Annotated in this window: 48 protein-coding genes and 1 tRNA gene (2 of these 49 cut by a window edge); 40 read left to right on the top strand and 9 right to left on the bottom strand. The window is 45.3% G+C overall.

Going from position 1 to position 57,671, the window contains the following annotated elements:
* The 3 genes from G3M70_16910 to G3M70_16900 all read left to right on the top strand — a co-directional run.
* A protein-coding gene (locus G3M70_16910) for a tetratricopeptide repeat protein (GenBank protein QPJ63462.1) crosses the window boundary here: on the top strand, positions 1-802 show its 3' portion. It extends 206 nt beyond the left edge of the window; only the last 802 of its 1,008 coding nucleotides appear in the window; its start codon lies beyond the left edge, outside the window; the stop codon is at positions 800-802.
* 299 nt (positions 803-1,101) lie between these two features.
* A complete protein-coding gene (gene kdsB, locus G3M70_16905; protein QPJ63461.1) occupies positions 1,102-1,860 on the top strand; it encodes a 3-deoxy-manno-octulosonate cytidylyltransferase in 759 nt (252 codons plus the stop codon).
* 7 nt (positions 1,861-1,867) lie between these two features.
* Positions 1,868-3,511, top strand: a complete 1,644-nt coding sequence (locus G3M70_16900) for a CTP synthase (protein QPJ63460.1) — start codon at positions 1,868-1,870, stop codon at positions 3,509-3,511.
* Here G3M70_16900 and G3M70_16895 read toward each other — a convergent pair.
* Both G3M70_16895 and lptF read right to left on the bottom strand, forming a co-directional pair.
* Complete coding sequence (locus G3M70_16895) at positions 3,502-4,599, bottom strand: DUF3365 domain-containing protein (GenBank protein ID QPJ63459.1); 1,098 nt, start codon at positions 4,597-4,599, stop codon at positions 3,502-3,504. The genes G3M70_16900 and G3M70_16895 overlap by 10 nt on opposite strands.
* Positions 4,600-4,716: 117 nt before the next feature.
* Positions 4,717-6,021, bottom strand: a complete 1,305-nt coding sequence (gene lptF / locus G3M70_16890) for an LPS export ABC transporter permease LptF (protein ID QPJ63458.1) — start codon at positions 6,019-6,021, stop codon at positions 4,717-4,719.
* 129 nt (positions 6,022-6,150) lie between these two features.
* Here lptF and lipA point away from each other — a divergent pair, with 129 nt between their 5' ends.
* Together lipA and G3M70_16880 are read left to right on the top strand one after the other, a co-directional pair.
* Positions 6,151-7,029, top strand: coding sequence for a lipoyl synthase (gene lipA / locus G3M70_16885; GenBank protein QPJ63457.1), 879 nt, complete (start codon positions 6,151-6,153; stop codon positions 7,027-7,029).
* 128 nt (positions 7,030-7,157) lie between these two features.
* The gene (locus G3M70_16880) at positions 7,158-7,991 is read left to right on the top strand and encodes a lytic transglycosylase domain-containing protein (GenBank protein ID QPJ63456.1); all 834 of its coding nucleotides are present in this window, start codon (positions 7,158-7,160) and stop codon (positions 7,989-7,991) included.
* 3 nt (positions 7,992-7,994) lie between these two features.
* On the opposite strand, the gene G3M70_16875 is transcribed toward G3M70_16880, so the two are convergent.
* The 3 genes from G3M70_16875 to G3M70_16865 are packed head-to-tail and all read right to left on the bottom strand — an operon-like array spanning position 7,995 to position 11,083.
* Positions 7,995-9,131: a glycosyltransferase gene (locus tag G3M70_16875; GenBank protein ID QPJ63455.1), complete on the bottom strand. Its 1,137-nt coding sequence runs from the start codon at positions 9,129-9,131 to the stop codon at positions 7,995-7,997.
* Positions 9,132-9,137: 6 nt separating this feature from the next.
* Positions 9,138-10,202, bottom strand: a complete 1,065-nt coding sequence (locus G3M70_16870) for an agmatine deiminase family protein (protein QPJ63454.1) — start codon at positions 10,200-10,202, stop codon at positions 9,138-9,140.
* Positions 10,199-11,083, bottom strand: a complete 885-nt coding sequence (locus G3M70_16865) for a carbon-nitrogen hydrolase (protein QPJ63453.1) — start codon at positions 11,081-11,083, stop codon at positions 10,199-10,201. The genes G3M70_16870 and G3M70_16865 overlap by 4 nt, the downstream gene beginning before the upstream one ends.
* Before the next feature lie 350 nt (positions 11,084-11,433).
* On the opposite strand from G3M70_16865, the gene G3M70_16860 reads away from it, so the two are divergent.
* The 24 genes from G3M70_16860 (at position 11,434) to G3M70_16745 (ending at position 36,893) form a co-directional block, all read left to right on the top strand.
* Positions 11,434-11,823 carry a hypothetical protein gene (locus G3M70_16860; protein ID QPJ63452.1) on the top strand — a complete coding sequence of 130 codons (390 nt, stop codon included), beginning with the start codon at positions 11,434-11,436 and terminating at the stop codon, positions 11,821-11,823.
* An 18-nt stretch (positions 11,824-11,841) separates the two neighbouring features.
* Positions 11,842-15,279 carry a transcription-repair coupling factor gene (mfd, locus tag G3M70_16855; protein ID QPJ63451.1) on the top strand — a complete coding sequence of 1,146 codons (3,438 nt, stop codon included), beginning with the start codon at positions 11,842-11,844 and terminating at the stop codon, positions 15,277-15,279.
* Positions 15,280-15,289: 10 nt separating this feature from the next.
* Positions 15,290-16,246: a hypothetical protein gene (locus tag G3M70_16850; protein ID QPJ63450.1), complete on the top strand. Its 957-nt coding sequence runs from the start codon at positions 15,290-15,292 to the stop codon at positions 16,244-16,246.
* On the top strand, positions 16,224-17,579 hold the full coding sequence (locus tag G3M70_16845; GenBank protein QPJ63449.1) for a hypothetical protein: 1,356 nt from the start codon (positions 16,224-16,226) through the stop codon (positions 17,577-17,579). The genes G3M70_16850 and G3M70_16845 overlap by 23 nt, the downstream gene beginning before the upstream one ends.
* Positions 17,580-17,683: 104 nt before the next feature.
* Positions 17,684-19,096, top strand: coding sequence for a tRNA lysidine(34) synthetase TilS (tilS, locus tag G3M70_16840; protein ID QPJ63448.1), 1,413 nt, complete (start codon positions 17,684-17,686; stop codon positions 19,094-19,096).
* 80 nt (positions 19,097-19,176) lie between these two features.
* Positions 19,177-21,099, top strand: a complete 1,923-nt coding sequence (locus G3M70_16835; protein ID QPJ63447.1) for an ATP-dependent metallopeptidase FtsH/Yme1/Tma family protein — start codon at positions 19,177-19,179, stop codon at positions 21,097-21,099.
* A gap of 80 nt (positions 21,100-21,179) precedes the next feature.
* Positions 21,180-22,010 carry a dihydropteroate synthase gene (gene folP / locus G3M70_16830; GenBank protein ID QPJ63446.1) on the top strand — a complete coding sequence of 277 codons (831 nt, stop codon included), beginning with the start codon at positions 21,180-21,182 and terminating at the stop codon, positions 22,008-22,010.
* A 5-nt stretch (positions 22,011-22,015) separates the two neighbouring features.
* Positions 22,016-22,771: a pyridoxine 5'-phosphate synthase gene (locus G3M70_16825; protein QPJ63445.1), complete on the top strand. Its 756-nt coding sequence runs from the start codon at positions 22,016-22,018 to the stop codon at positions 22,769-22,771.
* Positions 22,772-22,885: 114 nt separating this feature from the next.
* Positions 22,886-23,905, top strand: a complete 1,020-nt coding sequence (gap, locus tag G3M70_16820; protein QPJ63860.1) for a type I glyceraldehyde-3-phosphate dehydrogenase — start codon at positions 22,886-22,888, stop codon at positions 23,903-23,905.
* Between the two features lie 23 nt (positions 23,906-23,928).
* Complete coding sequence (locus tag G3M70_16815) at positions 23,929-24,684, top strand: triose-phosphate isomerase (protein QPJ63444.1); 756 nt, start codon at positions 23,929-23,931, stop codon at positions 24,682-24,684.
* Between the two features lie 21 nt (positions 24,685-24,705).
* Positions 24,706-25,014, top strand: a complete 309-nt coding sequence (gene secG, locus G3M70_16810; protein QPJ63443.1) for a preprotein translocase subunit SecG — start codon at positions 24,706-24,708, stop codon at positions 25,012-25,014.
* Between the two features lie 11 nt (positions 25,015-25,025).
* Positions 25,026-25,110 (top strand) — tRNA-Leu (locus tag G3M70_16805).
* Between the two features lie 164 nt (positions 25,111-25,274).
* Complete coding sequence (locus G3M70_16800) at positions 25,275-26,402, top strand: SDR family NAD(P)-dependent oxidoreductase (GenBank protein QPJ63442.1); 1,128 nt, start codon at positions 25,275-25,277, stop codon at positions 26,400-26,402.
* Between the two features lie 311 nt (positions 26,403-26,713).
* On the top strand, positions 26,714-27,067 hold the full coding sequence (locus G3M70_16795) for a hypothetical protein (GenBank protein QPJ63441.1): 354 nt from the start codon (positions 26,714-26,716) through the stop codon (positions 27,065-27,067).
* 55 nt (positions 27,068-27,122) lie between these two features.
* Positions 27,123-28,463 carry an NAD(P)/FAD-dependent oxidoreductase gene (locus tag G3M70_16790; GenBank protein QPJ63440.1) on the top strand — a complete coding sequence of 447 codons (1,341 nt, stop codon included), beginning with the start codon at positions 27,123-27,125 and terminating at the stop codon, positions 28,461-28,463.
* A gap of 146 nt (positions 28,464-28,609) precedes the next feature.
* Complete coding sequence (locus G3M70_16785) at positions 28,610-29,191, top strand: Rieske 2Fe-2S domain-containing protein (GenBank protein ID QPJ63439.1); 582 nt, start codon at positions 28,610-28,612, stop codon at positions 29,189-29,191.
* A gap of 93 nt (positions 29,192-29,284) precedes the next feature.
* On the top strand, positions 29,285-30,076 hold the full coding sequence (locus tag G3M70_16780; protein QPJ63438.1) for a DUF4405 domain-containing protein: 792 nt from the start codon (positions 29,285-29,287) through the stop codon (positions 30,074-30,076).
* A gap of 46 nt (positions 30,077-30,122) precedes the next feature.
* Positions 30,123-30,875, top strand: coding sequence for a cytochrome C (locus G3M70_16775; GenBank protein ID QPJ63437.1), 753 nt, complete (start codon positions 30,123-30,125; stop codon positions 30,873-30,875).
* 13 nt (positions 30,876-30,888) lie between these two features.
* Positions 30,889-33,603: a c-type cytochrome gene (locus tag G3M70_16770; GenBank protein QPJ63436.1), complete on the top strand. Its 2,715-nt coding sequence runs from the start codon at positions 30,889-30,891 to the stop codon at positions 33,601-33,603.
* Positions 33,604-33,687: 84 nt separating this feature from the next.
* A complete protein-coding gene (locus G3M70_16765; GenBank protein ID QPJ63435.1) occupies positions 33,688-33,870 on the top strand; it encodes a hypothetical protein in 183 nt (60 codons plus the stop codon).
* Positions 33,871-34,368: a restriction endonuclease gene (locus G3M70_16760; protein ID QPJ63434.1), complete on the top strand. Its 498-nt coding sequence runs from the start codon at positions 33,871-33,873 to the stop codon at positions 34,366-34,368. It abuts the gene before it with no gap.
* 81 nt (positions 34,369-34,449) lie between these two features.
* Complete coding sequence (metF, locus tag G3M70_16755; protein QPJ63433.1) at positions 34,450-35,334, top strand: methylenetetrahydrofolate reductase [NAD(P)H]; 885 nt, start codon at positions 34,450-34,452, stop codon at positions 35,332-35,334.
* A 36-nt stretch (positions 35,335-35,370) separates the two neighbouring features.
* Complete coding sequence (locus G3M70_16750) at positions 35,371-36,129, top strand: formylglycine-generating enzyme family protein (GenBank protein QPJ63432.1); 759 nt, start codon at positions 35,371-35,373, stop codon at positions 36,127-36,129.
* A 32-nt stretch (positions 36,130-36,161) separates the two neighbouring features.
* Positions 36,162-36,893, top strand: coding sequence for a hypothetical protein (locus G3M70_16745; protein ID QPJ63431.1), 732 nt, complete (start codon positions 36,162-36,164; stop codon positions 36,891-36,893).
* Positions 36,894-37,226: 333 nt separating this feature from the next.
* Here the strand turns inward: G3M70_16745 and G3M70_16740 are convergent, their stop codons facing one another.
* Positions 37,227-37,922, bottom strand: a complete 696-nt coding sequence (locus G3M70_16740) for a sulfite oxidase-like oxidoreductase (protein QPJ63430.1) — start codon at positions 37,920-37,922, stop codon at positions 37,227-37,229.
* A gap of 154 nt (positions 37,923-38,076) precedes the next feature.
* On the opposite strand from G3M70_16740, the gene G3M70_16735 reads away from it, so the two are divergent.
* From G3M70_16735 to G3M70_16725, 3 genes are read left to right on the top strand one after another with little or no spacing between them, the layout of a single operon-like run.
* Positions 38,077-41,454, top strand: a complete 3,378-nt coding sequence (locus tag G3M70_16735; protein ID QPJ63429.1) for a glycosyltransferase — start codon at positions 38,077-38,079, stop codon at positions 41,452-41,454.
* A 3-nt stretch (positions 41,455-41,457) separates the two neighbouring features.
* Complete coding sequence (locus G3M70_16730; GenBank protein QPJ63428.1) at positions 41,458-43,254, top strand: glycosyltransferase; 1,797 nt, start codon at positions 41,458-41,460, stop codon at positions 43,252-43,254.
* Positions 43,251-45,014, top strand: coding sequence for a glycosyltransferase family 9 protein (locus G3M70_16725; GenBank protein ID QPJ63427.1), 1,764 nt, complete (start codon positions 43,251-43,253; stop codon positions 45,012-45,014). The genes G3M70_16730 and G3M70_16725 overlap by 4 nt, the downstream gene beginning before the upstream one ends.
* On the opposite strand, the gene G3M70_16720 is transcribed toward G3M70_16725, so the two are convergent.
* A complete protein-coding gene (locus G3M70_16720; GenBank protein QPJ63426.1) occupies positions 44,954-46,522 on the bottom strand; it encodes a phosphoglycerate kinase in 1,569 nt (522 codons plus the stop codon). The two genes, G3M70_16725 and G3M70_16720, sit on opposite strands and share 61 nt — an antisense overlap.
* Before the next feature lie 228 nt (positions 46,523-46,750).
* Here G3M70_16720 and G3M70_16715 point away from each other — a divergent pair, with 228 nt between their 5' ends.
* Positions 46,751-48,985, top strand: a complete 2,235-nt coding sequence (locus tag G3M70_16715) for an Rne/Rng family ribonuclease (GenBank protein ID QPJ63859.1) — start codon at positions 46,751-46,753, stop codon at positions 48,983-48,985.
* Positions 48,986-49,076: 91 nt separating this feature from the next.
* Here G3M70_16715 and G3M70_16710 read toward each other — a convergent pair whose 3' ends face one another.
* Positions 49,077-49,730, bottom strand: coding sequence for a formylglycine-generating enzyme family protein (locus tag G3M70_16710; protein ID QPJ63858.1), 654 nt, complete (start codon positions 49,728-49,730; stop codon positions 49,077-49,079).
* 95 nt (positions 49,731-49,825) lie between these two features.
* Positions 49,826-50,551, bottom strand: a complete 726-nt coding sequence (locus tag G3M70_16705) for a hypothetical protein (GenBank protein QPJ63425.1) — start codon at positions 50,549-50,551, stop codon at positions 49,826-49,828.
* Positions 50,552-50,713: 162 nt separating this feature from the next.
* Between G3M70_16705 and G3M70_16700 the strand changes: the two genes are divergently transcribed.
* The 7 genes from G3M70_16700 to G3M70_16670 all read left to right on the top strand — a co-directional run.
* Entirely contained in the window at positions 50,714-51,343 is a 630-nt protein-coding gene (locus tag G3M70_16700) for a hypothetical protein (GenBank protein ID QPJ63424.1), read from the top strand.
* A 48-nt stretch (positions 51,344-51,391) separates the two neighbouring features.
* Positions 51,392-52,060, top strand: coding sequence for a cell division ATP-binding protein FtsE (gene ftsE / locus G3M70_16695; GenBank protein ID QPJ63423.1), 669 nt, complete (start codon positions 51,392-51,394; stop codon positions 52,058-52,060).
* A gap of 2 nt (positions 52,061-52,062) precedes the next feature.
* The gene (locus G3M70_16690; GenBank protein QPJ63422.1) at positions 52,063-52,959 is read left to right on the top strand and encodes an ABC transporter permease; all 897 of its coding nucleotides are present in this window, start codon (positions 52,063-52,065) and stop codon (positions 52,957-52,959) included.
* A 20-nt stretch (positions 52,960-52,979) separates the two neighbouring features.
* Positions 52,980-54,149 carry a peptidoglycan DD-metalloendopeptidase family protein gene (locus G3M70_16685; GenBank protein ID QPJ63421.1) on the top strand — a complete coding sequence of 390 codons (1,170 nt, stop codon included), beginning with the start codon at positions 52,980-52,982 and terminating at the stop codon, positions 54,147-54,149.
* Between the two features lie 131 nt (positions 54,150-54,280).
* Positions 54,281-55,684 carry a S41 family peptidase gene (locus G3M70_16680; protein QPJ63857.1) on the top strand — a complete coding sequence of 468 codons (1,404 nt, stop codon included), beginning with the start codon at positions 54,281-54,283 and terminating at the stop codon, positions 55,682-55,684.
* A 65-nt stretch (positions 55,685-55,749) separates the two neighbouring features.
* Positions 55,750-56,757, top strand: a complete 1,008-nt coding sequence (gene tsaD, locus G3M70_16675) for a tRNA (adenosine(37)-N6)-threonylcarbamoyltransferase complex transferase subunit TsaD (GenBank protein ID QPJ63420.1) — start codon at positions 55,750-55,752, stop codon at positions 56,755-56,757.
* 9 nt (positions 56,758-56,766) lie between these two features.
* Positions 56,767-57,671: the 5' portion of an NAD-dependent epimerase/dehydratase family protein gene (locus tag G3M70_16670; protein QPJ63419.1), read on the top strand. 94 nt of this gene lie beyond the right edge of the window; only the first 905 of its 999 coding nucleotides appear in the window; its start codon is at positions 56,767-56,769; its stop codon lies beyond the right edge, outside the window.

Raw genomic sequence — 57,671 nt, 5'->3', positions numbered from 1 at the left:
CGAATCAGGTGGTGTTTCCGATGATAGCGGATTTGATGACTCTGGTTTTGACGACCCCGAAGACAGTGGTTCGGGAGGAGGAGGGTTTGCCAGTGTGAACCAGAGTGCAGGTTCCAACGAGTTACGCACAGATGTCGAAACCTTGCAGGCGCAGCAGGAGGCCTTGATTACCCGTGTACGTGAATTGCAGGAGATCATCCAGACAATGGAGCCGAGACTTACTGCGGCTCAGACCCAGTTGGAAAACTCCATGGGCGGGGTTACAGGACAGGCCGCAGAGATACAGCCGGAAATTGAAAGATTGAAAAGTGAAGTCAGTCAACTCAACCAGGAAATTTCCCGTCTGAAGACCAAAGAAGGGGCCATGTCCATGGCATCAGCTTCGAGGTCTACTTCGCGCACGCATTCAAGAGCATCTCGTGGTGGTTCCCGACTACCTGCAGCCTACACGCAGGCTCTCAATGCCTACCGGTCTGGGGATTTTGATGGCTCCATCCTGCAGTTCCAGGAGTTTTCGCAAAAAAGTCCTCCGAGTCATCTAAAGGACAACATCCTGTTCTGGATTGGCAGCAACTATTTCAAACTCGATATGTATGACGATGCTATTGCCCAGTTCCAATCTGTTATTGACAATTACCCGAGGGGCAACAAGGTTCATGATTCCCGCTTTATGTTGGGTGTGAGTTATTTTAAAAAAGGTGACCGGGGCCGAGCCCTGGATATTCTGGAAGCGGCTTTGAAAACGAATCCTCCTGGGGAAGTAAGAGATAAGATTCAAAAACAATTGATGGAAATAAAATAGTTTTCCCCCTCAAAGTGGGCAACAACTACTTTTACCGGGGGGCTTTGTAAAAATCCGGTTGATGCAAATTGCCAATTGAGATATCCTCCCCAGTGAAAAGGAAAGGTTTGTTCCTTTTCATTTATCAGACATTTTTCCACTCCACGAAACTGACCACTGGCCCGAAAAAAGGGCTTGAAATCCCAGAGGCGCTTCCTCTTTGCTAATTCATGGATTATCCCTGGCGCTGAGCCTATGGAGATAATTTCTGGATTCCGCTTAAAAGGAAGTTTTCAAATTATTAAATCTGGTTGCCTTGTATGACTCAGAAGCCCCAGGCTGTTGGCATTATTCCAGCTCGCTGGGATTCCTCCAGATTCCCGGGCAAGCCGTTGGCATTGTTGGGTGGAAAACCAATGGTCCTATGGGTTATGGAAGCTGCAGATCGGGCAGCAAGTCTTGATGAGGTCATAGTTGCAACTGACGATTCCCGGATTCGGGATGCGGTGACTCAGGCGGGTGGAAAGGCCTGTATGACTTCTCCTGAACACGAAACCGGGTCTGACCGGATCGCAGAAGTTGCGGCAGGTGGAAATTGGGAAATTGTAGTCAATATTCAGGGGGACGAACCTCTGATTGATCCTTTTGTTATTGACCGGGCTGTAGAAGGATTGAAAGCCAATCCGGATATTCCAGTATCCACATTGAAAACACCGATCAAGTCCAAAGAGGAATTTAACGACCCAAACGCGGTAAAAGTGGTTACGGATATAAATGATCGGGCTTTGTACTTTTCCCGTTCGTCCATTCCCTTTGACCGCGATGGAAACCAGGGTGATAAAGAAAAGATAAAAGGAAGCTATCGTCACCTGGGTCTTTATGCTTATCGAAAAAACTTTTTAATTGAGTTCACTCAAATGCGATCAACGATTCTTGAAACGAAGGAAAAGCTGGAGCAATTGAGGATTCTGGAATCCGGACACTCCATTCTGGTTCTCGAAGTTTCAAGTATTTCCCCCGGGGTGGATTGCCCGGAAGATTTAGCTCGTCTGGAAACATTAATCAAAGACCGGGAGTGATGATTTAATGGCGACAAGTGGAAAGAAAAAATCCAACGGTAAAAAGGTGAAATATATTTTTGTTACCGGTGGAGTGTTGTCATCCTTGGGCAAGGGGATTGCTGCCGCTTCGATCGGATCTTTGCTTGAAGGCGCGGGCCTGAAAATTACCATTCTGAAACTGGACCCCTACATCAATGTGGATCCCGGCACGATGAATCCGTTTCAACATGGTGAGGTTTACGTCACAGACGACGGGGCCGAAGCGGACCTGGATTTGGGGCACTATGAACGGTTCACAACAGCCCGGATGACACGACAAAACAATGTCACCGCGGGAAGAATCTATTACGATGTTCTTCAAAAAGAGCGGGAAGGAGCTTACCTCGGTTCGACCGTTCAAGTGATTCCCCATATTACTGATGAAATCAAACAGCGGGTCATTGCTGTCAGTCATGACGTGGATGTTGTGATTTGTGAAATCGGGGGAACGGTAGGGGATATTGAAAGCCTTCCGTTTCTGGAAGCCATTCGCCAGTTCCGTTTTGATGTTACACCAAGAAATGTTTTGTATATCCACCTCACACTGGTGCCTTATATCAGTACAGCTGACGAGCTCAAGACCAAACCCACTCAACACAGCGTTCAAAAGTTGCGTGAAATTGGTATACAGCCTGATATTCTGTTGTGTCGGGCGGAAAAGAATCTGGGCCAAGACATCAAAAAGAAAATCGCACTCTTTTGTAACGTAGAACAGGAAGCGGTTATCAACGCTGTTGACGTTAAATCCATTTACCAGGTTCCTCTGCGATTTCATGATGAAGGACTGGACAGGATTATTTTGGAAAAACTGGGATTAACCTATAAAACTCCTGAATTAGCGGAATGGCATAAATTCAATGATGTGTTGGAAGGGACTTCTGATGTTGTCAATATCGGGATCGTCGGAAAATATGTTGAATTAAAAGAATCGTACAAAAGCCTTTGTGAAGCGCTCATTCATGGAGGGGTTGGCAACAATACTCGCATTAATCTGGTTTGGGTGTCAGCGGAAGACCTGGAGGAAGAAGGGGGTACCGATTGTCTGTCAAAATGCGATGGGATCCTCGTGCCAGGTGGATTTGGCGACCGTGGATTCGAGGGTAAGGTCAATGCAGCCCGTTTCGCAAGGGAGAACAAAGTTCCCTATTTTGGGATCTGTCTTGGAATGCATTGTGCTGTAGTCGAGTTTGCCCGAAACGTTGCCAATCTGGAAGGAGCCAACAGTACAGAATTTCTTCCTGAAAATAAACATCCGATCATTTCCCTAATGAACGACCAGCAGGTAAACGGAAATAAGGGTGGGACTATGAGGCTCGGTGATTACCCGTGCCAGTTGAGGAAAGACTCATTTGCTTTTAAAGCTTACGGACTCCGGGAAATTAAAGAGCGCCATCGACATCGATATGAGTTCAACAACAAATACCGCTTTCAACTCGAAGAAGCCGGTCTTTGCATCAGTGGTATTTCCCCAAGCGGTAACCTCGTGGAAATTGTTGAAATTTCCGACCACCCCTGGTACCTGGCAGGGCAATTCCATCCTGAATTCAAGTCTTCTCCCAGAAAACCTCACCCCTTATTTCGGGAGTTCATCGCTCACGCCAAGGAGTTCCACAGCGCACATCAGTCTTGACCCAGAGGAACACTCACCACAATACCCCCGATAACATCAAACAACTTGAAGTCGTGCCTTGGGCTTTTCGCATGTCCGTTGTGGCATTGGACGCAAGCCGGTGTATTGGCTATATCAGGGTAAACTGCCTGAAAATAATCGCGATTTCCAATATGCACCTTACCTATATAGGGTCGTACCGGTTGATCGGATACAGCTTTCAGTCCCGTGCTTTCGAACTCATTGGCCGCTCCGTTGTGAGGGTTAATCGGCCATAAGCTGATCAGTTTAAAATCCAGACCTGGTTTGCGGTGTCGGATCAATTCCGAGGCGTTGAGTAAGAATTGCGCCGGCAGAAGAAGAGTGTTTTCCTCCCACCAGTTTTCAGTCGCATAGATCACTCCTTTATTTTGAAGCCGATTCACCACCGTTCCAGCATAAACACTACGATCAGCATCCAGAATTGCGTGCACGTAATCCGCAACCACTTCGGGTGCAACAGTGTATGAATTGGCTTTGTCATCCCCGGTTCTTTGTTGCACAGGAAAGGATATATGGATACCTCCCATAACATCTCCTTTTGAAAAATCCTTTCGGGGACTATTGGGATGGGCATTGTGGCATTTGGCACAGCTTTTTGTGACTGCAAGATCGGGATAGATTGCATTGAATCGTGTTTTCCCATTAAATTTGCCAATCCAGATGAAGGGACGATCCGAATTTTTTAAAACTTCGCCCAAACCGGCTTTTTCATTTTCAGATGAGGGGCCGTTGTCAGGATTAATCGGCCAAAGGCTCATCAACCGGTAGTGCAACCCGGATTCATTTTTCTCTACATGCCTGGAGGCATTCAAAAGAAATTGAGCAGGAAGTAACAGGGTGTTGTCCTGTTGCCAGTTTTCGGTTGCAGGAAGGTTGACCGTTTCTGTCAACCGTTCAACAATAAATTCAGAATATATTGTCCGGTCAGCTTCAATCACCGCATGAATGTAGTCTGCAGCGACCGAGGGAGAGATGTGCGGCTGTGACTGCCCTTGGGCTGGAAGAGGGGAAAAGAAAAATGCAGGAAAAAGCGAAAGGATAAAAAATAAACCGGGAAAGGTTTTCATATTGCACCTCCCACTGATGTTTTTTTAACTGGGCTTCATCAACTATCTATTATCATCTTTTGAAAACTGGAAAGACAGTAAAAAAAATTCGTGTTTCTGAAAAATAACTCTTGGAAATCAGGTTTTTTCCGTGCCTGCATTCCTGACTTTTTTATTGAAAATTTCCTTGGTCCTTTTCTCCAACTGCTTTTTCCTTAACGTCTCATTTTGCTGGTGGCGTAAACTGGTAGTACTGTTCCGGTTGCCAAGATTCTGAAAAAGATGCCCCACTTTTTCAGCGAGGTTGGATACAAAATCGATGATGGTATCCAGGATAACAAAGGGGATTTCCCTGTGTGCTTTATAAACCACAAAAATCATCAAAACTGCCAGGAAGATATTGGGAATCCAAACAGAATAGAGAGCAGGGAGTTTTCCCGATGATCCCAGGTTTTGAGTTGAGACCAAGCCAACGTAATAAGCCAGAATGATCAAGGCGCACATGGCAAAGCCACCGGATCTCCCGGATCGGCTTGATTTAATTCCGAGCGGGGCTCCAATGAGTGCAAATAACAGGCAGGTGAGGGGTATTGAAAACTTTTTGCTTAGTTCCACTTCTTCTCGGAAAACGGTATAACCCTCTTCCTTCTTTTTCTTTATCTTCGCCCTGAGTTCACTGAGGGACATTTCGCGGTTGTTGGCCAATAATTCATGCTCAATTACACCGGATTTAGGTAAGGCAAGGTTGACATCGTATCGATCAAAACTCAGAATCTGATAATTGCGCCCACGTTCGGTTGTGTTGTGAATGGTTCCGTTGCTGAGTTGCAGTTGAATTTTAAAAGAATCCGGGTCGGTGACAATGACTCCCTTTTTGGCCAGGATAATCCGGTTTGAGCCCGGCGTTGATGTGTCTGCAACAAACAGGTTGCCCAGTTCGGATCCACTTTTGCGGGATTGGGCAAAAATGATCAGATTACGAAAGTCTCGATTAAAAACGTTAGGCTTGATGTCAAGGTTGGCGCGGTGGCGTACAATATCGAACACCATTTTTTTGAATGAGTAGTTCCCCCAGGGCAAAGCATAGAAAATAACCAGATTATTAAGGATATAGGCAATTACGGCGAAAGCCATGACCGGTCGCATCAAATAGAGAAAACTCCAACCGCTGGCCTTCATGACTACAAATTCATTGTCTCCGGATAACTGGTTGAACACCACCACACTGGCGACCAGAACACTCATCGGAATGGTGATAGCAAGAAATGCCGGGGAGATGTAAAGCATCATCCGGCTCATTTCACTGAAAGTCACTCCGCGGCTCAGAATCAGCTTGGCGATAAACAGCAACTTGTCCAGAAACAGAATGCCTGTAAGAAAAAGAGTGCTGAGAATGAATATTTTCAGCAGTTCCCGGACAATGTATTTGTAGATGATTTTCATAAGCGTTGTTACAATTGCCTGGGCGGGTCCAAGTTGGTTTAGGCGAGGGCAAACCCGAGTTTGGGAGGGATCCTTCCTGCGACAAGTTTTGATTATACTATTCTAACTCACTGAATTTAAGGAAAATCCGTGACGCAATTTTCGATTCAGAAAAGCCGGAGGCTTCCGAGCTGGTTGAAAACGCCTTTACCCGGGGGCTCTGAATACACTCAATTAAAATCTCTGGTGGGTAAACACGGCCTACATACGGTTTGTGAGTCAGCTTCCTGTCCTAATCTTGGCGAGTGCTGGAATTCGGGAACACTGACCATCATGATTCTGGGCGATCATTGTACACGGGCGTGCCGATTCTGCGATGTGCCTACCGGTCAGATTCACCCACCGAGAATTGAAGAACCAGGGGAAGTCGCTTCCCTCCTTGCAAAAATGAATCTTCGCTACGTGGTCATCACGTCAGTTGATCGGGATGACTTACCGGATGGTGGCTCGGGGCTCTGGGCTGAAACGATCAGCCAGGTTAGAAAGGCCTGTCCGGAACTTAAAATAGAAACACTCATACCGGATTTCCGCGGAAATGAAAAACAGATTGCTACCGTATGTGAAGCAGAACCCGATGTCCTCTCTCACAATATTGAAACCGTCGCTTCGCTCCAGAAAACGGTTCGGCCTCAATGCAGTTATGACTGGTCTCTGGAAACACTCAGAATATCTTCTGGAAAATTCGGATTGGTGACCAAGAGTGGACTTATGTTGGGTCACGGCGAGACCCGAAGGGAGATCAGTGAAACGATGCGGGATTTATTTGATGCCGGCTGCAGGATTCTGACCATAGGGCAATATTTGAGGCCCACACGAGACCATCTTGAGGTGGTCGACTATATTCATCCGGATGTTTTTGCGGAATTAAAGGAAGAGGGTGAATCCCTCGGTTTCGACCACGTCGAATCGGGTCCACTGGTTCGAAGCTCCTACCTTGCCGATCAACAGGCAAAGCAAGCGGGGATTTAGAGGAGCCCTCTGAGTCCGTCATCTATTTGTCACAAGAATAAATCCCCTCCTGGTAAGTTCACAAAAAGCTTTTCATTTTTCAGGGTTTAGCGACTTAAGTCCTTTTTGGCACAGGGTTTGCTCTTCAATTGGCATGTTCCATCTCTGCCAAAAACCGGACGGTCATGTTTCCAGATAAAATTGGCTCATTTGAGCTTTTGAAAGCACTCATCAGCGGAACATCGGTAAACGACTCCAAGAGAATTGCCAAGGTCTTTGAGGTGTTCCTTCAAAAGAGTCGTTTGGGTTTACCAGACAATCCTCAAATTCCCCCACTCCAGAAATACACTACAGAGGGTGTTGATCTTTCGAGGTTGAAAGAAAGTTTTAATTCGAATGTAAGACCCTATGATTTCAAAAATACTATTAAGGCTTTGAATTCGATCAAATCAAAATCAGAATCCGAAATACAAAAACAGATTGACCAGTACAAAAATAATATTCCCAGGTCCATTCCGCTTCTGGCAAATCGAGCAGCAGAAAAACACGGTGTGCCAAAAAGCCTGTTTCGAAAAATGATCTGGATCGAATCTGAATTTAATTCAGGTGCCGTTAGCCCAAAAGGCGCGATGGGTCTTGGGCAATTGATGCCCGATACCGCGCGAGAACTTGGACTGAGAGTGGGGCCAGATAAAAATGAAGGATCTGTCTGGCACCCGGAGTCAAATCTGGATGCTGCAGCTCGTTATATGAAATGGTTACACACGCAATTCGTTAAAAAGGGAATTGAAGCTGAAGAGGCCTGGAAATTTTCCGCCGCTGCCTATAATGCAGGAATTGGAAACATCTCAAAGGCCATAAACCGGGCCGAAGGTGAGGGTGTAACCAAATGGGCGAATGTGGCACAAAAATTACCAGAAGTCACCGGGCGATCCTCAAGAGAAACGCTCAACTACCTGGTGCGGTTAAATGTTAAAATTTAAAGATTATTTTTTGATAAGAGGCTGGACGGCTTTAACAACCCGGGCTTTCCAGTCGAACCGGAATCGGTCGGCATCTTCTTTTGTTCGGCGGCATATCTGCTCGTAATAGTACTTTTCTTCCATCGACCGCTTGATCATATGCGCCAGTCGTTCTGCATCATGTGGCGGGAACCTCTGGTCGTGTCGCGAGATGACCTCCTGGTTTTCCGGGATATCACTTACGAAGCAGGGGACTTCACAGGCCATTGCCTCCAGAAGTGAATTGGACATTCCCTCTTTAAGCGAAGGGAGAATAAATAAATCGGTACCGGGTAGAAGTGAAGTAACATCGTTGCGCCATCCTGAAAAAATTACCCTGGAATCCTGCTGCATTTCTTTGGCTAGGGATTTTAATTCTTCGACCTCTTCACCGTCTCCCAATAACAAAAGTTTGATCCGCTCACTTTCGATCCTGGATAAAGTGGAGAATAGGATTTCGATGTTTTTCCCTTTGTGAAATCTACCTGTGGTGGCGATCACAAAATGTTTTTCCTGAATTCCAAAAATAGTATTTAAAAATTCCCGTGCTTTTTTTCTGTCAATTGAAATGTCCGGCAGGTGGTTTGGGAGGACCCCGGCTTTTTTGGTGAGTCGGGCGTATTTTTCCCTGGTGGATTTCAGGACTGTGTTCGAATTTGCTATAGCAGCGTCGGCAAGTTCGATTCCTTTTTCGTTCAACTGATGTTCGATTTTGTTCGCCCAGCTGGCCTGTTTGTATGAATAAAGTGATTCGTTTGGAATGGTGCGTAGAAAAACCACGATCGGGATTTTATAAAACTTTTTAAGGAGTCCGCATATCCAGGCGTAAGGTGGGGAAAATACTGAAATCAGTTTTGGCTGTACCTTTTTCCCGATGTACAGGGTAAACAATGGGCATAGCAAAAAGAAGCTTGCCCAGAACCAGGGAGTGTCGTGCCGTTTGAACGGTAGAGGTAGAATGTGGGGGATCAGTCTTTTGTGCTTATAGGGGTAGGGCTTTACGGCGATGTAATGAACAGTCCAGCCCTGCTCCAGATAAGCCTGGATTTTCATTTGAAGCCTGAGCGAATAGCCCCCTGGCTTGTGCTTGTAATTTACGACAAGAATATTGGTCAAAGGCATGCTGTGCTAAAAGTCGAACTGAATGGGTTGCTGCTGAGTGAGGCAATGGGGTCCGCCCAAACCACTTACGAGAACTTTTCCGTTGACGGGAATAACCTCGCGGTCCGGGAAAATTCGGCTCAAAAGATTTTCCGCTTCTTTGTCATTGGGATGATCAAATACAGGAAGCAGGACCACATTGTTTCCTATGTAAAAATTTGCATAACTTGCCGGAAGGCGTTCCTCACCTTCCCGGACCAGACCCGGTGTTGGCAATGAAATCACATTCAATTCTCTTCCATCCTGGTCGGTGGCTTTTTTGAGTGCTTTCAGGTTTTTATCGATACAGTCGTGATTCGGATCCTGTTCGTTAGTCTCATCCAGGGCCAACACAGTTTGTGAATCTGTAAAACGGACGAGATTATCTATGTGGCCATCCGTATCATCTCCTTCTACTTGCCCATCACACCAGATAATGTGTGTTACTCCAAGATACTCTTTAAGAATTTGTTCAATTGTATTTTCGTCGATGTCCAGATTTCGGTTTGGGTCGAGAAGGCTTTGGCGGGTTGCAACCAGGGTTCCCTGACCATTTACTTCAATGCTGCCTCCCTCAAGAACCAATTCCGGTTCAAATGTTCTTACTTTTATTTTATCCAGGACCCCTTTGCCGGCTTTTGTGTCAAGCGGGTAATCATACTTGTTTCCCCAGGCATTGAATTTCCAGAGGGTGGCGGCGGTTTCCGTACCACCTGTTTCGGTTTCTCTGGAGAGAAAAGTGGGACCGTAATCCCGAACCCAGGAATCGTTTGTGGGTATCTGAAAAAATTTTATTTTTTCCAGATCGATTTGTTTCTGCACCATGCGTTTTGCGGCTTTCTCCTGCATGGCTTCATCATTCACCAGGAGGTTGACGGTTTCGCCTGTTGCCAGAGCTGCGATCATTTCAAGGTACACGGACTTAACTTGATCGAGTGTATACCCGATCCAGGTTTCCTCGTTATGAGGCCAGGTCAGCCAGGTGGCCTCGTGTAGCTCCCATTCGGCAGGCATGGAGAATCCGCAGGATTGCGGAGTGGATGACTCTGTCATGGCGTATCCAGGAGAATTTGGTTTAAACCTGAATAGGCGTCTACCCGGCGATCCCGCAAAAACGGCCAACCTTGTCTGGTATCTTCTATTAAATTCAAATCAAAAGTTGCGATGAGCACTTCAGGGTCCTCCTCAGAAGCACGAGCCAAAACTTCACCGAAAGGGTCGCACATAAAGGATTGCCCCCAGAAAGTGATACTGCCTTCTTTCCCAACACGGTTGGTTGAGGCAACGAATACGCCGTTGGCAATGGCATGGCTACGTTGAATGGTTTCCCAGGCTTGCCTTTGTTTGTCTGCAACCGGGCGGTCTTCCTCCTGAAATCCTATTGCTGTTGGATAAAAAAGAATATCCGCCCCTGAGAGTGCTGTCAGCCTGGCTGCTTCCGGAAACCATTGATCCCAGCAGATGAGAACGCCGATTTTGCCATATTTGGTGTCAAAGGCCTGAAACCCCAGATCACCGGGAGTGAAATAAAACTTTTCGTAAAAACAGGGATCGTCTGGGATATGCATTTTGCGATAGCGACCCGCGAGAGTACCGTCCGCATCGATTACCACTGCCGTATTGTGATACACCCCAGCCGAGCGCTTTTCAAAAAGCGGTGCAATGATGACGATATCCTTTGCTTTGGCAATTCTAGTAAAAGCCTCGGTGGAGGGGCCTGGGATGGTTTCGGCCAACTCAAACCTTTTAGTGTCTTCTGTCTGGCAAAAATACGGGGTTTTATATAATTCCTGTAGACAGACAATATTAGCACCCGCTTCAGCGGCTTGATGGATATTGTCTATTGTTTCCTCAAGGTTTTTATCAAGGGAATCAAGATCCTTCCTTTGTATAAGTCCAACATTTACCGTGGATGTTATTTCATGATTTGGCATGATTGTGGGGACCCTTTTTTAGCCCGGCGGCTTAATTGTGGGAAATGTTACGGCCTATATGTGATAAGTTATAAGGAACCCTCAAGTACTTCGAGTTTTTTGCCAATGGGATCGCTTGTAGCAGTAATTTTCCGTCCAAAATCAAATGGATAGGAACATGGTCTGATACCCAAACCTGAGGTACCCTGATTAAGATAGGAATTAAAGAGTATAATTAAACTCCATCTGATCATCAAGTTAACCCTTTTTCAGGAAAGGTGGAAGGTTGTTAGTGTCAGTGCTATATGTTATAAATCAATAGGTTGAAACAATCTCCTGCCTGATGTTTCCTGTCCGGAATTAAAAAAATTATGACCGATACATTCACCAGCATTCAATGGATCAAGGACGCATTTCGCGATTATTACAAGCCGCGTCTCAGAAAAGATCTCAAACGGGATCCCAGCCAGGAAGAGCTGGATCAGCGTTTTTCCGAAATTTATGAAAAAGTCCGGCTGACCCTTTTAGTTGGAATCAATCAGGGTGTGGGAATTCAATTTTATGAAATCGCCCAATTCACTCTGGAAGAGTTCAATACGTTCCGGTTTAACACCAAAGATTATTTGCAGGAGCGGTTTGGTGGGGGGAACTATAAATTGAATTTTTACGAGATTGATTCCTTTATCGTGACTGTTAATTTTAAGATTTACAACGTAGACCCTAAGTGGGAACACCTCCTTCCCGAAGGCATAAAGGTCTGATTTACACCTTTCCCTTTCATGAATTCCTCCGTTACTTCAAAAGAAATTTTTAAAGACAAGCATCTGGAACGTCTGAGCAGGCTGATTGAAGGAGATCAGCTGGAACTGACTCTGGAGGGGTTGACCGGATCCTCGCAAGGTTTGTTTCTTGCGCAATTCTGGAATGCTTTTCGACGTCCTTTAACCATCATCGCTCCCGATACGTTGCACGCAGAAAACCTGTTGGGAGATCTACGTTTTTTTCTGAAGCACCATAAACTCAGGCAGCAGCCCCGGTTATTCCCTTCCTGGGAATTACTTCCCTATGAACCATTGTCTCCATTAAGTGAGGTTTCGGGGGAGCGTATCGATTTGCTTTACAAATTGGGTACGGGGCAATGTCCCATCCTGATATTGACAGTGGAAGCGGCATTGCAAAAACTGATACCACGCTCGTTGCTGGATCAAATGACTTATAGCCTGAAGGTTGGTGATACGGCTGACCGAGAGCTGCTGGAAATCTGTCTTTCTGAAAACGGTTACGAAAGAACCGGACTGGTCGAAACGCGCAATCAATTCGGGATTCGCGGGGATATTCTGGATGTGTTTCTACCCTCACACAACCATCCTGTCCGGGTTGAGTTTTTTGGAGATGAAATTGAATCGATTCGCCACTTTGATGTGACCTCCCAAATTTCCATTGAAGAGATTCAATCAATCGACATCTTACCTGTCCATGAAATTGTGCTGAACAAAAACCAGGTAGATTCCAGAATTGAGAAGCTCAGGGAAGAGGCAGACTTAAGGGGGATTCAGCCCAATCGAATCGAAGAACTCACAGAAAAAATCAATTGCCTGAAATCTTTCACGGGGATGGAATGGCTGGCTCCCTATTTTTCCGAGAGGATGGAGTCCATTTTTGATTATTTGCCGGATTCCACGGTTCTGGTGATGCAGGAGCCAGATATCGTGAAGGAGAAAAGCGACCAGTTTTGCGGATTGGTGGAAGAAGAGTTCGACCGCTCCATCAGCCGGAACGATATGGTAGCCCCCCCCGAGCAATTGTTTTTAAATACGGACGTTCTTTTTGAAAACTTCAGGAAGAAGCCTGTACTAAATATGGCAGCGCTTAAGTTGCATGACGATGAGCAAAGTGCAGTGGTGGCTTTCGATATTAAATCGGTTCCAGCCTTATACAACCATTTTGATGCCTTTGCTGATTCTGCCAGGCAATGGCAGGAGGAAGACCAGAAAGTAACAGTCGCTGCACCGACAAAGGGGCATGTTTCACGAATCAATGAACTGGTTCTCGACAAGCATCTGTCGGTGGGGGTCGAGTCAGGGTTGATTCACCAGGGATTTCATTGGCCGGAACTGGGCGTAGTATTTGTTGCGGAACATGAAATCTTTGGCCGCTCTCATAAACACCGGCATCGAAGGCGAGCCAGGTCGACTCGCTTTGCCAAAGGGTTCCAGGACCTTCAAGCAGGCGACCTCCTGGTGCATGTCGATTACGGGATCGGTCGATACAGTAAGACCAAAGAACTTAAGACCGGTTTGGGGAGCGGTGAGTTCATGGAGATATTGTTTTCTGGAGATGAGAAACTTTATATCCCAATGGACGGCCTCGCTTCGGTTCAAAAATACACAGGAGCGGGGGATTCTCATCCGCCTCTTAGTAAGCTGGGAACAGTTGCCTGGAAACGCCAAAAGAAAAAGGCAAAAGAGTCTATTCTGAAAATGGCGCGGGAACTGGTCAAGGTTTACGCGGAGCGACAGCTTTCAACCAGCCATGTGTACAAGCAGGATCCAGTATTAATGCAGGAGTTTTCAGACAGCTTTGAATACGTCGAGACTGAAGATCAGATCAGTGCCATAGAAGATGTGTTAAATGACCTTGAAAATGATAAGCCAATGGACCGGTTGATTTGTGGTGATGTGGGTTATGGCAAGACAGAAGTCGCCATGCGCGCGGCTTTTAAAGTGGTGCTGGATAAAAAGCAGGTGGCGGTTCTGGCTCCGACAACCATCCTGGCCCAGCAGCACCTCAATACTTTCCGGGAACGTTTCCGAAGTTGGCCGGTTTCGATTGATATGGTCAGCCGGTTTCGGACGCCAGCAGAACAAAAGAAAACAATTCAAAAGGCGAAAGAAGGTGCTCTCGATATAATTATTGGTACCCATCGTCTGCTTTCAAAAGACGTGACATTTTCCAACCTCGGTTTACTGGTAATCGACGAGGAACAGAGATTTGGAGTGAAGCATAAAGAGCATTTGAAAAAAATGCGTGCTTCAGTCGATATTCTTACTCTGACTGCCACCCCGATTCCCAGGACCCTCCATTTTTCCCTGATGGGGGTACGTGATCTGAGTGTTATCGAAACACCGCCTAGCGACCGGCTGGCAGTAAAATCCTACATTCGAAAATTTGATATCCAGGTGGTGCGCGATGCCATACTGCGCGAACTTGATCGAAACGGGCAGGTGTTTTTTGTGCACAACCAGATACAGGGGATCCATTCCATTGCCAAACTGATTCAGGATGCGGTGCCGCAAGTTCGAATTGGTGTGGCCCACGGACAGCTTCAGGAGCAAATGCTGGAAAAGACCATGCGCCAATTTCTCGATGGGGAACTTGACCTGCTGTTGTCGACTTCTATTATCGAATCCGGTCTCGACATACCCAATGCGAACACCATTATCATCAACAGGGCTGATCGATTTGGATTGGCCCAGTTGTATCAGTTAAGGGGCAGGGTGGGGCGCTATAAGCATCAAGCCTATGCTTACTTCCTGATACCTGGAACTTCTGTCAGCGATGATGCTCGAAAACGACTGGAAGCGATAGAGGAAATGAGCGGGCTGGGAGCGGGTTTTCAACTCGCTACGAAGGACCTCGAGATACGGGGGACCGGGAATATGCTTGGGAAAAACCAGTCAGGTCAGATTGCCACGATTGGATTTGATTTGTACTGTCAGATGATGGAAGAGACCGTACGTGAATTAAAAGGTGAAAAAATCGAGACCCGGATTGAAACAGAATTAAATCTGCAGATACGGGGTTTTATACCCAAAGACTATATTCCTGAACTTAACGAGCGTCTTGAATTTTATCGGCGGCTGCAAATGGTGGTTCATGAGGAAAGCCTGACCGGGATAATTAAGGAGATGAAGGATCGGTGTGGGGCTCTTCCGGAACCGGTTGAGAAATTAAAGACCCTCATAGAAATTCGCCTGTTATGCCAATTGCTCCATATTTCGAATGCGCGACTGAACCGGAATCAGGTAAGCTTTCAAATAGAGAAAGGCACCCCAATTGACCCTGGTAAACTGGCTCCATTACTTGGGAAAAGACTCACCATACTGGGTGAATTCCAAATGATTCTTACGGTTGATGTAGGAGGCTGGAAAGAAAACGCCCGGCAAATTCTTGATTGTCTCAAACAAATCCGTGAAACCCTGGACGACGAAAGTTAAACAAAACCGAATGAAACGTCTTTTCGCATTAATAATATTGGCTGCTCTATTGCACCTGGGTTGTGATCAACCTTTTGAAACACTTAGTCAGGAACCACCTGCGGGAGGGGTCGCGCGTGTAAACGGAGAAGAAATTTCTATTGAAGAATTGACTAGAAACTTAAATCTATCCAAGAAGAAATTCCGGATCGGCACCAATGAACCTTTAGACCCGAATAAAATATTGTGGTTAAAGACAAATACACTGAATCAATTGATTGAAGAGATTTTGTTCCGTCAGGAAGCAAAGAGAAATAATATTGCCGTTTCTGATGAAGAGCTGAATATGATGCGTTTGGAGTTTATGGAAGGTTATCCTCCGGGAACGTTTGAAAAATCACTTGAAATAGTGGAAGTTTCAGGAAAAGAGTGGGATCAGAAACTCAGAAGTCGTCTTCTTATAAAAAAATTGATCCAGGAAGTTGTGAATAGTAAAGTAAATATCAGTGACAAGGATATTGAACGCTACTTTAAGGAACATCCTGAAGAGTTTAAAAGTGGGGAAAGAATACGAGCCCTTCACATTCTGGTCACGAAAGAAGAGTTGGCTCAAAGAATTATCAAGCAGTTGGAGAAAGATACTGACTTTTCAGAGTTAGCTCGAGATTTTTCAGAGTCGCCCGAAGCGATGGAGGGTGGCGATATGGGGTATATTGAGGAAGGTACTTTGCCGGAAGAGTTTGATCCGATATTCAAGCTCAAAATTGGGAGGGTAAGTCAAATCATCAGGACTCCCTATGGTTTTCATGTGTTCAAGGTTGTTGATAAGAAACCCGCCAGTCAGAAAAGCCTGAAAGAATCGCGCGAAGGGATCTATGCCAAACTGTTGGAAGAGTCCCAGGAGGGAGCGTTTCAAAAATGGCTGGACGGTATCCGAAAACGGGCCAAAATTGAAATTGATCAAAATGTCCTTGCGCAAATCAATTAATACCAAAATTATTTTGGTTCAAATCTGCCTGCTGTTGCTGGGAGGGTCGACTTTTGCCGCGAAAGGTGAAGTGTTAGATCGAGTGGTGGCGAAGGTCAATGACGAAATCATCACGTTAAGTGGACTGGAGGAGCGACTCACTGCAGAGGTAAACCGGTACCGCCAGGCAGGGATGCTGGACAAGCTTCCAAAGGAAGGTCTGGAGGAAATGATGCTGGACCGGATGGTGGATGAAAAGCTTCAAATCCAGGATGGAAAAAAGCTCGGAATGAGCGTTGAAGAAGAACAGATCATGAAGGCGCTTGATGACATTAAAAGATCCAATAAGATTGATGATTACCAGTTGGAAGAAATGCTTTCAAAAGAATCCACGACAATGGAGCAATACAAGGAAACAATTCGAAAACAGATTCTGGTTTCCAAAGTGGTTGGGTTTCAGGTAAAAAATCGCACTAAAGTTTCAGAAAAAGAGGTGCGGGATTATTTCCGCAAGCATAGAAAAGATTTCAGCCTTTCCCCGAAAGTAAAAGCCAGGCATATCCTGTTTATCCTCGATGAGGGATTGACGAAAGAACAAAAGGACCAAAAAAAACAGACTGCGGCTCAAGTCAAACAGATGCTGGATAATGGTGAAAAGTTTGAGGAACTGGCCAAAAAATATTCGGAAGATGTCTCGGCTAGCGAAGGCGGGGACCTGGGTTATCTTGAGCGCGGGAAAATGGTGATTGATCTGGAAAATGTGATTTTCTCATTGAAAGCCGGGGAAGTCAGTGATCTGGTTCGAACCCCTTATGGAATCCATATTGTGAAGGTGGATGCTGTGAAACCGGGTGGTACCAAGCCATTCGAAGAGGTTCGTCCTGAGATAGAGAATGTTTTGAAGTCCAAAAAATTTCAAACAAACTATGAAAGTTATATGCGGGACCTGAGAAAGTCTGCATTTATTGAAAAATTGTTGGACGGGAAAAAACCTCCGGAAAAAAAGCGGCGGTCCAGGCTGGCGCGAAGAGGACCCCAAAAAGAAAAACTTCCTCCTTTAAAAAACCGCAAAAGTTCTGGAGTCAGACCGGGTAAAAGTTCCGGGAGTCAGAAAAAAAAGATCGATCCGGATTCCATTTTTGCTCCTTTGACCGTTTCTGTAAAAGGCAAATCTGCTGCTCAGCATCAGGTGGCGGAAAAGGTTGAGAAAAAGAGCAAACCAGTTTCCAAAAGTAAATCCCGGTTTGCCAAGGTCCAACGGGAATTGAAACGTATAAAAAAAATGAGAGATGATAATATTATTTCTGAAGCTGATTATCAGAAGAAAAAGAAGCAGCTTCTCAGTAAGTTGTAAGATCACTCACGATATAAGTATTTAAAATTCAACATATTCGTTTCCTGGCCGACCCTGGGTGTTTTTTTTTGCGCGGTCGGGCCCTGTTAGGAGTTCAAAACTTCTTGAATGATCCCTCCACATTTGAGCGGTTTGTGCTGGAAAATTGCCAGCGGGATAATCTTTTTCCAAAAGATTCGAAAGTTTTATTGGCCCTTTCCGGCGGACCTGATTCAACCGCACTTGTTCACGTATTGAGTGGGCTTTCTGCAAAATTAAATATTTCCCTCGGAGTCGCGCATCTTAATCATCAAATGCGTGGTGAGGAATCGAATAAAGATGCGGAATTTGTCCAGATTCTTGCTGATGAATTTCATTTGCCATGTCATGTCAAGGCGATGGACGTGAAAGACTGGGCTGAGAGGGAAGGGTATTCGTTTCAGGAGGGGGCAAGAAAATGCCGTCAGCAGTTTTTTTCTGAAATAGCAAGAGAGCATCATTATACTTTAATCGCTCTTGGACACCATCAGGACGACCAAGCTGAAACCGTGATCATGAATATTTTAAGAGGGTCTGGATTGCAGGGACTGGGGGGGATTCTAGGGAAAAGCGGCCTTTTCGTCCGTCCTCTTCTTAATTGTTCCCGACAGGAAATTCTGGATTACCTTGGGGCTCGAAAAGCAACTTTTCGTGAGGATTCCTCGAACCTGGATACTTCTTATTTAAGAAATAAAGTCCGGCTTGAGTTGATTCCTCATATCAAATCTGATTTTGCTCCTCGATTTAAAGAACAATTAGGAAAGATGGCTCAGCTGTTACAGTGGGATGAATCATTTTTGTCTGAAGAAGCACAAAAGTTTTTCCAGGGACTAAGTTCTAGAAAAGGGTCGATACTGACTCTTCCTGCCGGGAAACTGAAGAGTGTTCATCCTGCGATTCTTAATAGAGTCTTGCGTTTTGCCATACAGGAAATCAAGGGAGATTTGAGGAGTGTCGAGTTTGACCACGTTCAGCAGGTCTGCCAGTTGCTATCCGATAACTCAGTCGGGGCCTGCGTGCTTCCTGGTGATACCAGAATTTCGCTGGATAAAGGGGATTTGGTTTTTTCAAAATTGAATCGTAATGCGCCTGATTTTCAGGATGAAAATTTGTATTCGTCGGTATTATTGCAAATTCCGGGTGAAACCTGGTTTGAACCCGGAAAGGTGACCTTTCGAGCAAAGATTCAATCACAAAAGATAGAATTTAATAGAGTGAAACCCAATCAGGCTTTCCTGGATTTGGATTCTATTGGAAATAAAATCGAAATGCGTTGTTACCTTCCCGGAGACAAGTTTTGGCCATTGGGCGCGGGAGGCAGGAAAAAGCTGAAAGAGTGGTTTATTGATCGAAAAATCCCCAAAGAGGCACGTCCGCAGATCCCTGTCTTGACGGATGGTTCTGGAAATATTATCTGGGTGTATGGTCATCAAATATCAGAAACAGTCAAAATTCAGCCAGAAACCAAAAGAGTCCTTTGTTTGGAAGGGTTTGAGTGATTTAATCCTGATCCAGACCAAACCCACAATTCCTGTGCTATCATAGGTAAGATAGAATACTGATTAAGAAGGAGTCCGTTTTGAATCAAGTATATAAAAATCTAGCACTTTGGCTGATCATTGCCATCATTTTGATCAGCGTAGTCAATATAATGGGCCAGGGAACCGGCAACCATCCACCTGTGGTTTTCAGCGAGTTTATGAATCAGGTTGAAAAGGGTGAGGTTTCAGAAGTGGTGATGCAGGGCAACCAGATTGTCGGCAAATATGCCAATGGTTCCACCTTCCAGACAGTTGCACCTGAGGAGGACCCGAATCTTATAAAAATTATGAGAGAAAATGGAATCCGCATAGAGGTCACACCACCAGAACAAACCAGTTGGTATTTGAGTGCATTGATCTCCTGGTTTCCAATGCTGTTATTGCTCGCCATCTGGATTTTCTTCATGCGCCAAATGCAATCTGGTGGAGGCAAAGCGCTGTCTTTTGGAAAAAGCAAGGCTCGCCTGCTCAACGAAGCTAAAAAGAAAATCACCTTTAAGGATGTAGCGGGTTGTGATGAGGCTAAGGAAGAAGTTCACGAAATCATCGAATTCCTGAAAGAGCCACAAAAGTTCAGCAAACTTGGTGGGAAAATCCCCAAAGGTGTTCTGATGGTGGGCCCACCGGGTACTGGAAAGACATTGCTTGCACGTGCCATTGCGGGTGAAGCCAATGTACCGTTTTTCAGCATCAGCGGTTCTGATTTTGTGGAAATGTTTGTTGGTGTCGGTGCTTCCCGTGTCCGCGACCTCTTTGAACAGGGGAAGAAGAACAGTCCTTGTATTATTTTCATTGACGAAATTGATGCGGTGGGCCGACACCGTGGCGCGGGCCTGGGTGGTGGTCATGATGAGCGGGAACAAACACTCAATCAGCTTCTGGTTGAAATGGACGGGTTTGAAAATAATGATGGTGTCATCCTGATTGCCGCCACCAACCGTCCGGACGTTCTGGACCCGGCCTTATTACGTCCTGGAAGGTTTGACCGGCAGGTTGTTGTTGGACAACCTGATATCAAAGGACGTGAAGCTATCCTTAAAATACATACCGCAAATGTTCCCATTACCGACGATGTCCATCTCAAAACCATCGCGCGAGGCACACCAGGGTTTACTGGAGCGGATCTTGCCAACCTGGTGAATGAAGCTGCATTGCTGGCAGCGCGCAATGAGAAAAACTCGGTCACCATGGCTGATTTTGAAGATGCGAAAGACAAAGTGATGATGGGGGTTGAGCGCCGCAGTATGGTGATAACCGAAGAAGAGAAAAGAAATACAGCCTACCATGAGGCAGGTCATGCGCTGGTGGCATACAAGCTTCCGGATACAGACCCTCTTCACAAGGTCACCATCATTCCAAGGGGCCGGGCATTGGGTGTGACCATGCAATTGCCTAAAGAAGACCAGCACACCTACCTCCGGAGTTATCTTTACAACCGTCTGGCAATCCTGATGGGTGGCCGTCTCGCAGAGGAAATCTGCCTGGGTCAAATGACAACCGGTGCGGGGAACGATATTGAGGTGGCAACCGACCTTGCCCGCAAAATGGTTTGTGAATGGGGTATGAGTGACAAGATGGGACCGATTACCTATGGTCAAAAAGAAGAGCAGGTATTTCTAGGAAAAGACCTGTCTTCAGCTAAGAACTTTAGTGATGAAACCGCGAAGCTCATTGATCTGGAAGTTAAAGGATTGGTCATGGGTGGATATAATACTGCCAAAAATATCCTGACTGAAAATCTGGATGCTCTTGAGCGGCTCGCACAGGCTTTACTCGATCGTGAAACTCTCGATTTTAATGAAATTGTAGAGATTATCGACGGAAAATCGCCCAAATCTACTGAAGATCCTCCACCTTCCGCATCGGCTCCGGCCAAGGACGACAAGGATAGTAAAATTAAGGACATTCTCGATGGTGATGGATTGATGGGCGGTGGTATGCCAGATCCTTCCCCTGCCTGACCCTGAATTTAATGGAACTAAAGTATCGAAATTATCGGCTCCTTCCCTTTGCGGGAGGGAGCTTTTTTTCGTGATTTGATATGCCAGTGCAACTAAAAATTAAACCCGGAGACCGCCCCGCTATCATGGCGGTGCTTAATCTCACCCCGGATTCGTTTTATCGTCAGTCCCGGAATCAGGGTTTGGACATGGCATTAAAGGCGACCGAACGATTTGTGGAGGAGGGTGCCGATATCATTGATATTGGCGCTGAGTCGTCAAGGCCGGGTGCTATTCCCATCAGTGTTGAAGAGGAAGCGGGGCGATTGAATTCTGTTGTAAAAGAAATTAAAAAACAGTTTACGGTTCAAGTCTCGGTTGATACTTATAAACCTGAAGTTGCTGAGATGGTTCTCGACAATGGGGCTGATATAATTAACGATATCACCGGGCTCTCGCGATATCCTGAAATGGCGAATATTATTGCGAAACATAATGCCGGATTAATTTTGATGCATATGAAAGGTACCCCTCTTAAGATGCAGGACAGTCCGGTTTATGAGGACCTGTTTTCGGAAATAAAAAACTTTCTTTCAAACGGGATTCAAACTGCGGAGCAAGCTGGTGTTGGAGAGGATGCTATTGCTGTGGACCCTGGAATTGGATTCGGAAAAAATCTGGAGCATAATCTGAGGCTGGTTGCCAATCTGAAAAAATTCAAGGAACTTGGCAAAGCTGTAATTCTGGGGGCTTCCAGAAAATCTTTTATCGGGAAGGTGCTGGGTCTGCCGGTTGAACAAAGGCTGGAAGGCTCTTTGGTAGCAGCTATTTTTGGGATGTTGCAGGGGGCCGATGTGATACGCGTTCACGATGTTGCGCCTACCTGGCGTGCTTTGGAGATGGGGCAGGCTTTTTTGGAAAAGGAAGAATAAAAAAAATGATTCGATTGTATGTCAACGTCGACCACGTGGCTACTTTGAGACAAGCCCGGCAGACCTATGAACCGGATCCAATGGAGGCGGCTCTTGTTGCGGAAAAGGCTGGGGTGCATGGCATAACGGTTCACCTGCGTGAAGACCGACGTCATATCCAGGACCATGATCTTGAGCGTATAAAGCAGACGATTAAGGGACCACTTAATCTGGAGATGGCGGCAGTAGATGAGATGATCGGGATTGCACAAAACCTGCGTCCCTATCAGGTTTCATTAGTTCCGGAAAAACGGCAGGAGATCACAACTGAAGGTGGTTTGAATGTGGTTGCTCAAGAAAAACATCTTGACGATGTCCGAATGAAAATGGTTGATGCCGGGATCCTGTTCAGCCTGTTTGTGGATCCCGATTTCAAACAAATTGATGCCGCCTACAGAGCAGGGGCACGCAGTATAGAAATCAACACCGGGCCATACAGCGAGTGTGAAAACGAACAGGATATGAAATCCGAATTGAAAAAGATTGTAGACGGTGCGAGGCATGCACGTGACCAGGGACTGCGGGTATTTGCGGGACATGGTCTGAAAGTGGATAACGTCGAACCCATCGCAGCGATCCCCGAAATTGAAGAACTGAATATCGGTCACCACCTGGTATCCCGTTCGATATTTATTGGAATGGAGCAGGCTGTGCGAAACATGCAGGCTGCCATTGGGAGGGGGGTAGCGCAGCGGGACCCGGCATCTATCAGGGCATATTGACGGAATGACACCGGACCTGCCATAATCTACCCTTTCCCCCGTAGGCGGGGTAGCGCATAAAGTTTAATTACAACGGTTTTTTGTTTTAATAATTCAGGTTTTTGGGAGGAAATGATGCCTGTAAAAGTGGCCATCAATGGTTTTGGTCGTATCGGCCGTAATGTTTTAAAACTCATATTAAAAGATCAAGAGTGTGGGGAACTTGCAGAAGTGGTCGCGATAAATGACCTGACCGATGCAGAAACCCTGGCCCACCTTTACAAGTATGACTCCGTACAGGGAGTCAATTCCGCAGAAGTATCTGCTGAAGGCAATGATCTGGTCATTGATGGCCGCAGGATTAAAATCACAGCTGTAAAGGACCCGGCCCAATGTCCCTGGAAGGAAATGGGTGTCGAGGTTGTGATCGAATCCACCGGCCTTTTCACCAAAAGGCCAGATGCCAGCAAGCATCTGGAAGCCGGTGCAAAACGTGTGATTATTTCCGCACCTGCAACAGACCCTGATGTCACTCTGGTTCTAGGTGTTAACGATCAGGAGTACAAGGCAGGAGATCATAAAATCGTCTCCAATGCTTCCTGCACAACAAATTGCCTTGCACCGGTGGCCAAAGTGCTCAATGAGAAACTGGGAATTCGTAAAGGATTGATGACAACCATTCACTCCTACACTAACGATCAACGTATTCTGGATTTACCACATAAAGACCTGCGACGTGCCCGGGCTGCATCACTTTCTATGATTCCAACAACAACGGGAGCGGCAAAGGCCGTTTCCCTGGTTCTTCCAGAACTTAAGGGGAAATTGGATGGCATGGCGATTCGAGTACCGACTCCCAACGTTTCACTGATTGATCTTGTTGCTGAAATCGACAAGGACACTACAGCAGAAGAGGTCAATGCAATATTTCAGGAGGCGCAGGAAAACGAGCTGAAAGGTATTCTCCGACTGGAAACACATCCTCTTGTTTCGGTTGATTTCAATGGGGCGGAGGATTCTTCAATTGTCGATGGTCCCTCGACCAAAGTCCTTGGTAATAATATGATCAAGGTACTTGCCTGGTATGACAACGAATGGGGCTATTCCACCCGGACCCGCGACCTTTTGAAGTTTATTATTAAAAAAGGTATCTGATCAGTTTTCGACATGCGAGCCTTATGAGAAAAAAATTGATCGCCGGCAACTGGAAGATGCATCATACCGTTTCCGATTCACTTGATTTTCTTAATGTTTTTCTTTCCGCATTACCAGAAAAACCCTTGGCTGATATTTTGCTGACTCCTTCTTTCCCATCGTTATTCCCTGTTGGTGAAAGGCTTTCAGGATACCCGGTCCAAATGGCGGCGCAAAACCTGTTCTTTGAAAAAAAGGGCGCGTATACAGGTGAGGTTTCCGCAGACATGCTTAAGGATTGTGGTTGTCAGGCTGTGATTGTAGGACATTCAGAAAGGCGCCATGTGTTTGGCGAGAGCGATGAGTTGATTTGCAAAAAGATCAAGGCGGGCGTTGTGGCTGGACTGGATGTGGTTTTTTGTATTGGAGAAACGGGTGACCAACGGCAAGCCGGAAAAACAGAAGAGGTGATTCACCATCAACTCGAAGAAGGGCTCAAGGAATTTTCAAAAGACCAGTGTAAGAGTTTGATAATCGCTTATGAACCGGTCTGGGCCATCGGGACTGATTTGAACGCCACGCCGGAGCAGGCAGAGGAAGTCCACCGCACGGTTCGTCAATGGGTAGCCTCCCGTTTTAGCCCGGCTATTTCAGAAACTATCCGGATCTTATATGGGGGCAGTGCAAAGCCTGATAATGCCTCAGATTTGCTTGCCAGGGATGAAATTGACGGACTTCTGGTGGGTTCGGCAAGTTTGGACCCGCAATCGTTTTGTGCTATTATTCAAAGCGTTCAGTAACCTTTAACTAAAATTGGGACTATGATCACCCTGATCACCGTATTGCATATCATTGCTGCGTTATTTTTAATTCTTGTCGTGCTTTTGCAGCAGGGCAAGGGTGCATCCATGGGAGCCGCTTTTGGAGCGGGTTCCAGCCAGACCATGTTCGGTAGCAGTGGGTCAGGCAACTTTCTGTCCAAGTTGACGGCAGGGGCGGCAGCATTGTTTATGATCACCTCTCTTACCCTGGCAACCTTGTCCCGGACCCAGGAATCGGATTCTGTCATAAAGCAGGTTGAAGAAACGACCGCTTCTCCTGAGTCCGAGGATTCAAAACAAAGCGAATAATTAGACCTATTGCCGACGTGGTGGAACTGGTAGACACGTGCGCTTGAGGGGCGTATGGGGCAACCCGTGGGAGTTCGACTCTCCCCGTCGGCACCACCTCGCAGTGGAGCAATAGAAAAAGGTCAGCTTGTTTCCAATTCCAGGTCCTTCAGTTTTCGTCGACACTCCTTAATCAGTCTTTCCGTATTTTTTCTAAAGCTTACTTCCTTGCCTTTCGTTAATAAATACAGTTGTTTTTACTGATTATTTGCAGGTAAAGCATGAAGACGCGTCAAAAAGTTCTGGTCACAGGTGGTGCCGGGTTTATCGGCTCTCATACGGTGGATGCCTTGCTGGAAAAAGGGTATGAGGTGACGGTTTACGACAACCTGTGCCCCCAGGTTCATGGTTCGAATGCAAGTAAGCCTGAATACCTCAACCCCGATGCAGAGTTTATCAAAGGAGATGTATGTGACCGGAGTGAACTTCAAAAAGCGCTCACTGGAAAAGATATTGTAATTCACGATGCTGCTGAGGTTGGTGTCGGGCAGTCGATGTATGAAGTCGAACGCTACGTAAAGACCAATGTTCTAGGAACCTCGATCCTTTGGGATATTCTCGTCAACACCAGTCATAAGGTAGAGCGGGTTTTGGTTGCAAGTTCCATGAGTTTATATGGAGAAGGGCTTTATCTTTGTCCGGATCACGGACCCTTTATGCCGTTTTCCAGGTGGCCCGATCAATTGGAGTCCGGACAATGGGCCATGTCCTGCACACACTGCGGCCAAAAAGCAGTTTCACTCCCGACAAATGAAAATAAACCGCTGAACTGTCAATCGGTTTATGCTCAATCGAAGAAGGATCAGGAAGAGTATTCCCTGATGTTGGGCGATGCGTACCAGATACCAACGGTGGCCTGCCGATATTTTAATTGTTACGGTCCCCGTCAAAGCTTGAATAATCCATATACCGGTGCCGCGGCCATATTTTCATCAGCCATAAAAAATGACCAGGTTCCTTTGATTTATGAGGATGGTCGTCAGAAACGAGATTTTATTCATATTAAGGATCTGGTACGGGGCAAGATACTTTTACTCGAACATCAGGATTCGCCCTATCGAGTTTTTAATATTGGCACGGGTCGGCCCAATTCAATCGTTAAACTGGCGCGTACACTTATCCGGCTTTACGAAAAAGATCTTGAACCGGAAATCATTAACAAATTCCGGGCAGGCGATATACGGGATTGTTATGCTGACATTTCGAAGATCCAGGAATTGGGATTTGAACCTGAAATCAGTCTTGAAGAGGGGTTGCGTGATCTCGTTGAGTGGGGACGGGAGCAGGAGGCGTCATCTAAAGTGGGAGATGCCCACAAAACATTGATCAAAAAGGGCCTGGTTGTTTAGAAATATTGTTTGACTGGATTATGTTTTTGTAAAAGTTATTTTGTTTTTCTTTGAAAAGGATTGGCATGACGCTGGCCCGTTCGTGGGGCGAGCTCCCAGGGTTTTTTTGCCGGTTTTTTTGGTGCGGACTTTTCCTCGTCTTTCTTTTTGTCTTTTTCAGCCAAATCTTCCGATTTAATTTTTTCTTCTTCATTCGTCATAGCAATTTATGATACATCACAACTAAAAGGCGTTTCAAGCTGGGACCATGGCCTTGGTTTTAATGGAATAAAAGTTCCTTTTTCTGGTTCAATAATTTTTCCGGTAGCAACATGCAGCCACAAACTCTAGGGGACCTGTTTGGTCAGCCCGGATTCCTGCTTCTTCTAATCACCATTCTGTTGGTCATTGGAAATATTATGGTCGGGGTTACCATGCTTCCAAAAGATAAACGCAAGCGTTTATATTGGACGCATCGTTTAGTTTATCTAATGGTAATGTTGTCGTATGTTGTTTTCATGATCCTGTCTTATCAGGAAAAAGGTCTGGATGTTCTCATAATTTTTGCTTTTGTGTATTTTCTTTTGGTTGTTCCTTTGACGCGGCGGGTGCACGAAACTCTTCATGCTATTTTGGCTTCTGTCGGCCTTGTCATGCTGGTAATTGTTGCGGCTTTCAATATTTGAAATAGATGGGCTAGGATGAAAAGTTGTTACTTATTTTAAGGGGTGAATTAATTTAATGAAACCATATGAACTTATCATTCTGGGTAGCGGTATTGCGGGTCTTTCTGCAGCCCAGTATGCCGGGTCCCAGGGGGCCAGGGTTTTAATCATTGACCCTGGAAAACCAGGTGGGCATAGCGTGTTCAAAGGGCCTGAAATTCTTCTGGAAGAAATGAACAATGGCGCATCGGGGGATGTTTTACCACCCTGGTCAGAGATCAAACAAAGAGCCCAGGAAATTTCAAATGACAGATCCAGCCTGTGGCAGGAGGAACTAAAACGACTGGGGGTGAAGTCCTTAAGAGGGCATGCTCAAGTGATTAATGCAAACCGGGTGGTTGTGACTGATGATGGGGAGCCCATTGAACATCATTGCGAGAATGTCCTTGTGGCCACTGGGTCTGCGGTATGTCCATTGCCTTCTTTTCCTTTTGAGCCAGACCTGATATTTGAGAGTGAAGCTCTTTGGGCTCTGGATGAATTGCCATCGAGCCTGCTCATAGCAGGAAGCAATCTGGAAAGCCTTGCATGGGCAGAGTTGCTTCGTCGGCTGGGAGTGAAAGTGTTCTTTACTCATGAATCAACCGAAATGCTGGATGGGTTTGATCCAGAGTTGATTGCGTTTCTTGAGAAGGGAATGAAACGGTCAAAAGTAAAGCTACTGTTAAAAAAAACAATCAAATCAATTTTTAAAAACTCTGAAGGTCTTGCTATTACCCTGGACGGCGGCATTAAATTTACGGTCAATAAATTATTGGTTTGTGGAAACCGTAAGGTTGACCTTTCAAATATTTTTTACCCAGAGAGTGTGCCGGACCTGGGGGGTAACGGAGAAATTCTTGTCGATGAAAAAATGAAAACGACCCTTGGAAACCTGTTTGCCGCTGGAAGTGTTACAGGACATGTGCGAAACCCCTATAGGTCTCAGGAAGAGGGGAGGGTGGCTGCTGCGAATGCCCTTGGGAAAAAAAGGAGTTTTCACCCGGAATGGATACCGGATGTGGTTCGTTTGTCCCAGACGGTAGCCAGTGTCGGGTGCTTTGGGGGGAACGCCCATCATTTTGGTTTTCGAGGAGTAGAAGGTCGTAGTATTGGCTGGAAAAAAGACCATGATTTTCCCCTTGATACAGGGGAGTCCTTCTGTAAAATTGTTGCTGATCGGGATCGTCGCGAAATTGTCGGAGGGCAGGCCGCAGGAGCATTTTCAGCTGAAATGGTTTCCATGATCCAAATGGGGGTCAGGAAGGGGATGACACCTCGCGATTTTACCCAATTACAGGCTTCCTGGGGAGGTCCATTTGCGCCTCTGCATGAGGCCGCAATTGACTGTCTCAGCAAGCTGAATCAGGAGCGATAAATCAAGGTTTTTTATGGGATTATCTTGTCCTTGACTCGGGTTTTTAATTATGCTAAAACGCATCACTTAAAAGCTTAAAGGGCTTTTCCGGTCTCTTTTATTTTAACCGGGATCAACTCTTTAACCTCTTTGGAAATAAGGGTTTCATGGCGGAAAGTACAGAAGTGAAAAAGCCGGCTCCTAAAAAGCCGGTCAAGCCTGCGGCACCTGCCGCAAAAAAGAAGGATACAAAGGCGGCCGTTGATACATTATGGTCCCGAAGGGATTTCTTCTCTTACAGTGGTTGGGCAATGTTTACTGCCAGTCTGGGGTTGTCCTCCCTGTATTTTCTGAGACTTCTCTTTCCTCGAGTCCTTTTTGAGCCTTCTCCAAAATTTAAAGCGGGAAAACCAGGCGACTACACGGTAGGAGAGGTCAGTACCAAGTGGGTGAAGGACCAGCGCGTCTGGATTGTTCGGGAAGAGTCCCAGTTGTACGCTATTTTTGCTCGATGCACGCATCTGGGGTGTACACCACTCTGGCTTCGCTCTGAAAGAAAATATAAATGTCCTTGTCATGGTAGTGGTTTCACCATGGACGGAACTAACTTTGAAGGCCCGGCACCTCGACCTTTGGAACGGCTGAAAGTCGAAGTGGGTGCTGATGGCCAGATTGTCGTTGATAAAAGTAAAAAGTTTCTCTTTGAAAAAGGGGAATGGGGTAAACCAGGTTCTTTTTTAATGGCATAACAGACCAGGGACCGCAGGCTACTTTTTTTGGGTCCATATTGGAGGGTTAATACATTGGGCAATAAACCGCCAATTCCCGATATGAAGGAATTGATGGAATCCATCAAATCCGGAAAAATCGTTGACGAGGTTTCCAAGCAGGTCACAGAGTCACAGATCTGGACGTCTACGTTCCGTCATGGATATGCAGACACTCCGCGAAACCGCGTTCTGCAAATTGCCAGTAATGTCTGGCTGCATCTGCATCCCGTAAAAATTCACCGGCACGCACTTCGTGTGAAGTTCACTTGGTGCATGGGTGGCATCACATTTTTGCTTTTCCTGTCCACTGTGGTAACGGGTGTTATTCTCATGTTTTACTATCGCCCGGTTGGTGAATACGCCTATTTCGACATGAAGTACCTCCAGTATGACGTTCCATTTGGCATGGTTGTTCGTAATATGCATCGATGGGCAGCGCACTCGATGGTCATTACCGTATGGCTGCATATGTTCAGGGTGTTTCTAACAGGGTCGTACAAGCCTCCTCGAGAGTTCAACTGGGTTATTGGGGTTTTTCTGGTTACGTTCACCCTGTTGCTGAGTTTTACAGGTTATCTGCTGCCATGGGATCAGCTTGCTATGTGGGCGGTTACCGTTGGGACCAATATGGCCCGCGCGACACCGTTCCTCGGTTCGGAGGGCCCGTTCCAGGAGTATGTGTTCGGGGTCTCGCCAAGGTACGATGCCAGATCCGCGTTGCTTGGAGGGAGTCTGGTAGGGCCGCCGGCCTTGCTCAGGTTCTACGTGCTTCACTGTATCTTCATACCCCTTGTGGCAGGGGCGCTGATGATCGTCCACTTTTGGCGAATTCGTAAGGACGGCGGAATTTCCGGTCCTCTTTAAAATAAATTCTAGAATGGCCCCTTTTCAGGGGCTGGAGTTTTAATCAATGGCAGCACCATCTAAGAAAGCAACAGAGGCTGTTCCTGAAAAGGTCCATGTCTGGCCTTATCTTGTTCGCCTGGAATTCCTCTGCGCAATCATTGTTGCAGTATTCCTCATAGTCTGGTCGATTGTCATTGATGCTCCATTAGAAGAAGCCGCCAATCCCACCAAAACTCCCAATCCATCTAAGGCGCCGTGGTACTTTCTAGGATTGCAGGACATTCTGGTTTATTTCGACCCATGGTTTGCTGGTGTTGTTGCGCCTGTTTTAATTATCGTGGGGTTAATGCTTATTCCCTATCTTGATGTGAACCCAAAGGGGAATGGTTACTATACATATACAGAGCGAAAAGCTGCGATCTGGATTTACTGCTTCGGTTTTCTGGTCCTATGGATTGCGTTGATTATCATGGGTGTCTTCCTGCGTGGTCCTGGTTGGAACCTTTTTATGCCCTGGCAATACTGGGATGCTCACAAAGTGGTGGCTCTGACCAACGTCGATCTACCCTATGCGCTTGGTTTCCGATCCTATAGTTCGCAGACAATAGTCGGGGGTATAATTATCATTGGCTATTTTGCTGTGGGTACAGCTGTGTATATGTTTATGGAGCGCAAAGCCATGGCAAGTGTTGGTTTTTTGCGCATGATAATAAAAATTCAGTTGATTTTGATCATGATTGGAATTGTGATCAAAATTGTTTTACGCCTGGGCTTTAACATCAAGTACGTTTGGGTAACCCCCTGGTTTAATATCTGACCTACTGGAATTCATGTCCGCACCTGAGAAAACACCAGAAGAGCCAACTCCTCCACCTTATAAGGATGGGGAATTCGACGAGCATACTTCGTATAGCTTTTTCTTTTTCCTTTGTTCCGGGGCGATGTTGTTCGTCACGCTTTGGGCATTTTGGGATGATGAATACGCGCGTCGTGGTTTTAAAGAATTTCAGGAGATGTATTTTGAGGAGCAGTATAATCGTGCTGTAGAAGAATATAGTAAGGTCAACGGCAAGATTTCCGGAAAAGATGCAGAGCTGCTGAGGCAAATTCAGGCTGAAGAAGATAAGCTGAGCAGTTCATCGGAATATCAGGAGCTGGCTGATGCGGCTTTCGATGCTCAGGCTAAATATGAAGATGCTCTGGTCGGGCAAAAATTTGAAAAAAGCCGACTGGATGAATATTACTACTATTATAAAAAGGCGGAGCATGAGGGTAAGAACTTTGAGGTTGCTCTTGCCAAAGTCCATGAGTCGGAAAAAAGAATTAAAGAATGGGATCCTGTAATTAAGGAAAAAGAGAAGCTTCGTGATGAGGCCGAAGCTGCTTTGATGAACTATAAGGGCAAAAAAGAAGACCTGGAAAAAGAGCTCGCTAAGCTAACAAACGATAAAAATATTATTGAAGGGAAGATGGATTATTACAGGCCCTTCAATCTCCTGTGGCGTCCTGCTGAAATTCTGCAAACCGTTATCCCGGGCGCTTTGAGAAATAATTTTGCTGAAATCACTTACAAGGTCGATCGCTGTCAAACCTGCCATATTTCTTACAATGACCCTCATTATAAGGATTGGGCAAACCCGATCAAAACTCACCCCAAACGTGAAATTTTAATTGGCAAACATGATCCGACGGTGACAGGTTGTACCTGGTGTCACAAAGGACAGGGAACTGCCACCGCGCCTGCTGAAGATGCGCACGGTTCGCACCATGAGATGGACCAATCCCTTGGTTATAATGAACCCATCTTGCGTGGCGCTTTGATGGAGGCTAACTGTCAAAATTGCCACGCTGAAGTGGTTGATCTTGAGGGAGCCCCTATTCTCTCAAAAGGCAAGCGCAACTTTATTAAACTGGGTTGCCACGGGTGTCATTTAGCCGAAGGGTTTGAAGGTTTGCCCAAAGTTGGTCCAAGTCTTTTCCGCATCAAATCAAAAGTGGACCCAGGTTGGTTGTATCGGTGGGTCAAGAGTCCTCGCGACTATCTTCCTGAAACCCGAATGCCTGACTTTTATCTGAGCGATGACCATGCTCTGAAAGTTTCAGCTTATCTATGGGACCAGTCGGAAAAGGACTTTAAAAACGGTGAAAAATACAAAGGCGGTGATTCCGCTAAAGGTGAGAAATTATTCAAGAGTGTCGGCTGCCAGGCTTGCCATTCAACCAATGGTGAAGGTGAACACCATGCACCAAATCTGACCAATATAGGAAAGAAAGTCGATCCTGATTGGTTGGTAAGCTGGATATCCAACCCGCACGATTACAATATGAAGAGTAAGATGCCGGACCTTAGCATCACTCCAGCTCAGGCTCAACATATTGCGGCATTCCTGCTGAAAGATGCCAAGACAAAAAAGATTCCTGGCCTGTTGGCAAAGCTTAAGGATCCGAAGAATATTGCTGAGGGTGAAGTCATAGTGAGGCGACGTGGTTGTTTCGCTTGCCATGATATTCACGGTATGGAAAAAGAGGGGCGAATTGCTCCAGAGCTGTCCTCTTTTGGAGTCAAGCAGACGCGTGGTTTGGAGTTTGGTGATAATACTCATATCCCACACAACTGGGAATCCTGGACGCACACGAAGCTTCAGAATCCGTCAGCTTTCAGGACCGACCGTGTCCTCGATAAAATGCCTAACTTCCATCTCTCGGAAGAGGAAATTGAATCCCTTATGGTTCTTCTCAAGGGGTTTAATGGAGCCAATATTCCTCAGGGTTATCAGAGAACCTACTCTCAGGATGAGTTGACGATTGAACGAGGAAGGCGGCTCATTGAACGATTTAATTGTCGCGGTTGCCATGTTGTTGAAGGTAAGGGTGGCGAAATCCAGAAATACCTGAAAGCAAAATCACAATATCCCCCTCCTCTTATTTCGGACACTTATCAGGTGGGTGAAAGAATCAAAGGTTCCTGGATCTATTCTTTCCTGAAGAAGCCTATTCCGGTTCGTACCTGGGTCAAGGTCAAAATGCCCAAGTTTGCATTAACGGATGAGGAAGCCCGGGACTTGACGGCTTACTTTAACCTGATGGCGCCTGAAGCCAGTACCTATGAAAAGGGAGTTCATCTTGCAAAAAGCAAAGAGTCAATTGACACCGGCGTCAAAATTGTAAATTACATGGATTGTGGCCGCTGTCATGATGAAGGCAACAAAGGCATTGACTTTTCCATTGCGGCCCAGCGTCTCAGACATGACTGGATTGGCGATTGGTTGAAAGATACAAGGAACATGATTCCATGGACTCCAATGCCGAGTCATTGGCCAAAAGAGGGGGATGCCTACACAATTCCCACCAAATATAGAGAGTTAAGTACTGTGGATGGGGGAAATGTGGACACGGCAGTGGAACACATCAGTGATTTTATCGTATCCTATAACAACCCGGAAATCGACTTCGAGCAAAACCTCGTTGCCAGTGAAGAGGACGAGGAGGATGAGGAAGGGGACGATGAAGAGGGTGATGATGAAGAAGAGGATGACGAGGAATAAAACCTGGCTGCCCGAATGCCGGGTTGCGGTCAGATACAGAAGGTTTGTATAATCACTTAAAGCCTAAATAAAAGGTTAAAGACTATGGAACTCTCAGGCTTAGAAAACTTTATTCTCATTGCCATGAAGCCGGATAACATGCCGATTGGTGCGATGCTGTTCGTTGTGGCTTTCTTTTTCTGGATTGCTCTCCGTCAAATGATCAAACACGACAAGCTCATCCACGAGGGTAAAAAAGACAAGGTTTATGACGAGATGATCAAGTAAGTGGAAATTTTCCTCATCCCAATGGGAGCCATCCTGTTGGGGCTTGTCTTCATTTTTCTTCTTAAAAACTATTCCCCCCCACCCCCACAGGAACAGGTCGTCTGGAGTAACCCTGAAGACAAGCCTGCCTATTTACTCGACCGCGCAGAGTTTCGAGACAAGTGCCTTGATTTCCTGGCAAAATTCAATCTCGAATATCGCCATTCTATCTGGGCCAACGACCGCGAACTTGAGATCGATATGTATGACGAGACTCCTGTCGTTGGAGGGAAGTATCTAGCTCTCTGTGTTTTTGAACCCCATAACCGAACTGTCGATATGATGACCGTTAAGGGTTTTCTTGATACGGTAAAGGGAGAAGGAGCCCATAGAGGGATTATTATTACCACAGGTTACTTTACGGAAGAGGCTATTCAGGCGGCTTCTGAAGAGGATCAGGTTGAGTTGGTCAATGTGGTGGCCTTCCTGGATTACCTCAAGCGTTTCGAGATATACTGATTTTTTTCAGGTTCCCGGCAAGTCCTATAATCCTGCAAGTTATTGATTAAATAAGCCCCTCTATATGTTATACTGAACAGCATGAAAATAAGTGAGCTGTTAAAAAAAGTCAATCCCGCATTTTCTTTCGAATTTTTTCCACCCAAGGACGAAGCTGGATTTGATCAACTGTTCAATACAATAAACGAACTCAAGCCCCATAACCCAGCTTATGTTTCGGTTACTTACGGAGCAGGCGGCAGTACCCGGGCTAAAACCCTGGACCTGGTCGCAAGAATTAAGTGTGAAATTGGCCTTGAGAGCATGGCCCATCTCACTTGTGTGGGCAGCACGCGTGATGAAATTCACGATATTCTGGGGTCACTTAAAAAAAGTGGAGTGCGAAACGTTCTTGCCTTGAGAGGTGACCCCCCCAAGGGAGAGACGGAATTTGTAAAACCGCAGGATGGCTTTGGTTTTGCAAACGAACTGGTTGAATTTGCAAACCAGAATTTTGACTTTAGTATTGGAGTTGCCGGGTACCCGGAAAAACATATTGAATGCTCCGACCTGACCACCGATCTGGATAACCTTAAGCGAAAAATCGATGCGGGTGGTGAGTTCATAGTGACCCAGTTATTTTTTGATAACCGGTTCTTTTTTGAGTTTATGGATAGTTTACAATCGAGAGGTATCCATGTCCCGGTAATTGCTGGGATAATGCCTATCCAAAGCTATAAACAGATTTTGCGGTTCACCAAAATGTGTGGTGCCACGATTCCAGGCCCACTGCTAAGTAGGCTGGAAAAAGAAAAGGACAATCCTGACGCTATAAAAGCTATTGGTGTTTCCCATGCATTGGAACAATGCGAAGAATTGCTGGCCAACGGGACACCGGGCATTCATTTTTATACTTTAAATCGCTCCAACGCCACTCGACAGATTCTTGAAGGATTGAATCACACCACGTTCCCTTCTCCTGAATAACCACTTTTAACATACAAGGCGATGTCCCTTCTCCTGATGATTATTTCCCTGGTTTTTTTGGGAAGTAACAACGTATGGGCGGAGGAAGACCCGAAGTTCCCTAACCCATACAGGGAAATGACCCATGACATGGTTCTCATTCCAGCCGGGAATTTCGAGCGAGGATGCGATCAGCTGGGGCCGGAGCATGGGGCACCACGGCACACGGTATATTTGGACCCCTTCCTGATTGATAAGTTTGAGGTCACCAATCAACGCTTTGAAGAGGTAATGCCGGATCATAAACTACGACGAAGCAGATTATCACGGTGCGAGCGTTGTCCTGTAGCCAAGGTCACCTGGTATGAAGCTGCAGATTACTGCCACCTGGTGGGGAAGGCGCTTCCCAGTGAAGCCCAGTGGGAGAAGGCGGCAGGGGGAAAAACCGGATGCGAGTTTCCCTGGGGAAAAGAATTTGATCCGGGGAAGGGATTGGCTCATGGTAAAAAGAAATTGAAAGTAGGTGCAGCAAAAGTGGGAAGTTACCCTCCGAACAAATATGGTGTGTTCGATATGGCTGGCAATCTTTGGGAATGGGTTGCTGATTGGTATTCACCTCAGTATTATTTCAGGGAAGTGATGTACAATCCACGTGGCCCTCGAAGCGGAGTGATGAAGGTACGTCGGGGTGGTGCCTGGTCTGACCATCCGAACGGGATGAAGGTCGGATACCGCGACTGGAGCTATCCTTTTTCGCGAAGCTACAGCGACATCGGGTTTCGCTGCGCCATAAGCCTTGGGCCTCAAAGGAAATGAAGTTATTAACGACCCTGTTCATTTGAATCCTTATGACGGAAAAATCAAAGCTCGAATATATTAAACGGTTGGTGGATGAACAACTGAATGATTCTGTTGATTCTCTGGAAATGAAAAATAAATTTATCGGAGATGAGGGGCTTGAGGCTCTAGTCCATATCGACCGTCTGGAAGAAGTTGAGAACCTGGATATTTCACGTAATCACCTGACCCACAGGTCGATGCCTGCACTTGCGGCATGTACCCGTTTAACCAAATTAAAGCGCTTGTATATTGGTGAAAACAACCTTGGAGACCAGGGAGCGATCTCACTATCGAAAGCGGCGTTCCTGCCTCAACTGGTCCATTTTGATGCACGCTTTAATCATATCGGGGAAGACGGTGGAAAAGCGCTTGGGACGGCCCCGTTTAAAAAGGTTCAGGTTTTTATTCTGCAGGATAACCAGACTGGGGACGAATGTGTTCAGGCCCTGGCACTCAATCCGGGATTCATGCATGTTCGAAAATTAAATTTGTATCGGACGGAATTGTCGGACAAAAGCATTAAAACGCTGGCAAAATCCAAGGTACTTAAAAAACTAAAGCACTTGAATCTGGCCCGGAATATAATCAGGATAGATGCGGCTCTGGCTTTGGCAGGGACAAAGACTCTGACCAATATAGAAACCTTGATGATGTTTGATACCTTCATCGGGGAAAAGGGGGCCGAAGCGATCGCGCAATCACCCTCACTTCCTAAACTGAAAACACTCAGAATGACCTGATGCGGTTCCCCCAGGTCAGCTCTTTTTCAGAATTAACCGCAAGGCGCCAGAGTTTCTATTCCAAATAACTTTAGGAAAGACACTGCTGCCCAAATGCCGATGCTTGCAAAAAAGCCGAGCATGACAGCTGCTGTTACAAACACTCCCGCCAACATGACCATTCCTTGAAAACTTTTTGTCTGCATAAGTTCACCTGTCTGTAGAAATTAACGAAGAACAACTAAGGATAATTTTTGATTGTAGGCTTTCCATTAAATCAGGAAAAGGTGATTTAAAAGATTGGAAAAACTTGGAATTCCCGGGCTCCTGTCGCGCTGGGGGTAGAATCCCGGGTCACGAATAGCGGTCATTTAACCATGGCTCCGCAGAATTTGAGTAACCTCTCTGCTCCCAGAACCCTAATTCATCATTTTCACGGAAAATAATTTCCCCAATCCATTTGGCACCCTTCCAGGCATAGAGTTGTGGGGTGATCATTCTAACCGGTGCACCGTGTTCCCGCGTCAAGGGTTGTCCCTCCCAAGTGTGTACCAGCAGGACGTCGTATTTCATCGCTTCTTCAAGGGACAGGTTCGTTGAATAGCCGTCATAGGCTTTTATGTAAACAAACCTGGCTTCCGGTTTGATACCGCAATGGTTGGCAATATCTGAAAATTTCACTCCTTCCCAATGGTTGTCCAGTTTGCTCCAGGTAGTGACGCAGTGGAAGTCTGAAATATCTTTGGTCTGAGGCAATTGTTGAAATTGTTCCCAGTTGAAGGCTTGCGGATTTTCGACCAATCCTGAAATGGTGAGTGTCCAGAAATCCAGAGGGACTTCGGGTTGAACCCCTATATCCAAAACAGGCCATTTTTCAGTAGTTGTTTGCCCTGGAGGGACCTTGGGCATTCCGTCGCGGTTTAGAGGACCATCCCCCATGGGTGGAGGTCCCTCCCATTTTTGGTTTTCTACCAACTGGCGTTTGTATTGAATGAGCTGTTCTCGACTTTTGATTTTTTTTGAATTCAGATCTGGTTTTTGAAACTCCATCCTTCCCCCATCTCAAGAAAGCCACATTCTACCATGAGGCTTTTGAAAAAGTCAGGCAACTTGCTAAAAAACCCTTATTTTTTAACTGGTTAGAAGATTAAAGGTCCTTCTCCGGAATTCCGTTAAGAATAGAGTCTTCTGGGGAGGAAACTGAATGAATTTAAACATCCTGACATTTAACTGGCACGAACCGTATATCTGCAATCTATCTCGGTTGAATCACACCTTTTTCGTTGTTGCACCGGAGGTGGCACCCGGCAAACTCAGGGAATGGGACAAGAGGATGAGGTCTCTTCCTGGAAATTGCCATTTGATTTCACCTGAACAGGCCAGAGAGAAATTGCAGGAGGGTGATTTTGATTTAGTATTAGCTCACAATGTTAAAGACCTTTTGTGGTTGAAAAACTTTGATCTGCCAAAAATATGTGTGTTCCATTGCCGGCTGTCGACTGAAATTGCTTTGAGTGAGACTCCGATTGATAAAACGGAATATCTTAAAAAGGTAAAAAGTCTGTTGCAGGATGTCCATCCTGTTTTCATTTCACAAAATAAGAAAAATGACTGGAACCTGCCGGGCGCAGTTATTCCCCATGGAATTGACATAAATGATTTTCCTCAATATTCAGGTAACGAGTCCTGCATACTCAGGGTTGGAAACCTGTTAAAGGAAATGGATATTGCCCGAGGTTATACCAGGGGTGAAGCCATTATCTCCGGCTACCCTCATGCAACTCTTGGGTTGAATCCGGGTTTGCCTGGTTCCAGGTTATCTGAGAGCTTCAAGGACTTGCAGGAGCATTACCGGCAGTGCCGGGTGTATCTCAATACGTTGCCTCCCGAATATGAAGATGGCTATAACTTGTCGCTGCTCGAGGCAATGGCGACTGGGATGCCTGTGATTTCGACTGTCCATCCGGAGTCCCCTGTAATTGATGGGAAAAACGGTTACATCTCGGATGATACACAGTACCTGAGAAAAAAATGTGGTGAATTACTTGAGGATAAGGAAAAAGCAAAGGAACTAGGACTTAATAGCAGATCAATCGTACAAGAACAATTTCCTATGGACCGCTTCCTGTCTTCCTGGACCGGGGAAATTGAACTTTGTATAAAAAATTATCTGAAAACCAGAGGGTATGATAACGAGAGGCAAAAAGTCCCATTTTCTGAACGAAAAAGAAAAAACATATTAATGGATTTTGTCTCACACCCAGCCACCACCGCCTACTATCTGGAACGTGCTTTTAGACAGTCACACAATGTTATTACCTGTGGGGCCATGATTAATCTTGATGTGATTCACCAATGGGACCTGGGGAATTTAAAATGGCCAATTGAGCCTCAGGATATTTTTCGCGGAGCAGGGGAGAAGGTTGATGGTGTTCTTAAAGAACTACCTGCGGATTGGAATCCTGACTTTTATTTCTATGTTGAAACCGGTTTGTCCGATGTTCCGGTTGATCTCGAAAAACTTTCTATTCCAAAGGTGTGCTACCTGATTGATACCCATATCCATCTGGAAAAACATTTTGAGATTGCAAAAAGATTTGATGTGATTTTTCTTGCCCAGAAAAAATACGTTGATATTTTGCGGGCTCAGGGGAATGACCAGGTGTTCTGGCTACCTCTGGCATGTGATCCGGATATTCACGGAAAAGTGGAAACCGAAAAACTATGGGATGTTGGTTTTGTGGGCAGTGTGACCCCGGCCAATCCAAGGCGTAAAAAGCTGCTGGACTTCATTGGTTCAAGGTTTGATTTGAAAGTTGACCGAAAATTTATGGATGAAATGGCGCGACATTTCTGTGAATCCAGAATAGTTTTCAACAATGCTATAAAAAATGATTTAAACATGCGTGTGTTTGAGGCCATGTGCACTGGAAGCATGCTTATTACTGATGAAGCAGTTGGCTTAGAGGATTTATTTGAAGACCAGCAGCATTTTGTAATGTATCGGGATGACTCCCTTCTGGAAACGATCCAATATTATCTTGAGAACCCTGAACAAAGAGAAACAATTGCTGAAGAGGGTCGTCGAGAGGTTTTGGCGCATCACACCTACTCCCATCGGGCTAATCAGATGATTGATATCCTTGATGAGATATATAGGGCCAGTGAGGAGGATGTTGAAGGATCGGAGCCGGTTTCTAATGTTTCAAATTACTATGAACATGTCAGGCATGACATGCTCCCCCTGATTCCCGAGGAAGCCCGTTCAATTCTTGAGATTGGATGTGGGGCGGGAAAAACCGGCCAGTTCCTGAAGGAATCGCGAGGTGCTTTTGTAGCCGGGGTTGAACTCAATCCAGATGTTGCTGAAGAGGCAAAGTCTGTACTTGATGATGTGATTTCCGGAAATATTGAGGAAATGGATCTTCCATATGAGCCTGGCAGTTTTGATTGTATCTTATGTGGAGATGTCCTGGAACATCTTGTAGATCCCCTTAAAGTTCTGGAAAAATTGAAAGGGTTGCTAGTCCCAGGTGGGAAAATTGTGGCCAGTATCCCAAATGTCCAGTTTTTTGGTGTGATTCATCACCTTTCTGAAGGTAACTGGACCTATCAGGATGAAGGGATTCTAGACAGAACACACCTCAGGTTTTTCACATTAAAGGAAATTAAAACCCTGTTTGAAAATGCAGGTTTTGAAATAAATGAGATTCAGGAAACACTTGATCCTCAATATGAAGAATATAAAAAGTCAGGTCAAAATTGTCTAAAAGTGGGGCGGGTAACAATCAATGATTTGTCAGAGGAAGAATTGCGACGATTTTTTGTTTTCCAATACCGCTTTAGTGCAGGTTTGTCTGAAACTAAACCCGAGAACGAGAAGAAAAATATTTCTAGGGACTCCGTGATGAAAGAGCGTCAGTTGAATGAGGCAAAAACTCTGGAAGCCAACGGAAACTGGAAGGAGGCAATTAAGGTTTACGGTTTTATACTTGTAGAGCACCCGGAGAATTTAGTTTCCTGGAAATCGAAGGGGAATTGTCACCTGCAAATGCAGGAGTTTAAAGAATCCCGGGAGGCCTTTAAAAAGGCTTTTGAGTTGGATCCAGAGTCGCCTGAAATTATGATGAATCTGGCAGTTGTTTCATTTCAAGTTAGGGATTATAAGGAAGCTGAAAAATGGTTTGAGCGTCTACTAGAGTTTGATTCCTACAAGGACAAGGGCTTGTGTGGGATTGGAATGCTTAAACAGCAGGTGGAGGCGAATAATGAGGCCATAGAGTTGTTTTATAAGGCTTTACAGGTAAATCCTGAAAATGGTATTGCCCTTTCTTCCCTCCTTAAGCTGGCATATTTATCTGGTGAATTCAGGCTTGCAGAGTCTGCGCTTGAAAATTACCTTGAAATACACCCCGCCAACCTGAATATGTTGTTCGGGCTTGCCGGTCTTTATTTTGAACAGGACCGCCTGACTGAGGCACGGGAGGTTTTAGACCAAATATTGATTTTTGATTCTAGTAACAACGATGCGCTGGAATTGTTGAAAAAGGTGGAAGAACGATTAGTTTTTTCTAAAGGTTAAATAATGCCCGAATTTGAATTGTATAAAAAAAATCTTTCCCTCCTGAAAATCTGGGACCCTATACTGGCCCAAAGAGTCGATAGCTTTAATGAAGTTTCCAGTATTGAGGTCATTCCGGCCAAAACTCAAAACCGGGTTCCGGTTTCAAACTCAATAAGTTTGCATAGCCGGTACGATCCCGTGAAAGAGGCGACGACTTTCGCTGAAAATGTTGGTGATTTAAAAAACTCTGACTGCCTTGTGTTGGGTCTTGGTTTTGCTTATCACATTAAAGAGTTGTGTGAATTTCAGCCTCGAACATTGACGGTTATCGAACCTTCAATAGATATGTTTAAACAACTTCTTCAGGCAATTGACCTGTCGATATTTGGTTTGAAACTAAACTTTTATGTTAATGAGAGTCCCGCTTATGTGGCCGCGAGATTGCCAAAAAAGGAATGGTTGACTGTTGAACATCGTCCTTCTCTCAGGTTGCACCCACAATATTTTTCTCGATTAAAAAAGGGGATGGAGGGAGCCTCTTGTTTAGAGAGGAATTCGCTCAAGGTTCTTGTGATCCCTCCCATATACGGTGGTTCCCTTCCAACAGCCCGGTTTTGTTTTGAATCACTAAAGAATCTCGGACACCAGCCTTATTGGGTCAATTGCGAAAAGTACGCCGATGGGTTCTTTGATATGCAGAGTTGTACGGAAAAAAAAGAACACGAAGCTGTTCTCTCCCGAAAGTATCTGGAGTATCTCAGTGAAATGATAGTAGCCAAAGCTGCTGAAACCCGTCCGGATATTGTTTTAGCCCTGGCACAGGCTCCCCTTGACAGGGATACGATTCGGCGGCTGAAGGATCTTGGAGCTCCCATTGCTTTCTGGTTTGTAGAAGATTTCAGGACATTAAAATATTGGGAGGGAATAGCACCTGCTTATGATTCCTTTTTCACCATTCAGAGAGGAGAGTTTTTCTCGAAACTGGAATCTATAGAGTGTCCACCTTTTTATTATCTTCCTCAGGCTTGTCATCCCCCGATTCATTCACCTGTGAAATTGACTGCCAATGAAATGATCCAGTTTGGTTCTGATTTATCTTTTATGGGAGCGGCGTATTACAACCGTACGCAATTATTTTCACAGTTGCTGAACTATGATTTTAAAATCTGGGGCACTGGTTGGGATGGAGATTCTGTTTATGGCTCGTGTCTTCAAAAATCTGGGAAGAGGATTAGTAGTGAAGATACAGTTAAAATTTATAACGCTTCAAAAATAAACCTGAACCTTCATTCTTCGAGCTTTCATGAGAGTGTTAACCCAAATGGCGACTTTGTGAATCCACGTACCTTTGAAATTGGAGCGTGTGGGGGGTTTCAATTGGTGGACCAGAGAAGTGAACTTTGTTCATTATTTGATATTGGCGAGGAACTGATCACATTTGAAAATGGAAAAGAATTGAAGGAAAAAATTAATCACTATCTTGAGTTACCAGCTGAGAGAAGTCGAATTGCAAAGGCATCTCAGGACCGGGTGTTGAAGGACCATACCTTTTCCCATCGTATGAGGGAAATGCTGGTTCAAATATATATTGATCATGAAGAAAAAGTTACTCGAAACTTGAAGCGCAATTTATCCCAAAGGGAAATGTTATTGGAGCAGGTTGGTAGTGATACGGGCCTTTTTAAATTCCTTCAAAAATATGAGAGCAGTGTTGACCTTGACTTAAAGAGAATTTGTCAGGATATACAGGATGGAGAGGGTGAGCTTACGGATACTGAGCTTCTTCTCTTGATGGTTGATCAGGTTGTGAAAAAGTGAAAAACAAAGAACCAAAAAACATATTGATGCTCAACCTGACCCGCATGGGGGATTTGATTCAATCCACCCCATTGCTCAAGGGACTTCGAAAAAAATACCCCGATGCCAAAATTACGCTTTTGGTAGGAAGTGATTTTTATGAGTTTTCCAAAAGACTGCCCGCTGTTGATGATTGGATTGTTTTAAACCTGAAGCAATTTAAAGAAAAGTCCATGCAGGGTGGGGTGAGCTGGGTGGAACTTTATAGTTATTTTGAAAATATCCTCGATCAGGTTCGCGATAAAGATTTTGATCTGGTGTTTAATCTCAGCCATTCCAAATTGAGCGCGTTTATTATCTCTTATTTGAAAATTAAAGAAGTTCGTGGGTTTAAATGTAGCAGCGAGGGTGACCGGATGACTGATCATCCCTGGCTCCAGTATTTTTTTACAGAGCCATTTAACAGGCCTTTCAACACTTTTAATCTGGTAGATCTTTTTTTTAAAGCCGGAGACATCGACCTTAATGGAGAAACACTTGAGATTAAAAAATATCCAGAGGATTCCTTGCGTGCCGGAAAGATTCTTCAGGAAAACTCGGTTCGCAAAAATGAACTACTCATAGGGTTTCAGGCAGGGTCGAGTTTGGAAGGCCGACGTTGGCCAGCCTCCCATTTTGCAAAGCTCGGTGACAGACTTGTTCGGGATTTAAATGCCAGGATTTTGTTGTTCGGCGTTAAATCTGAATCGGGAATTGGAGAAAATATATTAGAGCAGATGGAAAGTCCCGAAAACGTATTAAATTTGATCGGAAAAACAGATATCTCGGAATTGGTGGGATTAGTGGATCGTTGTCACTATTTAGTTACAAATGATACCGGAACCATGCATATTGCAGCTGCCCTGGGAACCCCCATAGTGGGTTTGTTTTTTGCGCATGCGCATCCTCCCGAAACAGGGCCTTATTCCGAAGAACAGTTGTTGTTTCAGGCCGATATCCCTTGTGCCCCTTGCAGCTACGGTGTTGAATGTAACCAGGTCGTCTGTATAGAAAAACTGTCACCCGATTTAGTGGCAGAAATGATGGGTCAACACCACCTAAAAGGAGAATGGAGCCTGCCACCTGGTTTAGAGCCCTCAAAGGAAATCAAAATATTATTGACGGAAAGAGGTCCGGATTCCTGCCTCAGAATGAATAGATTAAATCCTGTTGAACTGACTCAAACGGAGCTGTTCTCCTGGATGTACAGAGGTCTATGGCTGAATACATTGGGTAAAAAGTCTCTGATGAAAAACAGTGAGCACAGTCAGGAATTGATCCGGTTTGTTCAATCTTCTTATGGAATTGATGTTGATTCGAACCTTTGGAATGAAGTTGATTTCACTTTGAATGAGTTAATTAAACTGGAAGGCAAAGGGAAGGCGGGTGTTCAAATTGCTCTGGAGATATTAAAGAATGTAGAGGGTTCAAGCGCAGACCTTGACCTCCTGGTAACCTTGGCAGATAAGATAACCAGGCTTGATGATGAAATAAATTTGATGGGTCTTACTCAGCCTGAAATAAAACCAATTACCGATATGTTTAATAAGCGAAAGGAAAATATTGATGGAAACAATTTGAAAGTGATGGCGCGGACTACACTTGATTGTTACAAAAACTTAATTTTGGAGTGTCAGTATATGATGTGGTTGGCAGGAGAATTTCAGAGGGGATTGAAAGATCAGGCGGCTTGCGAAGTTTCCGGTTTCAGGTCCATCAATATTGAAGTGCCGGGAAGATAATTAGCTATATCGGAATCACATTTATCTTCAAGAAGCTTTTGAAGGAACTCCAGGGAAGCACCTCCACCGGTAGATACGAAAAAATTTGAAGTGAAATTATTGAAAATGGAATAAGTGTCCTCGGAATTGAGTTTGATAGACAATTTTTCCCTGTTGATCTGATTGTTCAATTGATTCAATAGTTGTTTGCGAATCAGGTTTTCAAGTTCTTCGCAGTCCAATTGATTCAGGATGGCTGCAGAATCTCCCCCTCCTATCACCACACTTAATTTCTGGTCTGAAATTGCAGCAGCGAAAAGTATTTTTGCAAGTTGTTTAGACCCCTCTGCGTAATGGTCGCTTTGAGGATGGTCGTAGGCACCCAAGGGGCCATTCCAAAAAACATTTTCAATGGCACCTTCCTGCAAAATATTCAGATAGTAGTTTTCAATGGTTTCCGGGCCGAGGTCTAACTGGAAATCTTCATTAAAATCGGGTTCTTCCTTGATGGTGTATTCCGTTTCCATAAAATCTTTAGTGATTTTATAGTCATCCGGGTAGATCAGCATTACCTTGTTTTTTTTCGCTAAAAGAATGATTTCGCCAGCAAATTGAACTTCCCTGATTAGATCCTTTCGGTCGTCCTCACCTTTGGATTCCCACATTTTGGAAGGTAATTGCTCGATTGCCAGGTTTTCTAAATTATTTTTTTGGGTTTTCGCGAGTAAAAAGGCATTGACCATTCTGCCGCCTATAAAAATCAACTTGACCCTGGCCTGGACAAAAGTTTTTAATATCGCGATTTTATCGGAGATTTTGGTTCCCCCAGCTATCACAGCAGTTGTTTCCGGTTTGGCGAGGACCCGTTTTCCGAAAATACCCAGACGAGAAATTTCTTCCTTAAGAAGGGATCCGGCAACGGCAATTTTCCCCTGTTGCCGCATATATTGAGGAAGAAGTTTGATGCTTTTGGAAACTCTATGGCTACAACCAAACGCACAATTTATAAATACATCCGATGTTTGAGCAACATCCTGCATAAATTGTTCTCGAAAATTATCCGTATTTTCAGGGTCGAGGAGGTATCTTAAATTTGGTAAGAACTTGATGCCACCTACAGGGAGTTGATGCTTGTGGATAATCCCGAGTGAGTCGGTCATATGCGCATCCGTGACCTCAGGTGGAAATAAGGCGTAAGTGTCTTTGTATCTTTCTCGTAGGAGCGTGTCGAAATGGTTGCAGACGTATTGGATATTGAATATACCGTCCCAGCCTTGATGATCTTTCCTTTTATGGGGGCGACCTAGATGAGAGCCAATAATAATACGGCAGTCTCCCTGGGTCAGTTTGTGAATATGCCGAAAGGTGGTGTCAAGAAAGCGGCGGATTCGGGTGTCGTCCAAAACACGGTACCCTTTAGCAGAGGGCACCATGGGGACATTAAAATCAACCCTGATGAAAATGGTTTTTCCAATCAGGTTATCAGATTCAAGGGAATCCAGGCTGGGAATTTTGGTTAACTTGTCCATATAAACAAGATAACTAATAACTACTTATAAATCAATAGTTTAGTGTTTTTATGTCTTCATTTTCCCATTTTGAGCGGGGAAATGGGTTCCAACGGGCAAAATTAAAATAGCATGACTTCTTGTATTTTGAAATATATTAAGTTTTAGTCTATTATGCTTCCAACATCTCTTTCTCTTCTTTTCTCTTAAGGAGAAGCAAACTTGCCCCCTCGAAAAGCCACCCCAAAAATATCCTCAAAGAAAAAACTACTCATTAACGCAGATCATCCTGAAGAATGCCGAGCAGTCGTTTTAGATGACGGTAAACTTGACGAAATCATCATTGAGCATTCTGCCCGTGAACTTATCAAGGGAAATATCTATCTTGGAGTGATCACCCGGGTTGAACCTGCAATTGAAGCGGCCTTTGTAGACATTGGCGGTAAAAAGTTCGGCTTTTTACCGTTTAAAGATGTTTTGAAGGAATCTTATTTACAGACTCGGGAAAAGAAAGCAAAGGTCCGCATTCAGGATGTCCTGGTTCGTGGGCAAAAAATTCTGGTTCAGGCTGTAAAGGAAAGCCGGGATGCGAAAGGTCCTTCGTTAAATAATGGAATAACGATTCCCGGGCGGTTTCTTGTTCTCATGTATGGCAGCTTGTCTACAGGAGTTTCCCGGAAGATTGAAGATGAAGCCGAACGCCGTAAGCTGAAGGAGATCCTGGCAGATCTTGAACTTCCTGAAAATATGGGAGTTATAATCAGAACGGCCGGTGTTGGCAGGACCAAGACCGAATTGCAAAAAGATCTTCAGATGCTACTGAAAATATGGGAAAGCATTCAGGAAAAACTGAAAGAATCCAGTGCAAAGGCTCCACTGTTGCTTTACGAAGGACCGAATATGGTTGTGCGTACGGTGCGTGATCATTTCACCGCCGATACCTCTGAGATTCTGGTCGATAGCAAGGAATCCTATAAAGCTCTAAAAGAGTTCATGAAAATGGTGATGCCCCGGATGGGGAGCCGGATCAAGCTATATCAGGAAACCCAGCCTCTTTTTTCCGCATATGGAGTTGAAGACCAAATTGAAAATATTTATGAGCGGAAAGTGAATCTTCCCTCTGGTGGTTCAATTGTGTTCGATATGGGAGAAGCCATGGTGTGTGTGGATGTCAATTCCGGCAAGACCACCAGTGCCAGCGAGCTGGAAGAGACAGCCTCGAAAACCAACCTCGAAGCAGCGGATGAAATCGCTCGCCAACTACGACTGAGGGATCTTGGGGGACTGGTTGTAATCGACTTCATCGATATGTTCCAGAAGAAAAATAAATCCCTTGTCGAAAAGCAAATGAAACAGGCCTGTAAAAACGACAAGGCCCGGATCAATATTTCCAGAATTTCCCGTTTCGGGCTACTCGAAATGTCGAGGCAGAGAATGTCTCCGCCTCTGAAAGAGGGAGTATATGATACCTGTAGCACTTGTGGGGGCTCTGGGACGGTTAGAACGCCAAGTAATCTTGCACTACAGCTTATTCGGAAAATGCAGGAGGCACTCTCTGCTGATAATGTGAAAGTTCTGAGCGTTACCCTTTCCAACAGTGTTGCGACTTACCTGTTGAATAATAAAATGGACTATCTGGTTTCCATTCAGGAACGGCAAGGTTTTCGCCTCCAGTTCAATACGCAGGAAAACCTGGATCAAAAAGATTTTTCTTTCGAGGTCCTCGAGAGGAAAAAAGAAGAAAAGATTGAAGAGAAAGGTGAAGAAGCTCCAAAAGAAAAACCCAGTAAGGTCTCCCGGGGGCGCCGCGTATCTACTAAAGATGACAAGAGCGAAGACAAAAAGCCCCAGGAGGAAAAGTCACGGGGAAGCTCTCGGTCGAGGCGGTCCTCTACACGAGAAGAAAAACAGGAGGAAAATAGTCAGCAAGGGGAAAAACCTCGCCGAAACTTAAGGTCACGACGGCCATCGGGAAGAAGGGAAAAGCCGGAAGAAAAGCCTTCTCAGGTTAATGAAACTCCCCCAGCTGAAACTGGAGCTAAGGCAACAAGTGATCCGGAAAGTGTTGAGGAAAAACCCCAGCGCGGTAGACGCAGAGTGGCAGGTACTAGTCAAACCCGGCGGGCTCCAAGGAAAGCTTCCTCATCAACCAAAAGGGCGGGGTCGCCTCGTGGGAGGCGATGGCGTAGCCAGCGCGCTGACCGGGAAGGGGAGAACAAGACAGCTAGTGTTGGAGAAAACACAGGTCATTCCTCAGAGCCGGGTGAAAACACCCCCACTCCCGATATTGTTTCGCCTTCATTACCTTTAGCGGGCGACATAGAGGGTAATTTAAAAAGCCAGCCAGATGTGGATACGGGTTCTTATGGAACTTCGAATACGGAACCCCCTCCTGCAAATTTACCTCAGGAAAGGCAAAGTTCCCCGGGGCCAAGGAATGAAGACCCTCCCCAAATCAATGAAGAGTATCCATCCGGGTTTTGATATTGATTAAACTTTTATCCAAACATACGGTGCAAAAGGAAGTCGTTAGCTTTTATTAATAAGGGGCGGGAGTTTTAATCAGGTTCTATTTTTATTTGGATAATGCGCAACGAAACCCCGTGTCCCATGACCGCATTGTGGGAGGAACAGGATTTCTAAAAGACAGGGTCGCAAATACCTGTAAAAATCCGTGTTCCCTTTTATTGTAGGCTCCGCCTCGAACAACCCTCAATTTTTTCCCAAAGTTAGGATCTTTGTAGGTTGATCCGGGGTAGGGTTCGTAAACGCTTGCTGTCCACTCGGATACATTTCCGTTCAAATCAAATATTCCAAATACGCTTTTGTCTTCCGGAAAGCTTCCAACCCGTTTAACTGCTTTCCCAAAATTTGCTTTCTCTTTGTTAAATTCATTTCCCCAGACAAATACAAAACCTTCCGAACCACGTGCAGCTTTTTCCCATTCCAGTTCAGTGGGCAGGCGTTTGTTTAACCAGAAGCAATAAGCTTCAGCCTCGTACCAGGAAACTCCACGAATGGGGTGATCGACTCGGCCATCAGGATATTTTGCTTTAGGTTTAAAGCGAATAAAATCCCCATAGGTCACTTCGTATTTATCCAAATAAAAAGAGGGTAGATTCCCTGTTTGGCTTGGAGACGCATTTTGACTTGAGGTTGTATCTGACATAAATGAAGACAGGTTCGATGAGGGATCGGCGCCAAAAATGAATTGGCCGGCGGGAATCAAAACCATTCCCTCAGGTGGTTTTGAGCTTGATTCAGAAAATACAGGGATTGGAAATAAAGTGGGCAAAGCCACTAAAATCGCTATTAGAAGGTATTTCAATTGATAGAAACCTGAACTGCGGGGTCCGCTAAGTTTTTTGAAACATTGACGGGGTCGGGAAATTCGGTTTCCTCTGGAGGAACATAGACATATTCCACGGTCAGGCAAGCGGCTTCCTCACGTGTACACATACCCGTGGCGCACTCAGATTCATTATGATTGCAGTAGTAATTTAGAATCCGCATTTTCATGTGGCCCTTCTCAGCAGTACGAACTAAATAAACCGATTTTTTGGATTCGATATTATGGGTCCTTGTGCGGTAGTTGTACCAGCTGGAAATCGCTTCATTCCGGAGGCTGCCCCATTGCCGGGTATCCTCTACAAAGGGGCCGGGAGTTATTTTTTTTATCTCGTCTATTTTTACCGGCCCAAGGTCCATGACCCCGACTCCGCCAGCCTTATGAGTTTCACCACTGTTTGTGATCACTTTGGTCCGCTGAAATCCCAAGTCCCAATCTAAATCAGCCAGTTTATCCAGATTGTTTTCCAAGTCTTCCACTTTATGAGTTTTTCTGGAGGAGAAATCTACTAGGGTCCAGGCATCTCGTGACTTAGCATCTACTTTGATCAGAGGATTGTTGGTTGAGATTTTTTTCAATTTCTTGGGAGGAAGAGGCCGGTTTTCAAAATCGGCAATATTGTCACCCATATAATTCATGGCGACGTTGAAAAACAGGGAGGCCCCTAACAGGATGGCGACTATGGTCAGATTGCTGTTCATAATCCCATTGTAGCAAATGGACGCCTCCTGAAATGGAAAAAATACCCATTCAAGAGGGTTAAGGATAAATGAAAAAAGAGGTTATGGATATTGGGGCTTGGGCCAGGGGCCATGATGAAGTATACTAAATAAGTTATTTCTAATAGCACCCGCCCCAACGACATGCCTGATAAACGTCATTTCAAATTCGAAAAGGTCCAGATTGAGAATTTTCTGAAAAAGGAGTTTGAAAAATCCTTTAAGGGAGCCGGGCGAATCTCTATTCGTAAGCGGCAAAAGTTCATGAACCGGATCAATAAAAAGGTTGGAAAACAATTCGGTAAAGACGTTTTATGTCTGGTCGATTGGACGCGCCAGGGTTTCGTTACTCTTGTGTCTCCATCCCATCAGGAATCCACTGAAAAAGGAAAACTATACCACTCATTTGTGCACCCCCAGGTAGCTTACACAAGTCACTGCGTTGACCGCTTTAGTGAACGGACAGGTGCTGGGGATAACTGTATAATTCTTCTGGATGATTTTCTCGAAGAAGCGCTTCTGACTTTTGGTTTGCACGACGGATATCTGGTTTGCCGGTCAGGGGTATTCGCTTATGTGGTGGAGCAGGATCGTCTTATCATCAAAACCTTTATTAATTCAGAAATGTTGTCCGACGACCAGATCCGGGAGTTTTACGGCTGGGATGTTGTCGCCAACTTCAGTCCGGAATACATTGCCCAGGAAATGGACGATGCTGATTTCATGGTTCAGGATGAACCTCTACCTCAACCTTCCCAATCCGGGGACAGGTAACCGCCCCACCCGGAAAATAAATTAAGACCTACCTCTGTGCCGGATAACATGATCCAGCTTTACAACGTTTATAAAGCTTACCAGAGTAGCCATCCTGTGTTGGTTGATATATCCATGGTCATTCGGGAAGGGGCCTTTGTGTTTATTACAGGGCCCAGCGGCGCGGGAAAAAGTACTCTCCTGAAGTTATTGTTTCGCTGGGAAAAATTTGATCGAGGGCAGGTTCTGGTCAACCGCATGAATATCGGTAAGATTCCGGAAGACCGACTCTATCTTCTCAGGCGAAAAATTGGAGTGGTGTTCCAGGATTACAAGTTGCTCCCGAATAAAACTATTTTTGAAAACGTGGCCTTTGCGCTTGAGATTATGGGAGCAAACAGGAAAACGATCCGTTATCAAACCTGGGAGGCGCTGAAGAATGTCGGGCTCACCCATAAAAAAGATGCTTACCCTCTTCAACTCTCCGGAGGTGAGCAACAAAGAACAGCTATTGCCAGAGCCTTGGTCAATAGGCCAAAGATTTTACTGGCGGATGAACCGACCGGAAACCTCGACCCGGATATCGCCACCGAGATCCTGAAACTGTTTGAGGCTGCCAACAGGGCGGGGACGACCATTGTTCTGGCTACACACAGTCAGGACCTTTTAAGGCAGAGCGATCACCCTATAGTGACTTTGAACCAGGGAAGAATCCTGGAAACCCAATTTACCGGCTGACCATGTTTCGCAACGCCCTCCATTACGCCATAGCCAATATTCGTTCAAACAGGCAAGTGTGTCTGGCATCCATTGGTTCAATCGCGGTCGCCCTGTCATTTCCCGGTCTTTTCCTCTTTATTTTTGTCAATTTGAACTCCTTTCTTTCCAATTGGAACCGGGAAGTTCAGTTGATGGTGTACCTCAAAGATGACATTACTCAGCAACAGAAGGTGGATATTGAATCCCTGTTAAATCAGGGGCCCAATGTTCAGACGGTTACATTTATTTCCCGTGAAGATGCCTGGTCTGATTTTCAGAGTCTGTTTGCAGATAAATCAGGGCTTTTAGAAGAGCTTGAGTTTAATCCACTGCCGGCATCCTACCGGGTTCATTTTGAAGAAGGTCCCGATCGTGTGGACTCCATTCGTAAAGCTGCTGAAAGCGTCGTGACAGTTCCCGGTGTTGAATCGGTTGATTATGGTGAACAATGGATTGCAGGGTTTGAAACATTTTTGATTTTTTTAAAAATATTTTTAGTGGCCCTTGGAGGGATTCTTGCTATGGGAGTCCTGTTGATTATATCGAATACGATCAAATTGTCAGTTTATTCGCGCCGGGAGGAAATTGAACTGATGCTCCTGATCGGGGCCAACCCTCGATTCATTAAAACTCCTTTTTTTCTGGAAGGAATTTTTCACGGAACTCTGGGAGCCATCATTTCCATCGGGTTATTGAAACTTCTTCACCTTTACTTTCAGTTCAACTTTGAAGGAACACTGGCTTCAACTAATCTTGGGATCAAGCTTCAGTTTATAGGGTTTGTTTATACGGCATTAATAATTGTAGCCAGCATGGTGGTTGGTTGGTTGGGTAGCTCTCTATCTGTAAATCAATTCCTTAAGTCCTATCGAAAATGAAAAATTTATCTGAAAGTAAAATGGTTTTTGCGTTTGGGGTGTTGTTGTTCTGCCTTTTTCCTTCCACAGGCTATTCAGGAAAACAAAATACAGTAAAAGATATTAACAAGCTTTTGAAGGAAGAAAAAGTTCAGCTTGAGCAACTCAAAAAGAAAATTGCAAAAAGGGAGAAGCAGTTAAAGTCCATCGGTAAACAGGAAACTTCTGTATTAAAAACCCTGGGACAACTGGAGGATAGATTAAAGTTAAGGGAACGGGAACTTCGAATTTATCACTGGAATATCAAGATCAATAAAAAGCAGATGGGCAGCCTGGAGGCAAAAACAAGTAAATTGGAAGGGCAATTAAAACGACAACAGTATGTTCTCGGCTTGCGGCTCAGGGCTTTGTACAAGGAAGGGGGTATGGTTCCGGTGAAGATATTGTTTTCCGCTGGCGGCATGTCAGAGCTTTTGCAGCGCTTTAAGTATATGGATTCGGTGATGGCCTATGACACGACTGTTTTTCGAACTTACGAGTCGCGGCTCAAACAATTGCAGGCAGAAAGGCAAACTCTTTTAAAAGTGAAAGCCAATTTGTTGACCCTCGAGAAAGCGGCTCTTTCCAAAAAAGACGACCTCAAGAGGGAAAAAAAAGGAAAGTCTGATTTTCTGAAAAAAATCTCTGGTGAAAAAAAATACGCCCTGAGAGCCAGAAAAGAGCTGGTCGCTTCCAGTGGAGAATTGAATAAGCTGATTGCGCGTCTTCAGGAAAAGCTGGTGCTTGGAAAAGGCCTCAGCATAGTCGATAAAAAGGGAAAACTCCGATATCCCGTTCCAGGAAAAGTATTGAACAAATTTGGGAAACATCGGGACCGCAAATACGGTACATATATCGTCAACAATGGGATTGATTTAAAAGTTCCCGGTGGAACCCCGGTGAGAGCTGTTTTTGATGGGAAAGTGCTGTTTACTGGAAAACTTGAAGGATACGGCAATCTGGTAATTCTTGGACACGGTGAAAAATACCATTCGCTATATGGTCATCTTGAAAAAATCAACGTGAAGACCGGTGAAATTGTCGCCGAGGGAGGAATATTGGGGACATCTGGCGATACGGGATCATTGATAGGTCCGTCTCTCTATCTTGAATTACGGCATCAGGGCAAACCAATAGAACCTACCCGATGGTTCAAAGTGGCAAAACGTTAAGTTCCGGGTAGGAGGGTTATGGCAATTAGGTTATAATTTAAAGTCAGGGTTAGTCGCATAATAAAAATCATGAACCATTTTGGAGCAAAAAGTTGAAATTTCTCGACGTTTCCTCATCCAGTAAATCCGGGATTATTTCCCAAATTGCGAGAGTATTTCTCGCCTTTTGTTTAGTCCTCAGTCTCCAGACGCCGCTTTGGGCAAAATCGGATACGTCAGAGGAAAAACCACCGGTTAATACCTACGATAAACTGCGGGTATTTTCAGAAATTCTTTCCCTGCTTGAAGCCAATTACGTTGAAGATCTGGATAATAATGAATTGATCGATGGTGCGATTCGCGGACTTCTTAAAGTACTTGATCCCCATACCTCCTATTTGCCTCCGGATTCCTTTAAACAAATGCAGGTAGAAACATCGGGGAAATTTGGAGGACTCGGAATCGAAATTTCCATGCGAAGCGGTATCCTGACCGTGGTTTCTCCAATTGAAGACACTCCGGCAGACAAAGCCGGTATGCAGGCCAACGATAAAATCATTAAGATTGAAGAAGAATCCACTTTGGACATGACCCTTACGGAAGCTGTCAATTTACTTAGGGGAGAGCGTGGTACACCGGTCACTATTACAGTTTTGCGCGAAGGGGTAGACAAGCCTTTTGAGGTTTCCATTACCCGGGATGTTATCAAGGTAAAAAGCGTCAAATTTAAAAGCTACAATGACAACATTGGGTACGTCAGAATTCGTAGTTTCAGTAAAACCACAAGCCGTGACCTGGACAATGCCATTATGGAACTCGAAAAGGGAAATATGGAAAAATTGATCCTGGATCTGCGGAACAATCCGGGAGGACTTCTCAACCAGGCGGTAGAGGTTTCTGATCGTTTTTTACCCCAGGAAAACCTGATCGTTTATACGCAGGGAAAGACGGACGATCAGAACATGCGGTTTACGACGCAGAACAGAGGACACCATGTTGATTATCCAATGATTATTCTGGTGAATGGAGGCAGTGCCAGTGCTTCTGAAATCGTAGCAGGTGCCTTGCAGGACCTCAACCGCGCTGTCATTATCGGGACCCAGACATTCGGTAAAGGGTCTGTGCAAACCATCATTCCACTTAGCGATGGATCGGCCTTGCGTCTGACCACGGCCCGGTACTACACACCAAGTGGACGGGTAATCCAGTCCAATGGAATCACTCCGGACATCATTGTCGAGATGCCTTTGAAGAAACCTGGCGATGATGACAAAGAGGAACAAGAAAAGACAAAAGAGGAGAAGGAAAAGGAACGGGTTCGAAAGTTCCTGCGGGAGAAAGATTTGAAAAAGCATCTCATCGGTAAAAGCTCCGGTGGGGAAGTTGTGGAATCTGAAGAAGACGAGGATTTCGACGAGAAAGAGGCAAAGCGCCAGGCTGAGATAGTTGAAGAATTGGAAAAGGATCCGCAGCTTCGTGAAGCCATTGCTCTTCTTTCCGGTTGGTCTGTGATGAATAAAGTATTCAAGACAAGTGCTGTAGAAGAAGTAAAATAAACCTTATTTAATCTCCTCAAAAATTTCGACCGGAAGCGTTTTTCGCTCTCCGGTCTTCTTTTTTTATGCTGGTACTCGGAATTGAAACTTCCTGCGATGAAACTGCTGCAGCGGTCCTTCGTGATGGACATGAGTTGTTGTCCAATGTCATATTTTCCCAGGTTGATATTCATAGCAAATATGGGGGCATCGTCCCGGAGATAGCTGGGCGCTGCCATATAGAAAGTATTGACCTGGTTGTCCAACAGGCACTGCAAGAGGCAGGGGTGGATCTTGGGGAGATTGATTTAATCGGTGTCACTGAGGGGCCGGGGCTGGTTGTGTCGCTTATCGTTGGAATTAACGCGGCTAAAGCCCTGGGTTATGCTTCCAATATTCCGGTGCTCGGGATAAATCATCTGGAGGGGCATCTCCTGGCAATTTTTCTGCAAGAGCAGGTGGCTTTTCCATTCCTCGCTCTTATAGTGTCCGGAGGCCATACCGACCTTGTGCGTGCTGATGGAGTAGGGCAATACAAGGTGATTGGTCGAACGCGTGATGACGCCGCTGGAGAATCATTCGACAAAGTCGCCAAAATGTTAGGTCTGGGTTATCCCGGGGGCCCATTGATTGAAAAACTGGGCCGAGAAGGTGATCCATCCGCACATGCTTTTCCCCGAAGTATGCTCACCAATGGAAATTTTGATTTCAGTTTCAGTGGGATCAAATCTGCAGTTCGTCGCCATCTTGAAACAAATAACTTCCCCGGAAATCAGGAAATATCTCTTGCAGATATCGCCGCATCTTTTCAGGAAGCGGTCGTGGATGTTTTGATCAAAAAACTCCTGCGTGCTGCCCGGAATGAGGGGTTGGAGCGTCTGGTATTAACCGGTGGTGTCGCCGCAAACGGTTGCCTGCGGGATCGACTATTTTCCGAAGCAGAAAAAGAGGGTTTTTCGGCTTTTGTTCCCAAGCCGGTTTATTGTACAGACAATGCAGCGATGATTGCATCGGCTGCTTTTCTTCGACACGAAGCCCAGTTGCAGGGAACTCCCTTAATGGAACTGGATGGAAAATCCAGTCTGTCATTTTAGAAAGCTTCGATGCGTATTCTGGTTACAGGTGGCGGTGGTTTTCTTGGAAGTCACGTTGCCCTTAGGCTGAATGAACTGGGACATGATGTCACAGTATTTGGGCGACGGCCTTACCATCATCTTCCCGATGATATTCGTCAGGTGCAGGGTGATTTGAACCAGGCTGAAGAGGTCGCCTTTGCCTGTAAAGATCAAGAAGCAGTTTTTCATTCAGGCGCACTTACTGGAATATGGGGGCCGCGGGAAGTTTTCGAAAAAACCAACATTCTTGGAACCCAGAATATTATCGATTCCTGTTTCAACTCGGGAGTCAAGAAACTCATCTACACAAGCTCCCCCAGTGTGGTCTTTGGTGAGTCCGATCTTGAAAATGTTGATGAAAGCGTCCCCTATCCAAAGCAATATCTAACCTCTTACCCCCAAACAAAAGCGGAAGCCGAGCGTCGTGTAATAGCTGCAAATGGAAATTCCGGTTTGCTGACTGTAGCGCTGAGGCCTCATTTGATCTGGGGACCACAAGACCCTCATTTGGTGCCAAGGATTCTTGAACGTGCCGGTCAAAAAAAATTGATTAAGGTAGGGAATGGAAAAAACTTGGTGGATATTATATACATCGATAACGCAGTTGAAGGGCATTTGCTGGCATTGGAAGCTTTGCAACCCGGAGCAACCTGTGCAGGAAGGGTTTATTTTTTAAGTGATGATGAGCCTGTGGTTTTGTGGGATTGGATCTCGAGACTCATAAAGGAAATGGAGCTGCCACCAATTTCGCGGTCTATTTCATATGCTCTGGCGAAAAAACTGGGACATGGCATGGAGTTATGGTACACGCTGCTTGGAAAACAATCCGAACCGCGGATGACTCGGTTCGTTGCGGGGCAGCTTGCCAAGTCCCATTTTTTTAACATCACGGC

Origin of the sequence: Candidatus Nitronauta litoralis, from assembly GCA_015698285.1 — a bacterium.
GTDB lineage: Bacteria > Nitrospinota > Nitrospinia > Nitrospinales > Nitrospinaceae > Nitronauta > Nitronauta litoralis.
Note: the sequence above shows the minus strand (reverse complement) of the source record. Positions and strands in the feature narration are given on the sequence as shown.

What these genes read in the sequence shown, in the direction of transcription:
- kdsB (QPJ63461.1), top strand. Translation starts at nt 1,102, where the DNA reads ATGACTCAGAAGCCCCAGGCTGTTGGCATTATTCCAGCTCGCTGGGAT.
- G3M70_16900 (QPJ63460.1), top strand. Translation starts at nt 1,868, where the DNA reads ATGGCGACAAGTGGAAAGAAAAAATCCAACGGTAAAAAGGTGAAATAT.
- G3M70_16895 (QPJ63459.1), bottom strand. Translation starts at nt 4,599, where the DNA reads ATGAAAACCTTTCCCGGTTTATTTTTTATCCTTTCGCTTTTTCCTGCA.
- lptF (QPJ63458.1), bottom strand. Translation starts at nt 6,021, where the DNA reads ATGAAAATCATCTACAAATACATTGTCCGGGAACTGCTGAAAATATTC.
- G3M70_16875 (QPJ63455.1), bottom strand. Translation starts at nt 9,131, where the DNA reads ATGCCTTTGACCAATATTCTTGTCGTAAATTACAAGCACAAGCCAGGG.
- G3M70_16870 (QPJ63454.1), bottom strand. Translation starts at nt 10,202, where the DNA reads ATGACAGAGTCATCCACTCCGCAATCCTGCGGATTCTCCATGCCTGCC.
- G3M70_16865 (QPJ63453.1), bottom strand. Translation starts at nt 11,083, where the DNA reads ATGCCAAATCATGAAATAACATCCACGGTAAATGTTGGACTTATACAA.
- G3M70_16860 (QPJ63452.1), top strand. Translation starts at nt 11,434, where the DNA reads ATGACCGATACATTCACCAGCATTCAATGGATCAAGGACGCATTTCGC.
- mfd (QPJ63451.1), top strand. Translation starts at nt 11,842, where the DNA reads ATGAATTCCTCCGTTACTTCAAAAGAAATTTTTAAAGACAAGCATCTG.
- G3M70_16850 (QPJ63450.1), top strand. Translation starts at nt 15,290, where the DNA reads ATGAAACGTCTTTTCGCATTAATAATATTGGCTGCTCTATTGCACCTG.
- G3M70_16845 (QPJ63449.1), top strand. Translation starts at nt 16,224, where the DNA reads ATGTCCTTGCGCAAATCAATTAATACCAAAATTATTTTGGTTCAAATC.
- folP (QPJ63446.1), top strand. Translation starts at nt 21,180, where the DNA reads ATGCCAGTGCAACTAAAAATTAAACCCGGAGACCGCCCCGCTATCATG.
- G3M70_16825 (QPJ63445.1), top strand. Translation starts at nt 22,016, where the DNA reads ATGATTCGATTGTATGTCAACGTCGACCACGTGGCTACTTTGAGACAA.
- gap (QPJ63860.1), top strand. Translation starts at nt 22,886, where the DNA reads ATGCCTGTAAAAGTGGCCATCAATGGTTTTGGTCGTATCGGCCGTAAT.
- G3M70_16815 (QPJ63444.1), top strand. Translation starts at nt 23,929, where the DNA reads ATGAGAAAAAAATTGATCGCCGGCAACTGGAAGATGCATCATACCGTT.
- secG (QPJ63443.1), top strand. Translation starts at nt 24,706, where the DNA reads ATGATCACCCTGATCACCGTATTGCATATCATTGCTGCGTTATTTTTA.
- G3M70_16800 (QPJ63442.1), top strand. Translation starts at nt 25,275, where the DNA reads ATGAAGACGCGTCAAAAAGTTCTGGTCACAGGTGGTGCCGGGTTTATC.
- G3M70_16795 (QPJ63441.1), top strand. Translation starts at nt 26,714, where the DNA reads ATGCAGCCACAAACTCTAGGGGACCTGTTTGGTCAGCCCGGATTCCTG.
- G3M70_16790 (QPJ63440.1), top strand. Translation starts at nt 27,123, where the DNA reads ATGAAACCATATGAACTTATCATTCTGGGTAGCGGTATTGCGGGTCTT.
- G3M70_16785 (QPJ63439.1), top strand. Translation starts at nt 28,610, where the DNA reads ATGGCGGAAAGTACAGAAGTGAAAAAGCCGGCTCCTAAAAAGCCGGTC.
- G3M70_16780 (QPJ63438.1), top strand. Translation starts at nt 29,285, where the DNA reads ATGGAATCCATCAAATCCGGAAAAATCGTTGACGAGGTTTCCAAGCAG.
- G3M70_16775 (QPJ63437.1), top strand. Translation starts at nt 30,123, where the DNA reads ATGGCAGCACCATCTAAGAAAGCAACAGAGGCTGTTCCTGAAAAGGTC.
- G3M70_16770 (QPJ63436.1), top strand. Translation starts at nt 30,889, where the DNA reads ATGTCCGCACCTGAGAAAACACCAGAAGAGCCAACTCCTCCACCTTAT.
- G3M70_16765 (QPJ63435.1), top strand. Translation starts at nt 33,688, where the DNA reads ATGGAACTCTCAGGCTTAGAAAACTTTATTCTCATTGCCATGAAGCCG.
- metF (QPJ63433.1), top strand. Translation starts at nt 34,450, where the DNA reads ATGAAAATAAGTGAGCTGTTAAAAAAAGTCAATCCCGCATTTTCTTTC.
- G3M70_16750 (QPJ63432.1), top strand. Translation starts at nt 35,371, where the DNA reads ATGATTATTTCCCTGGTTTTTTTGGGAAGTAACAACGTATGGGCGGAG.
- G3M70_16745 (QPJ63431.1), top strand. Translation starts at nt 36,162, where the DNA reads ATGACGGAAAAATCAAAGCTCGAATATATTAAACGGTTGGTGGATGAA.
- G3M70_16740 (QPJ63430.1), bottom strand. Translation starts at nt 37,922, where the DNA reads ATGGAGTTTCAAAAACCAGATCTGAATTCAAAAAAAATCAAAAGTCGA.
- G3M70_16735 (QPJ63429.1), top strand. Translation starts at nt 38,077, where the DNA reads ATGAATTTAAACATCCTGACATTTAACTGGCACGAACCGTATATCTGC.
- G3M70_16730 (QPJ63428.1), top strand. Translation starts at nt 41,458, where the DNA reads ATGCCCGAATTTGAATTGTATAAAAAAAATCTTTCCCTCCTGAAAATC.
- G3M70_16720 (QPJ63426.1), bottom strand. Translation starts at nt 46,522, where the DNA reads ATGGACAAGTTAACCAAAATTCCCAGCCTGGATTCCCTTGAATCTGAT.
- G3M70_16705 (QPJ63425.1), bottom strand. Translation starts at nt 50,551, where the DNA reads ATGAACAGCAATCTGACCATAGTCGCCATCCTGTTAGGGGCCTCCCTG.
- G3M70_16700 (QPJ63424.1), top strand. Translation starts at nt 50,714, where the DNA reads ATGCCTGATAAACGTCATTTCAAATTCGAAAAGGTCCAGATTGAGAAT.
- ftsE (QPJ63423.1), top strand. Translation starts at nt 51,392, where the DNA reads ATGATCCAGCTTTACAACGTTTATAAAGCTTACCAGAGTAGCCATCCT.
- G3M70_16690 (QPJ63422.1), top strand. Translation starts at nt 52,063, where the DNA reads ATGTTTCGCAACGCCCTCCATTACGCCATAGCCAATATTCGTTCAAAC.
- G3M70_16685 (QPJ63421.1), top strand. Translation starts at nt 52,980, where the DNA reads ATGGTTTTTGCGTTTGGGGTGTTGTTGTTCTGCCTTTTTCCTTCCACA.
- tsaD (QPJ63420.1), top strand. Translation starts at nt 55,750, where the DNA reads ATGCTGGTACTCGGAATTGAAACTTCCTGCGATGAAACTGCTGCAGCG.